Annotated in this window: 45 protein-coding genes, 1 pseudogene and 1 riboswitch (1 of these 47 only partly in view); of the genes and pseudogenes, 25 read left to right on the top strand and 21 right to left on the bottom strand. The window is 68.9% G+C overall.

Going from position 1 to position 57,295, the window contains the following annotated elements; genetic code table 11:
* Positions 1 to 441, top strand: the 3' portion of a protein-coding gene (locus H0E82_RS06805) for a YecA/YgfB family protein (protein ID WP_180544689.1). 240 nt of this gene lie to the left of the window's left edge; 441 of the gene's 681 nt are visible here — the last part of the coding sequence; its start codon lies beyond the left edge, outside the window; the stop codon is at positions 439 to 441.
* Between the two features lie 30 nt (positions 442 to 471).
* Positions 472 to 1,521 (top strand): metal-dependent hydrolase, encoded by a 1,050-nt coding sequence (locus tag H0E82_RS06810; protein WP_180544690.1) that lies wholly within the window; start codon positions 472 to 474, stop codon positions 1,519 to 1,521.
* 33 nt (positions 1,522 to 1,554) lie between these two features.
* Here the strand turns inward: H0E82_RS06810 and dusB are convergent, their stop codons facing one another.
* The 3 genes from dusB to H0E82_RS06825 all read right to left on the bottom strand — a co-directional run bounded on the left by dusB (position 1,555) and on the right by H0E82_RS06825 (position 5,469).
* Positions 1,555 to 2,550, bottom strand: coding sequence for a tRNA dihydrouridine synthase DusB (dusB, locus tag H0E82_RS06815; RefSeq protein WP_180544691.1), 996 nt, complete (start codon positions 2,548 to 2,550; stop codon positions 1,555 to 1,557).
* Between the two features lie 599 nt (positions 2,551 to 3,149).
* On the bottom strand, positions 3,150 to 4,112 hold the full coding sequence (locus H0E82_RS06820; RefSeq protein WP_180544692.1) for a ribokinase: 963 nt from the start codon (positions 4,110 to 4,112) through the stop codon (positions 3,150 to 3,152).
* A 58-nt stretch (positions 4,113 to 4,170) separates the two neighbouring features.
* Positions 4,171 to 5,469, bottom strand: coding sequence for a NupC/NupG family nucleoside CNT transporter (locus H0E82_RS06825; RefSeq protein ID WP_180544693.1), 1,299 nt, complete (start codon positions 5,467 to 5,469; stop codon positions 4,171 to 4,173).
* A 167-nt stretch (positions 5,470 to 5,636) separates the two neighbouring features.
* On the opposite strand from H0E82_RS06825, the gene H0E82_RS06830 reads away from it, so the two are divergent.
* From H0E82_RS06830 to H0E82_RS17065, 9 genes are all read left to right on the top strand, one after another.
* Positions 5,637 to 6,638: an aldo/keto reductase gene (locus H0E82_RS06830; protein WP_180544694.1), complete on the top strand. Its 1,002-nt coding sequence runs from the start codon at positions 5,637 to 5,639 to the stop codon at positions 6,636 to 6,638.
* 195 nt (positions 6,639 to 6,833) lie between these two features.
* The gene (hemP, locus tag H0E82_RS06835) at positions 6,834 to 7,046 is read left to right on the top strand and encodes a hemin uptake protein HemP (protein ID WP_180544695.1); all 213 of its coding nucleotides are present in this window, start codon (positions 6,834 to 6,836) and stop codon (positions 7,044 to 7,046) included.
* A gap of 125 nt (positions 7,047 to 7,171) precedes the next feature.
* Entirely contained in the window at positions 7,172 to 9,400 is a 2,229-nt protein-coding gene (locus tag H0E82_RS06840; RefSeq protein ID WP_235974202.1) for a TonB-dependent hemoglobin/transferrin/lactoferrin family receptor, read from the top strand.
* 60 nt (positions 9,401 to 9,460) lie between these two features.
* Positions 9,461 to 10,405: a DUF6607 family protein gene (locus H0E82_RS06845; RefSeq protein ID WP_180544696.1), complete on the top strand. Its 945-nt coding sequence runs from the start codon at positions 9,461 to 9,463 to the stop codon at positions 10,403 to 10,405.
* A gap of 137 nt (positions 10,406 to 10,542) precedes the next feature.
* A complete protein-coding gene (locus tag H0E82_RS06850) occupies positions 10,543 to 11,514 on the top strand; it encodes an SPFH domain-containing protein (protein WP_180544697.1) in 972 nt (323 codons plus the stop codon).
* A gap of 10 nt (positions 11,515 to 11,524) precedes the next feature.
* Positions 11,525 to 11,956: an NfeD family protein gene (locus H0E82_RS06855; RefSeq protein ID WP_180544809.1), complete on the top strand. Its 432-nt coding sequence runs from the start codon at positions 11,525 to 11,527 to the stop codon at positions 11,954 to 11,956.
* A 111-nt stretch (positions 11,957 to 12,067) separates the two neighbouring features.
* Positions 12,068 to 13,165 carry a glycine cleavage system aminomethyltransferase GcvT gene (gcvT, locus tag H0E82_RS06860; RefSeq protein WP_180544698.1) on the top strand — a complete coding sequence of 366 codons (1,098 nt, stop codon included), beginning with the start codon at positions 12,068 to 12,070 and terminating at the stop codon, positions 13,163 to 13,165.
* 69 nt (positions 13,166 to 13,234) lie between these two features.
* Positions 13,235 to 13,630, top strand: coding sequence for a glycine cleavage system protein GcvH (gene gcvH, locus H0E82_RS06865; RefSeq protein WP_180544699.1), 396 nt, complete (start codon positions 13,235 to 13,237; stop codon positions 13,628 to 13,630).
* Between the two features lie 830 nt (positions 13,631 to 14,460).
* Entirely contained in the window at positions 14,461 to 14,961 is a 501-nt protein-coding gene (locus tag H0E82_RS17065; protein WP_180544700.1) for a hypothetical protein, read from the top strand.
* Positions 14,962 to 15,061: 100 nt separating this feature from the next.
* Here H0E82_RS17065 and H0E82_RS06875 read toward each other — a convergent pair whose 3' ends face one another.
* Positions 15,062 to 16,486 (bottom strand): serine hydrolase domain-containing protein, encoded by a 1,425-nt coding sequence (locus H0E82_RS06875; RefSeq protein ID WP_180544701.1) that lies wholly within the window; start codon positions 16,484 to 16,486, stop codon positions 15,062 to 15,064.
* Positions 16,487 to 16,582: 96 nt separating this feature from the next.
* On the opposite strand from H0E82_RS06875, the gene H0E82_RS06880 reads away from it, so the two are divergent.
* Together H0E82_RS06880 and H0E82_RS06885 are read left to right on the top strand one after the other, a co-directional pair.
* Positions 16,583 to 17,173 (top strand): LemA family protein, encoded by a 591-nt coding sequence (locus H0E82_RS06880; RefSeq protein ID WP_219338452.1) that lies wholly within the window; start codon positions 16,583 to 16,585, stop codon positions 17,171 to 17,173.
* Positions 17,174 to 17,281: 108 nt separating this feature from the next.
* On the top strand, positions 17,282 to 19,174 hold the full coding sequence (locus H0E82_RS06885; RefSeq protein ID WP_180544703.1) for a M48 family metallopeptidase: 1,893 nt from the start codon (positions 17,282 to 17,284) through the stop codon (positions 19,172 to 19,174).
* A gap of 24 nt (positions 19,175 to 19,198) precedes the next feature.
* Here H0E82_RS06885 and H0E82_RS06890 read toward each other — a convergent pair whose 3' ends face one another.
* Positions 19,199 to 20,806 carry a GMC family oxidoreductase gene (locus H0E82_RS06890; protein WP_180544810.1) on the bottom strand — a complete coding sequence of 536 codons (1,608 nt, stop codon included), beginning with the start codon at positions 20,804 to 20,806 and terminating at the stop codon, positions 19,199 to 19,201.
* 133 nt (positions 20,807 to 20,939) lie between these two features.
* On the opposite strand from H0E82_RS06890, the gene H0E82_RS06895 reads away from it, so the two are divergent.
* A complete protein-coding gene (locus H0E82_RS06895) occupies positions 20,940 to 22,289 on the top strand; it encodes an NTP/NDP exchange transporter (protein ID WP_180544811.1) in 1,350 nt (449 codons plus the stop codon).
* A gap of 20 nt (positions 22,290 to 22,309) precedes the next feature.
* On the opposite strand, the gene H0E82_RS06900 is transcribed toward H0E82_RS06895, so the two are convergent.
* The 3 genes from H0E82_RS06900 to H0E82_RS06910 form a co-directional block, all read right to left on the bottom strand.
* Positions 22,310 to 22,711, bottom strand: coding sequence for a hypothetical protein (locus H0E82_RS06900; protein WP_180544704.1), 402 nt, complete (start codon positions 22,709 to 22,711; stop codon positions 22,310 to 22,312).
* Positions 22,708 to 23,187: a hotdog fold domain-containing protein gene (locus H0E82_RS06905; protein WP_180544705.1), complete on the bottom strand. Its 480-nt coding sequence runs from the start codon at positions 23,185 to 23,187 to the stop codon at positions 22,708 to 22,710. Before H0E82_RS06905 ends, H0E82_RS06900 begins: the two co-directional genes overlap by 4 nt.
* A 91-nt stretch (positions 23,188 to 23,278) precedes the next feature.
* Positions 23,279 to 25,756 (bottom strand): acyl-CoA dehydrogenase, encoded by a 2,478-nt coding sequence (locus tag H0E82_RS06910; RefSeq protein ID WP_180544706.1) that lies wholly within the window; start codon positions 25,754 to 25,756, stop codon positions 23,279 to 23,281.
* A 181-nt stretch (positions 25,757 to 25,937) separates the two neighbouring features.
* On the opposite strand from H0E82_RS06910, the gene H0E82_RS06915 reads away from it, so the two are divergent.
* The gene (locus H0E82_RS06915) at positions 25,938 to 26,555 is read left to right on the top strand and encodes a TetR/AcrR family transcriptional regulator (protein ID WP_180544707.1); all 618 of its coding nucleotides are present in this window, start codon (positions 25,938 to 25,940) and stop codon (positions 26,553 to 26,555) included.
* A 537-nt stretch (positions 26,556 to 27,092) separates the two neighbouring features.
* On the top strand, positions 27,093 to 28,901 hold the full coding sequence (locus H0E82_RS06920) for a phosphoenolpyruvate carboxykinase (GTP) (protein ID WP_180544708.1): 1,809 nt from the start codon (positions 27,093 to 27,095) through the stop codon (positions 28,899 to 28,901).
* A 442-nt stretch (positions 28,902 to 29,343) separates the two neighbouring features.
* Here the strand turns inward: H0E82_RS06920 and H0E82_RS06925 are convergent, their stop codons facing one another.
* The 3 genes from H0E82_RS06925 to hslO all read right to left on the bottom strand — a co-directional run bounded on the left by H0E82_RS06925 (position 29,344) and on the right by hslO (position 34,638).
* Positions 29,344 to 32,301, bottom strand: coding sequence for a TonB-dependent receptor plug domain-containing protein (locus H0E82_RS06925; protein ID WP_180544709.1), 2,958 nt, complete (start codon positions 32,299 to 32,301; stop codon positions 29,344 to 29,346).
* Between the two features lie 469 nt (positions 32,302 to 32,770).
* Positions 32,771 to 33,625: an XOO1806 family protein gene (locus H0E82_RS06930; protein ID WP_180544710.1), complete on the bottom strand. Its 855-nt coding sequence runs from the start codon at positions 33,623 to 33,625 to the stop codon at positions 32,771 to 32,773.
* A 107-nt stretch (positions 33,626 to 33,732) separates the two neighbouring features.
* A complete protein-coding gene (gene hslO / locus H0E82_RS06935; protein WP_180544711.1) occupies positions 33,733 to 34,638 on the bottom strand; it encodes an Hsp33 family molecular chaperone HslO in 906 nt (301 codons plus the stop codon).
* A 57-nt stretch (positions 34,639 to 34,695) separates the two neighbouring features.
* Here hslO and mtgA point away from each other — a divergent pair, with 57 nt between their 5' ends.
* Both mtgA and H0E82_RS06945 read left to right on the top strand, forming a co-directional pair.
* A complete protein-coding gene (gene mtgA / locus H0E82_RS06940; protein ID WP_180544712.1) occupies positions 34,696 to 35,457 on the top strand; it encodes a monofunctional biosynthetic peptidoglycan transglycosylase in 762 nt (253 codons plus the stop codon).
* Complete coding sequence (locus H0E82_RS06945; protein ID WP_180544713.1) at positions 35,454 to 36,452, top strand: glycosyltransferase family 2 protein; 999 nt, start codon at positions 35,454 to 35,456, stop codon at positions 36,450 to 36,452. Before mtgA ends, H0E82_RS06945 begins: the two co-directional genes overlap by 4 nt.
* Positions 36,453 to 36,461: 9 nt before the next feature.
* On the opposite strand, the gene H0E82_RS06950 is transcribed toward H0E82_RS06945, so the two are convergent.
* The 5 genes from H0E82_RS06950 to H0E82_RS06970 all read right to left on the bottom strand — a co-directional run bounded on the left by H0E82_RS06950 (position 36,462) and on the right by H0E82_RS06970 (position 42,221).
* Entirely contained in the window at positions 36,462 to 38,438 is a 1,977-nt protein-coding gene (locus H0E82_RS06950) for an AsmA family protein (protein ID WP_180544714.1), read from the bottom strand.
* A 65-nt stretch (positions 38,439 to 38,503) separates the two neighbouring features.
* On the bottom strand, positions 38,504 to 38,887 hold the full coding sequence (locus tag H0E82_RS06955; RefSeq protein ID WP_180544715.1) for a hypothetical protein: 384 nt from the start codon (positions 38,885 to 38,887) through the stop codon (positions 38,504 to 38,506).
* A 54-nt stretch (positions 38,888 to 38,941) separates the two neighbouring features.
* Positions 38,942 to 39,595 (bottom strand): PAQR family membrane homeostasis protein TrhA, encoded by a 654-nt coding sequence (trhA, locus tag H0E82_RS06960; RefSeq protein ID WP_180544716.1) that lies wholly within the window; start codon positions 39,593 to 39,595, stop codon positions 38,942 to 38,944.
* 66 nt (positions 39,596 to 39,661) lie between these two features.
* The gene (locus tag H0E82_RS06965) at positions 39,662 to 41,266 is read right to left on the bottom strand and encodes a peptide chain release factor 3 (protein ID WP_180544717.1); all 1,605 of its coding nucleotides are present in this window, start codon (positions 41,264 to 41,266) and stop codon (positions 39,662 to 39,664) included.
* 70 nt (positions 41,267 to 41,336) lie between these two features.
* Positions 41,337 to 42,221 (bottom strand): M23 family metallopeptidase, encoded by an 885-nt coding sequence (locus H0E82_RS06970; RefSeq protein ID WP_180544718.1) that lies wholly within the window; start codon positions 42,219 to 42,221, stop codon positions 41,337 to 41,339.
* A gap of 378 nt (positions 42,222 to 42,599) precedes the next feature.
* Positions 42,600 to 42,728, top strand: a riboswitch (SAM riboswitch).
* Positions 42,729 to 42,827: 99 nt separating this feature from the next.
* On the opposite strand from H0E82_RS06970, the gene metX reads away from it, so the two are divergent.
* The 4 genes from metX (at position 42,828) to H0E82_RS06990 (ending at position 47,069) form a co-directional block, all read left to right on the top strand.
* Complete coding sequence (gene metX / locus H0E82_RS06975; RefSeq protein WP_180544719.1) at positions 42,828 to 43,883, top strand: homoserine O-succinyltransferase MetX; 1,056 nt, start codon at positions 42,828 to 42,830, stop codon at positions 43,881 to 43,883.
* The gene (locus H0E82_RS06980; protein ID WP_180544720.1) at positions 43,880 to 45,121 is read left to right on the top strand and encodes an O-succinylhomoserine (thiol)-lyase; all 1,242 of its coding nucleotides are present in this window, start codon (positions 43,880 to 43,882) and stop codon (positions 45,119 to 45,121) included. The genes metX and H0E82_RS06980 overlap by 4 nt, the downstream gene beginning before the upstream one ends.
* Positions 45,118 to 46,203, top strand: a complete 1,086-nt coding sequence (locus H0E82_RS06985; RefSeq protein WP_180544721.1) for a homoserine dehydrogenase — start codon at positions 45,118 to 45,120, stop codon at positions 46,201 to 46,203. Before H0E82_RS06980 ends, H0E82_RS06985 begins: the two co-directional genes overlap by 4 nt.
* 113 nt (positions 46,204 to 46,316) lie before the next feature.
* Positions 46,317 to 47,069: a DUF1521 domain-containing protein gene (locus H0E82_RS06990; protein WP_180544722.1), complete on the top strand. Its 753-nt coding sequence runs from the start codon at positions 46,317 to 46,319 to the stop codon at positions 47,067 to 47,069.
* A 539-nt stretch (positions 47,070 to 47,608) separates the two neighbouring features.
* Here the strand turns inward: H0E82_RS06990 and H0E82_RS06995 are convergent.
* Together H0E82_RS06995 and H0E82_RS07000 are read right to left on the bottom strand one after the other, a co-directional pair.
* Positions 47,609 to 47,995, bottom strand: coding sequence for a DUF1622 domain-containing protein (locus tag H0E82_RS06995; protein ID WP_219338438.1), 387 nt, complete (start codon positions 47,993 to 47,995; stop codon positions 47,609 to 47,611).
* A gap of 7 nt (positions 47,996 to 48,002) precedes the next feature.
* Complete coding sequence (locus H0E82_RS07000; RefSeq protein ID WP_180544723.1) at positions 48,003 to 49,385, bottom strand: L-serine ammonia-lyase; 1,383 nt, start codon at positions 49,383 to 49,385, stop codon at positions 48,003 to 48,005.
* 49 nt (positions 49,386 to 49,434) lie between these two features.
* Between H0E82_RS07000 and H0E82_RS16785 the strand changes: the two are divergent.
* Positions 49,435 to 49,659, top strand: a pseudogene (locus H0E82_RS16785) (glutaredoxin family protein); the annotation flags it as partial.
* A gap of 514 nt (positions 49,660 to 50,173) precedes the next feature.
* Here H0E82_RS16785 and H0E82_RS07010 read toward each other — a convergent pair.
* The 3 genes from H0E82_RS07010 to H0E82_RS07020 are packed head-to-tail and all read right to left on the bottom strand — an operon-like array spanning position 50,174 to position 52,078.
* Positions 50,174 to 50,734: a YceI family protein gene (locus tag H0E82_RS07010; RefSeq protein WP_235974205.1), complete on the bottom strand. Its 561-nt coding sequence runs from the start codon at positions 50,732 to 50,734 to the stop codon at positions 50,174 to 50,176.
* A 4-nt stretch (positions 50,735 to 50,738) separates the two neighbouring features.
* On the bottom strand, positions 50,739 to 51,326 hold the full coding sequence (locus tag H0E82_RS07015; RefSeq protein WP_180544726.1) for a cytochrome b: 588 nt from the start codon (positions 51,324 to 51,326) through the stop codon (positions 50,739 to 50,741).
* The gene (locus tag H0E82_RS07020; protein WP_180544727.1) at positions 51,323 to 52,078 is read right to left on the bottom strand and encodes a YceI family protein; all 756 of its coding nucleotides are present in this window, start codon (positions 52,076 to 52,078) and stop codon (positions 51,323 to 51,325) included. Before H0E82_RS07020 ends, H0E82_RS07015 begins: the two co-directional genes overlap by 4 nt.
* Before the next feature lie 114 nt (positions 52,079 to 52,192).
* Between H0E82_RS07020 and H0E82_RS07025 the strand changes: the two genes are divergently transcribed.
* Both H0E82_RS07025 and H0E82_RS07030 read left to right on the top strand, forming a co-directional pair.
* On the top strand, positions 52,193 to 55,771 hold the full coding sequence (locus H0E82_RS07025) for a sensor histidine kinase (protein ID WP_235974206.1): 3,579 nt from the start codon (positions 52,193 to 52,195) through the stop codon (positions 55,769 to 55,771).
* Positions 55,772 to 55,860: 89 nt separating this feature from the next.
* Positions 55,861 to 56,883: a ligase-associated DNA damage response exonuclease gene (locus H0E82_RS07030; RefSeq protein ID WP_180544728.1), complete on the top strand. Its 1,023-nt coding sequence runs from the start codon at positions 55,861 to 55,863 to the stop codon at positions 56,881 to 56,883.
* The last annotated feature ends 412 nt before the right edge of the window (positions 56,884 to 57,295 follow it).

Below are 57,295 nucleotides of genomic sequence, written 5' to 3' on the forward strand. Positions count from 1 at the left end.
AGCTGGCGCGTGGCCCAGCCGCTGCCGGAAGAGGACGAGACCGACGACGAGACCAGCGATCCGCTGATGCCGCTGGTGCAGTTTCCGGCCGGCGATGCCGAGGCGGAACCCGAGGATGGCAGCGTGCCTGAGGCACTGGTGGACTTTCCGGCGGGCGCGGAGTGGGCACAGGGCTTCTTCGCCGGGGTGGGTCTCGCGGAACAGGCCTGGGACGGCTGGATCGACGACGACGAGGATCTCGCCGACGACGTCGCGATGCTGTCGCGGCTGGGGCTCTACAGCGCCGAGCACGCGAAGGACGTGGGCGTCGACGCCGACGAGGTCCCCGGCTTCGAGGAGCGCCTCGAGATGATCGGTGCGATTCCCGAAATCCTCGCCCACTGTCATGCACTGCGTCTGGCGTCGTCGGGTGCGCGCGGCGACGGCGCCACGTTGCACTGAAGCTCCGGGTGTCCTGACGGAGCGCTGCGCATGGATTCGCTGACCCAGGTCGTGCTCGGGGCTTCGGTGGCGGCGGCGGTGGTCCCGGCCGCGCACCGCCGCGTCGCCCTGCTCGCCGGCGCGGCCTTGGGCACGCTCCCGGATCTCGACGGGCTCCCGATCGCGCTGTTGACCGACGATCCGGTCCTGCGCATGACCTTGCACCGGGGCCTGACCCATTCGCTGCTGGTGCTGCCCGTGTTCGGCGCCGCGCTCTGGTGGCTGTTCCGGCGGTTCGGTGCCGGACGCGTCGCGGCGTCGCCGGTGCGCTGGTTCTGGGCGATCCAGCTGGCCCTGGTCACGCATCCGCTGCTCGATGCCTTCACCGTCTACGGCACCCAGCTGCTGTGGCCGTTCCGGCCGTCGCCCGTGATGTGGTCGAGCGTCTTCATCATCGATCCGCTGTACACGGTGTGGCTGCTGGTCGGGGTCGTGGTCGCGGCGGTCGCCGGGCCGCGGGTGCTCGGCCGTCGCGCGCTGGCGGCGGGCCTGGTGCTGAGCACGCTGTATCTCGGCTGGTCGCTGGTGGCCAAGGGTCTGGTCGAGCGCGACGCGGATCGCGCACTGAGTGCGATGGGCCTCGGCGATGCACCGCGGTTCTCGGTGCCGATGCCGGCGACGACCCTGCTCTGGCGCGTGGTCGCGATGACCGACGAGGGATATGTCGAAGGGTTCCGTTCGCTCGCGGTGGATCGCGGCCCGATGCGCTTCGACGCCTACGGGTCGGATGTCGAGGCGCTGCGCGCGAATGCGGCCTTGCCGGCCGTACAGCGGCTGGCGTGGTTCAACCGTGGCTTCATGGGTGCACGGGTGGTGGACGGCAGGCTGGAGCTCAGCGACCTGCGCATGGGCAGCGAGCCGGACTACTTCTTCCGGTTCACCGTGGCCGAGACAGGGACGGGGGGCTGGCGGGCGGTGCCGCCGGAACAGGCGCCGATGTCGCGCGATCTCGGCGAGACCTGGCGCGCGACCTGGGCCCGGATCTGGCGCGATCCGGGGCAGCCGGACGTGGACGGTGGCGACGCGGCCGGCAGGCCCTGACCTGCGCGCGACCGCGTCGCCGGGCGTGCAGGATCAGGCGGCCAGGCTGCGCCCCGTATCGCCCGCGGCCAGCGCGTCGAAGTAGTCCCGGGTCAGCGCGAGCTGCATGGCGGCGGTCTCCGCCCGGTTGACGACGCTGCGGAAGGCCGCGTTCTCGGGGCGGTCCTTGGCGTACCAGCCCAGGTGCTTGCGCGCGATGCGCACGCCGGAGGCTTCGCCGTAGAACGCATGCAGCGCTTCGAGATGGTCGAGCAGGATGTCGCGGATCTCGGTCAACGTCGGCGGCGGCAGATGCGTCCCGGTTGCGAGGAAGTGGGCGATCTCGCGGAAGATCCACGGCCGGCCCTGGGCCGCGCGACCGACCATCACCGCGTCGACGCCGGTGTGCCGCAGCACCGCCAGCGCCTTCTCCGGCGAATCGATGTCGCCGTTGGCGAGCACGGGAATCGACAGCGCGGCCTTGATCGCGGCGATCGTGTCGTACTCCGCCGTGCCGGTGTAGTGCTGGTCGCGCGTTCGCCCGTGCACCGCGAGCGCGGCGATGCCGGCGTCTTCGGCGATGCGCGCGATGGTGGGCGCGTTGCGGTGCTCGGTGCACCAGCCGGTGCGGATCTTCAGCGTCACCGGCACGTCGACCGCGCGCACCACCGCGTCGAGGATGCGCGCGACCAGCGCCTCGTCCTGCATCAGCGCCGAGCCGGCCCAGGCGTTGCAGACCTTCTTCGCCGGGCAGCCCATGTTGATGTCGATGATCTGCGCGCCGTGGTCGACGTTGTAGCGCGCGGCGTCGGCCAGCATCGTCGGCTCGGTGCCGGCGATCTGCACGCCGACCGGCGCCGGTTCGCCATCGTGGTCCATGCGCCGCAGCGATTTCTCGGTCTGCCAGAAGCGCGGATCACTGATCGTCATCTCCGACATCGCCAGTCCCGCGCCCAGCCGTTTGCACAGCTGGCGGAACGGCTTGTCGGTGACCCCGGCCATCGGCGCCAAGACCACGTTCGGTTCGATGCGGTACGGCCCGATCTGCATGGCGCCATTGTCGCCGATCGGGCGTCGGGGCGTTGCGGGTCCGAGGTGAGAGGGTGGGCCGCGAAGCACGCCTGGCTCGACAGCAGTTCCAGCGCACGCTGCCGTCCGTGAGCCGGCGCAGCCGTCGCTCGCGACGCTCGAGCGCCAGGGCATCCCGCGCCGGCGCCGGGCTCCTGCATCGACCGCTGGAACTCCGGACCGATCAAGGCCGGCATCCTTCGCCCGCCGGCGACCACGTGCAGCCTGGGGCCTGCCGCCGGCATCGCCGAGGCGCACGCCGCCGGGCCGGCCCAGCCCGTCGCGTTCGCTGCGCGCGTCGAACGGCGCGCCGCGGCGGATGCCGCCGCCATCGAAGCGCATGACGCGGACGTGCCGGGCGCCGGGCGCCGTCGATCTCTCCGGAGCGTGCGGCGGGCGGGCAGGCGCGTCCGGACTTCGTCGAGGAGCGTCGGTGCATCCGGGGTCGCCGGCCACAGGGCGCGGGTGAGGACGTCAGCCTGGTGGAGCATCCCGTCGCCAGGGGTCCACCGCGTTCGCCGGTGCCACGGATGCCGGCAGGCAGAGCGCCAGCGCGCGCGTGCGGCTGCGCAGGGCCGGGGTTAGGAGATCTCTACCGCGAGATGCGGCATGCCCGACGCCGCACCGACGTGCTGGGTCGATTGCGCCGCGTACCGGTTGGCGAACCGCACGTGCAGGGCGAAGGCGCGTTCCGGCGCGGCCGCATACGACGCCGCCAGCGCGCCGTTGAACGCATCGCCCGCGCCGGTGGTGTCGACCGGTTCCACCCGGTCGGCGGGCACCCGGTAGAACGCCTCGGCGTCGCCACGGGTGAGATCCTCCCGATGGGACACGAAGGCACCCGCCGCGCCCAGGGTGACGACGACGCTGCCACGCGGCAGCAGCGTGCGGCACAGGCGATGCAACTGCGCGTCCGATGTGGCGACCAGGGCGTCGCTGTCGACGCGATGGCTGGTGTGGCACTCCAGCAGGGCGGTGAACTCGGTTTCGTTCGGAGTGAGGATGTCGGCTGCGGCCAGCAGCTCCCGCAGACATTCGGCATTCGCCGGCGCGGGATTGAGCATGGTCATGGTGCCGCCGGCACGCGCGAGCCGCATCGCCTCGAGCACCGCATCGAGTGGCGATTCCAGCTGGGCCAGCAACAGGCGCGCCCCCGCCAGCACCGGGGCCTGGCGACCGACCCAGGCCGCACCCAGGTCGGCGTTGGCGCCGGCGCCGATGACGATGGTGTTGTTGCCCGCCTCGTCGACATAGATGCCCGCCGTGCCGGTGGCATGGGCGCTGTCGTGGACCCGCAGGGCGATCCCGTCCGATTCGGCCAGCGTCCGCGCCTGGCGTCCACCGTCGTCGTTGCCCAGCGCGCAGAGAAACGCGGTGGACGCGCCCGCGCGCGCGGCCGCGACGGCCTGGTTGAACCCCTTGCCGCCAGGGCCGGTGTGATAGCGGCCGGCCAGGGTCTCGCCGCGACGCGGCAGGCTGCGGCAGTTCCAGACGTGGTCGACGTTGAACGAACCGACGACGACGACGTGATGGGGTGCGGTCATGGGTGAGCAGCCGGAGGACGGTCAGCAGGGTGCAAGCAACAGCCGTGCCGGCAGTCGATCAGGCGGATACCGCGGTCAGCACGCCGGCGATCGTCGCGGTCATCATCGTGGCGATGGAACCGCCGAGCACCGCGCGCAGGCCCAGTCGCGCAAGGTCCGCGCGCCGTTCCGGGGCGATGCCGCCGATGCCGCCGATCTGGATCGCGATCGAGCTGAAATTGGCGAAGCCGCACAGCGCGTAGGTGGCGATCAGTGCGGCCTGCGGGCCGATCGTCGTGCCGGGCACGTTGCCCTGCAGGATCTCGCCCAGCTGCACGTAGGCGACGAACTCGTTGAGCACGACCTTGGTGCCGATCAGGCCGCCGACCGTCGACGCATCCTCCCAGGGCACGCCGATCAACCATGCCAGCGGCGCCAGCGTCCAGCCGAGCAGGGCCGACAGATCGGTCGGGCGCCCGAGCACGCCCTGCAGGCCGGTGATCTCGCCCAGCCAGATCAGCGGCGCGTTGAGCAGCGCGATCAACGCGATGAAGGCCAGCAGCATCGCGCCGACGTTGAGCGCCAGCTTCAGACCATCCGCGGCACCCGCGGCGGCGGCGTCGATGACGTTGGCCGTGGTCTTCTCGACGTTCACCCGGACAGCGCCGAGGGTCAGCGGGGTCGCGGTCTCGGGCACGAGGATCTTGGCGATCACCAGGGTGGCGGGTGCGGCCATGATGCTGGCCGTGATCAGGTGCTTGGCGTACACCGCCTGCTGCACTGGATCGTTGCCGCCCAGCAGCAGCACGTAGGCACCGAGTACGCCGCCGGCGATCGTCGCCATGCCGCCGACCATCAGCGTCAACAGTTCGGAGCGGGTCATGCCGGCGATGTAGGGGCGCACCACGAGCGGCGCCTCGGTCTGGCCGATGAAGGCGTTCGCGCACACCGAGAGGGTTTCGGCGCCCGACACGCGCATCAGGCGCGTGATCACCCAGGCCATGCCCTGGACGATCTTCTGCATCACGCCCAGGTGGTAGAGCACGCTCATGAAGCTGGCGAAGAAGATGATCGTCGGCAGCACCTGGAAGGCGAACACGAAGCCGAATTTTCCGGCATCGCTGAAGTCGCCGAAGATGAAACGCGCGCCTTCGGTGGTGAAGCCGAGCAGTCTGACGAATCCGCTGGACAGGGTGTCGAACACGCTGGCGCCCCAGGGGGTCAGCAGCACCAGACAGGCGATGACGATCTGCAGCAGCAGGCCCGTGCCGACCAGACGCCAGTCGATGGCCCGGCGATTGCTGGAACACAGCCAGGTGATGCCGAGCAGCACGGCGAGACCGAACAGGCCGAACCCGGCCCGCAGCAGGAAGTCCATGGTCGCGTGGCCCCCGGGCCCGTCGTCGAGTCGCGCAGCCTAGTCGAGCGCGCGGGCCCGGGCAACCATGCCCGGAGTGAAGGGCGTGTCGTTCATCGGCTGCCCCGCAGGCACGCGGACGCCGCCGCCGGCTGCTTACACTGGCGGGCCGTCCCGCAGGAGGTCTCATGCAGTATCGACGTCTCGGCAGCTCCGGTCTTCGCCTCTCCGCGCTGTCGCTCGGCGCATGGGTGACGTTCGGGCGTCAGGTCGGCCGAGGCCAGGCACGCGAGCTCGTCGCCGCGGCCTGGGATCACGGCATCAATTTCTTCGACAACGCAGAGGGCTACGCCAACGGCGATGCGGAGCGGGTCATGGGCGACGTCATCGCCGACCTGCGTCTGCCGCGCGACGGCTATTGCGTATCGAGCAAGGTGTTCTTCGGCTCGGCTGCCGACCCGCGGCCCACGCAGCGCGGCCTGTCGCGCAAGCATGTGCGCGATGCCTGCGACGCGGCACTCGGGCGGCTGCGGGTCGACCATCTCGATCTGTACTTCTGCCATCGCCCCGACCCCGATACGCCGGTAGCCGAGACGGTGTGGGCGATGGACACGCTGATCCGCCAGGGCAAGGTGCTGTACTGGGGCACCTCGGAATGGCCGGCGGCGGCGATCCTGGAGGCAGCGGAGATCGCGCGTGCGCATCATCTCCACGGGCCGTCCATGGAGCAGCCCGAATACAACCTGCTGCGCCGCGCGCGCGTGGAACGGGAGTACGCGCCCGTCTGCGAGGCGCTCGGCCTGGGCCTGACCACCTGGTCGCCACTCGCCTCCGGCCTGCTCACCGGCAAATACGCCGACGGCGTGCCGGGCGACAGCCGCCTCGCGCAGCCCGGACTCGACTGGTTGAGGCGCAGCGTGCTCGACGGGGATGCGCAGAGCCCGGACGCGCCCCTCCGGCGAGCGGAGCAGGTCGTCGCCGTGGCCCGCGAACTCGACGTCGCACCGGCCGCGCTGGCGATCGCCTGGTGCCTGCGCAATCCGCAGGTGACCTCGGTCCTGCTCGGCGCCAGCCGGCTCGAGCAGTTGCTGCAGAACCTCGGCGCGCTCGATCTGCTCGACAGCGTCGACGCCGACACGTGGCGTCGGCTCGGCGCGATTGGAGGGGAGGGGCGCAGCGCGCCCGTTTGATCCGGGGCGCTGCAGGCCTTCCGTGCACCCGGGCTGAGGCAGGTGTGCGCCATCGGGGTGTCCGACTGCCGGATCTTCCGCGAGCCAGTCACGTGCGCGATCCGGACGCCAGCCGAGGGAGACACACCGCAACTCACGCTTGACGCCAGAATGAGAATCAATATCATTCAATCCTCTTCCCTCGAGGATCCCGCCATGTTCCATGTGAGTCAGTTGAGTGATGTCCCGACGTCCTCGCACGCATCCGCCACGCACGATCGTGGCGGTCGGTTCGCGACCCCGCCGGCGCTGGTGGAGCTGGACAGCGCGGATCTGCTCGGCGGTCGCCGCGAGGTGCTGATCCGCCACGGCAACGAGACCTACCGTCTGCGCCACACCCGCAACGACAAGCTGATCCTGACCAAGTAGACCCCGGTTCGGTCGCGCGCGCCGCCCGGCGCGTGCGTGCCGCGCCTGCACATCCTCTTCCCGAGGCCGCCCGCCGCGCGTCCACCGCGCATGCCAGCTCGCCGTGTCCATATCCGCGAGCCCACATGCGTCCCACGTCCTCGTCCCTGTGCCTGGCCCTGTGCCTGGCGTCCAATGCCGTTCTCGCCGCGCCCGACAGTGCGCCCCTCGACCTCGACCGGATCGTGGTCACCGCGACCCGCACCGAGCGTGCACTCGCCGATGTGCCCGGTTCGGTCGATGTGATCGACCGCGCGCGTATGGACGCGTTGCTGGTCCGCACCCTTGACGATCTGTTCCGCTACGAGCCCGGCATCACCGTCGGCAGCAGCTTCGGACGCTTCGGAATCAGCGACATCCGCATCCGCGGCCTCGGCGGCAACCGTGTGCGGATCCAGACGGACGGCATCGCGGTGCCGGATGCGTTCGCGATCGGCAGTTTCTCGAATGCCAACCGCAATTTCGTCGACCTCGATACCCTCAAGCGGGTCGAGGTGGTGCGCGGTCCGACCAGCTCGCTGTACGGATCGGACGCGCTCGGCGGCGTGGTCGCCTTCGTGACCAGGGATCCCGGCGACTACCTCTCTGCAGGCCGCGATGCGTACTTCGGCGCCAAGTTCGGCGTCGAGGGCGCGAGCGAAGGCCTGTTCGCCGGGAGCACGGCGGCCTTCGGTGGCGCGCGCTGGTCGAGTCTCGTCACGTTGAGTCACCGCCAGGGCAAGGAGACCGAGAACAAGGGCGAGGTCGGCGGCACCGGCCCCGCGCGCACGCAACCCAATCCCCAGGCGACGCGCGGGCACAGCGTGCTCGGCAAGCTCGTGTTCGAACCCGTCGCGGCGCAACGCTTCGAGTTGGTCGTGGATGCGAACGAAGACGACGTCGAGACCGATGTGCTGACCTCCCGCGGCCTGCAGGCCCTGACCGGCGCAACCAACACCCGGGTGCTGGGCGACGACCACCAGTCGCGCGCACGCGTCGCGTTCGTGCATCACGCCGACCGGCTGGGATGGGCCCCTGCCGACAGCATCGACTGGCAGCTCTATCGCCAGGACAGCCGGACTACACAGGACAGCGTCGAGCTGCGCCTGGTGCCGTCCGCGGGCCGCATGCTCCGCGACCGGCGCGAACGCGAGTTCCGATTCGACCAGCGCAGCGTCGGGCTGCAGGCCAATGCACGCAAGGCGTTCGACACTGGCGGCGTCGGTCATGAGATCGCATACGGTATCGATGTGGTGCGGACCCGGACGACGCAGAAGCGCGACGGCCGCCGGATCGTTCCGGACACCGGCCTCGTCACCAATGTGATGCTGCCGGACGTGTTCCCGGTGCGCGATTTCCCGATCAGCGACACCACGCAGGCGGCGCTGTACGTGCAGGACGAGATCACGTTCGCGGACGGCGCCGTCAGGCTCGTGCCGGCCGTGCGCGTCGACCACTACCGGCTGGCGCCCGACGCCGATGCGATCTTCCGCGAAGACAATCCCCGCACCGAAGTCGTCGGGCTCAGCGAAACCAGCGTCTCGCCCAAGATCGGCGCCGTGTGGACCTTCACCGGGGACTGGTCGGTCCACGGGGGGTACGCCCGGGGCTTCCGCGCGCCGCCCTACAACGACGTCAATATCGGCTTCACCAATGTCCAGTTCGGCTATACCGCGATCCCGAATCCGGATCTGACGTCCGAGACCAGCGACGGCCTCGAGCTGGGCCTGCGCTACGCCGGCAAGCGCGCCTATGCGAGTCTCGGCGGCTATTACACCGAATACGACGACTTCATCGAATCCACGCGGTTCGTCGGCATCGATCCGCTGACCGGCCTGATGCTTTACCAGTCGCAGAACGTCGAGGACGCACGGATTCGCGGGATCGAGTTCAAGGGCGGCGCGTCCCTGGACGCTATCGCACCGATACTCGCCGGCTGGTCGCTGCGCGGCGCGGCGGCCTGGTCGCGCGGCGAGAACCGTGCGAGTGGCGAGGCGCTCGAGAGCATCGACCCGTTGACCGCGACGCTGGGTGTCGCTTTCGAGCGCGCGCGCTGGGGCGCGGAACTCGCGGGACGGTTCGCGGGACGCCGCGACCGGCTGCCGGACTCGTCGGCCGGCGCCTCCTTCGAAAGTCCGGGCTACGCCCTGCTCGATCTGTACGCGCACTGGGCGTTCGCGCCCGGGACGCGGCTCGACGCCGGGGTGTTCAACCTTGCCGATCGCAAGGTCTGGCGTGCCGGTGCGGTGCCCCTGATCGCGGCCGGCAGTGCGACCCGCGACCGCTACACCGCCCCCGGCCGCAACGTCTCGCTGAGCCTCGCGATCGATTTCTGATCGGACCGCGCGACCGGCCGCCAGCCACCCCCGTCGACCATCTCCAGCGGAGCTCCTGACATGACGCGTTCCACCTGCCTGCGCACGTGCGCGCTTGCGCTCTCCATCCTTGTCGCGTCCGCGGGCGCGTTCGCATCCGGCCCGTCCGAGGCCGACCGCGCGGCGATCCTGTCCATGCAGGGCGAATACGCGGTGCGCTTCCTGTTCGACGAGACCGTTGCGCTGGCGCCCGGCTACACGCGGCGCGATCCCAAGCGCAGTGGCGGCGACGAGGTGGTGATCGTGGTCGAGGACACGTCGAGCCGGATCGTGCTCCAGCACCTGCTGCTCGACGTGAAGAGCGGCCACGTGACCAAGCACTGGCGACAGGATTGGGAGTACGAGGCTGCGCAACGCTGGGAGTTCGTGGCCGACCAGACCTGGCGCCTGCGTCCGGTACCGGCGGCCCTCGTGGAGGGCGGCTGGACCCAGTGCGTCTACGAGGTGAGCGACGCGCCGCGCTATTGCGGCACGGGGCGCTGGATCCATGCCGACGACACGTCCACCTGGACGTCCGACGCCGGCTGGCGGCCGCTGCCGCGTCGCGAGTACACGGTGCGCGAGGACTACAACGCGCTCGCCGCGGTCAACCGCCACACCATCGTGCCGGGCGGTTGGACGCATGAGCAGGACAACCGCAAGGACATCCGCGACGCCTCGGGTGCGGTGACCGCGAGCCTGGTCCGCGAGACCGGCTTCAACGACTACGTCAGGACCGACGCGATCGACTTCTCGCCGGCCCGCGACTACTGGGCGGCGACCGCGGACTACTGGGCCCGCGTGCGCGCGCGATGGTCCACCCGCCTGGCCCAACCGGCCGGCCTGCGCCTGAAGACCCCGATCGACGGCATGGCCGTCATCGTGCCGCTGTTCACCCAGGCGCAGACGGTACGTGACGGGGGGGAGGTCAGCGACGCCGAGATCGACGCGGTGTTCGCCGAATGGGTGGTGCCGGCGCGCGACTGATCGCCCGGTGCGTGCGCAGCGGGCAGCACGGCCGCTGCATGGGCCGCGCGGGGCGGCCGTGCCCACGCCATGACGCATGCACCCCACCGCCTATACTCCGGGCAGCGGCATCGGCCGTGCAAACCAGGGAGTGTGAGATGGGGACCGGACTGTTTCTCGCCATGGTGCTGGCTGTCGCCGGCATCATCGTGCTGTTCAAGACCGTGCGCATGGTGCCGCAGGGCTTCGAGTGGACCGTCGAGCGTTTCGGCAAGTACACCCACTCGATGACACCGGGTCTGCACTTCCTGATCCCGATCGTCTACGGCGTCGGGCGCAAGATCAACATGATGGAGCAGGTGCTCGATGTCCCGAGCCAGGACGTCATCACCCGCGACAACGCGGTGGTACGCGTCGACGGCGTGGTGTTCTTCCAGGTGCTCGACGCCGCCAAGGCGGCATATGAAGTCTCCAACCTCGAGATCGCCACGATCGCGCTGGTGCAGACCAACATCCGCACCGTGATCGGCTCGATGGACCTCGACGAGTCGCTGAGCAACCGCGAGACCATCAATGCCCAGCTGCTCAACGTCGTCGACCAGGCCACCAACCCCTGGGGCATCAAGGTCACGCGTATCGAGATCCGCGACATCCAGCCTCCGCGTGACCTCATCGACTCGATGGCCCGGCAGATGAAGGCCGAGCGCGAGCGCCGCGCGGTGATCCTGGAAGCGGAAGGCCATCGCCAGTCGGCGATCCTGCGCGCCGAAGGCGAGAAGCAGGGCGCGATCCTCGAGGCCGAAGGCCAGAAGGAAGCCGCGTTCCGCGAAGCCGAGGCACGCGAGCGTCTGGCCGAAGCCGAAGCGCGGGCCACTGAGATGGTGTCCAACGCGATCGCCAAGGGCGACGTACAGGCGATCAACTACTTCGTCGCGCAGAAGTATGTCGAGGCGTTCAGGGAACTGGCGACCGCGCCCAACCAGAAGTTCGTGCTGATGCCGATGGAGACCAGCGGGATCATCGGCTCGATCGCCGGCATCGGCGAGCTCGCGCGCGAGGCGCTGAGCAGCCAGAAGTCGGCGCCGGCGCGTCCGGTGCCGCCGCCTCCGCCGTCGCGCGCGGGCCTCTGAGATGGACTGGCTGCGCTGGGATGTCGTGGGCTGGGGCGCGCTCGCGCTGCTGCTGATGGCGGCCGAGACGCTGGTGCCCGGCGCGTTCCTGCTGTGGATGGGCTTCGCGGCCGCCGCGGTGTTCCTGATCGTACTGGTCGCACCCGGCCTGAGCATCCTGGTCCAGGTCACGCTGTTCGTCGTGCTGAGCTTCGTGGCGATCCTGGTCTACCGGCGCTGGTTCCGTGGACGCGAGCGGCAGAGCGACCACCCGTCGCTCAACCGGCGCGCGGCGCAGCACGTCGGCCGTGTCGTGCCGCTGGAGCAGGCCATCGTGGCTGGCCGGGGCCGGGTGAAGATCGGTGACGCGTTCTGGGTGGTCGAGGGCCCGGATCTCGCGGCGGGGACGCCCGTGCGCATCGTCGGCACCGATGGCGTCAACCTGCATATCGAGGTGGTCTGACGCCACGCGTCGCGCACACCCGCGGCTCGGCACGCCCCGCCGGGACCTGAGGTCCGCGTGCGGCGGGGTCGAACTGCGATAATCCCGGCTTTCCGCAGAGAGCCGGCTGTCATGACCCAGAAGACCATCCTCAATGCCTCGCACCGCGCGCTCGGCGCGCGCATGGTCGATTTCGGCGGGTGGGACATGCCGCTCGCCTATGGCTCCCAGATCGAGGAGCACCACCATGTACGCCGCGATGCCGGCATGTTCGACGTCAGCCACATGACCGTGGTCGATCTCGAGGGCGCGGGCACGCGCGACTTCCTGCGCAAGCTGCTGGCCAACTCGGTCGACAAGCTCAAGGCGCCTGGCAAGGCGCTCTACAGCTGCATGCTGACGCCCGAAGGCGGCGTGATCGACGATCTGATCGTCTACTTCATCGAAGGCGACCGCTTCCGTCTGGTGGTCAATGCCGCCACGCGCGACAAGGACCTCGCGTGGATCCAGGCCCAGGCCGCGGCCTTCGACGTCGGTGTCACCGAGCGCCCCGAGCTCGCGCTGATTGCGGTGCAGGGCCCGCAGGCCCGTGCCCGGGTCGGGGTGTTGCTGGGCGAGACGCACGCGGCGGCCGTCGCGGCACTCGGCCGCTTCGCCGCCGTCACGCTGGACGCCACGCCGTTCGGCGACCTGTTCGTCGCGCGTACCGGCTACACGGGCGAGGACGGGTTCGAGATCGCCGTCGATGGCGCCGGGGCGGTCGCCCTGTGGGATGCGTTGCGCGCAGCGGGTGTGGCGCCGGCGGGTCTGGGCGCACGCGACACGCTCCGGCTCGAAGCCGGACTGGCGCTCTATGGCCAGGACATGGACGAAACGGTGTCGCCCTACGAAGCAGGTCTCGGCTGGACGGTCGCGCTCGACGACGGGCGCGACTTCAATGGTCGCGGCACGCTCGAGCGGCACGCGGTCGCCGCCCCGCGGCAGATGATCGGGCTGGTCATGGACGACAAGGGCGTACTGCGGCATGGGCAGGTGGTGGCGACCGCCAACGGGGAGGGCGAGATCCTCTCGGGTACGTTCTCGCCGACCATCGGCAAGTCGATCGCGTTCGCGCGCGTGCCGGCCGGCGAGACCGGCGACGTGACGGTGGACATCCGTGGCCGGCAGGTGCCGTTGCGCGTGGTCGCCTTTCCCTTCGTGCGCAAGGGCCGCCCCGCCGACGGCATCTGATGCGCGCCCCGCACGTTCGTCGCTACACTAGCGTCCACTTCCCAACGCACCCGTTTCCCGGAGCCGACCATGAGTGAAATCCCTGGCGACCTGAAGTTCCAGAACTCCCACGAGTGGGTCCGCATCGAAGGCGATGGCAAGGTCACCGTCGGCATTTCCGACCACGCCCAGGCATTGCTCGGCGATCTCGTCTATGTCGAGCTGCCGCAGGTGGGAGACAGCGTCACGGTCGGCAACGGTGTGGCCGTGGTGGAGTCGGTCAAGGCGGCGTCGGACGTCTACGCGCCTGTCTCGGGCACGATCACCGCGGTCAACGCCGCACTGGCGGACAAGCCCGAGACCATCAACGAGGACGCCTACGGCGAGGGCTGGATGTTCGTCATCGAGCTCGACGAACCCGAACAGCTCAACGAGCTGCTGGTGCCGGACGACTACGCCGAACTGCTCGAGGGCGAAGAAGACTGATCCTGCGAGGGATCACCCCGGCAAGACGACGCGCCTCGCAGGAGGCGCGTTTTTTTTGGGGGTCGCCCGGGCGTCACGCACTGCAGCTCCGACGATCGCGTCGGGCGCTCGTCGCTCGAGATGCGCGTCGTCTCCGGGGCGGCGCGCATCGCTCGAAGCTCGCGCAGTTTCGCGCAAACGCATCGTGCAGGTGCGCAAACCGCGCCGCGGCCGTGACGTGGCGTTGACGCTCGACGCGCCGGTACGACGTCGCGCACCACATCACGCTCGCATGCATGCGGCCCAGGTTCCGGGCGCAGTGGTTCGAAACTGCCGCGAGCGATTCGCCTTGTTTTATGCGGTTTGCGCAACGTCCGCGATTCGCAGTCGAGTCGTCGGCGGTGCGCGCGCGCGCGCGCGTCAGCCCGCACGGACCGCGCCGGTCGTCGTCACGTCGGACGCACACCACAAAAAAAATGCGACGACCTGTTGACAGTGGAAATAAGCGTGATTAGGTTTCGCGGCAATAGACGCCTGCCATAAAACGAGTGAGTCGAGCCACGACAACAACGCGCAGCACACCCCGGGACTCCGCCAGCGACAGCACAGGGTGGATGCGGGCAGGGTCACCGCCGAAGAACACCGAACCATCGAATGTCGACATCCGCGCCCGGTTCACGGCGCGGATGTTTTCGTATCACAGGGATCCCGTCGTGCATCCGACGGTCCTCGCACCGAATCCGTTCCGATGCGCGATGCGCGTCGGCGGTTGCACGCGGGTCCGACTCCCGCGCGCCGCTTGAGAACTGGGCCGCTGTACATGCAAGTCCACTGACGAGGAGAGCCATTCCATGGCCACGAAGAAAGCTGCAAAGAAAGCCCCCGCCAAAAAGGCGACGAAGAAGGCCGCGAAGAAGTCCACTGCCAAGAAGGCCGTGAGCCGCGTCAAGAAGGCCGCGAAGAAGGTCGCCAAGAAGGTCGCGAAGGCGACCAAGCGTCCGACCAAGAAGGCTGCAACGAAGAAGACCGCCAAGAAGACCGCAGCGAAGAAGACCACCAAGAAGGCCGCTGGCAAGAAGACCGCCAAGAAGACGGCGAAGAAGGCTGCGACCAAGAAGACCGCGAAGAAGTCCGCGACCAAGAAGGCCGCCAAGAAGTCGGCGACCAAGAAGACCGCGAAGAAGTCGGCGACCAAGAAGACCGCCAAGAAGTCCGCGACCAAGAAGGCCGCCAAGAAGCCGGCTGCCAAGAAGACCGCGAAGAAGGCCGCCACCAAGAAGGCGCCGACCCGGCGCGCAAAGAAGGCCGCAACGCCGGTCGTGATTCCCACGACCCCGACGCCGCTGATCTGATCCTCGCAGCAACGCAATACCGAACGCTCTTCCTCCGCGTGCCCAGGCGGAGGAGGAGCTTTTTTTTGTTGGGCGGTGCCGGGCGGTCAGCCCGGACGCGTCATTCCGGCGTGGCGTCGGCGCGGTTCGACAGGCTGCCGCCCTCGAACGCGGCCGGGCTCTGCGGCTGGCCGCGACGCGCGTGCAGCAGCTCGATGTTGGGGTCGACGTCGAGCCAGCGCTGGGGCGGCAGGCCGATCGCGCGGTCGAGGATCGTGGGCATCAGGCCCGACGGCAGGCCGCTCTCGCTGTTCCACAGCACCACAATGCCGAGATCGCGTTCGGGCATCATCGCCATCAGGCCGCGATAGCCCTGCACGGCGCCGCCGTGGAAGACCACGCGATGCCCGGAATAATCGAATACGCGCCAGCCCAGGCCGTATCCGGCGGCATCGAGGCGGTCGCGCCGCCACGACGAGTTTCGCATCTCCGGCGGTGTGCCGACGATCGGCGACTGCAGTGTGGCGAGCAGCGGTGCGGGCAACACGTCGGGCCGGTGTCCGGTCTGCGCGATCATCCACTGCGCCATGTCCTGGATGCTGGCGTTGACGCCGGCGGCCGGCGCCAGCCGGTAGTACGTGGGCTTGGGCGTCAGCGAAGTCCAGCCGCCACCGGCGCGCACGTGCGGCTTGGCCCAACGGGCACTGGCCTGGATCCCGTCGAGCCCGTAACTGGCGTCGTTCATGCCCAGCGGTTTGAAGATGCGCCGTGAGACCGCCTCGCTGAAGAACTGCCCGGAGGTGGCGAAGACCACGTCGCCGATCAGGCTGAAGGCCACGTTCTGGTAAGCGTAGCAATTGCCCGGCTGGCAGGTCATGGGCGCCGACGACAGGCGCTGGACCAGGTCGTGGTAGTCGGCGTTGCGTTCGATGTCGCGATCGTAGGTGTTGCGGCCCAGGCCGACGCGATGGCTCAGCACGTCGGCAACGGTCAGGCGCTGGGCAGCGAGGGGATCGGAGAGACGCAGCGACGGCATGTAGTCGACGATGTGGCTGTCCCAGCGCAGCGCCCCCTCGGACACCAGCATGCCGGTGATGGTGCCGGCGAAAGGCTTGGAGAGTGACGCGAGACGGAAGACGGTATGCGCGTCGACCGGTTCGGCGGCGCGGACGTCGGTGATGCCGTATCCGCGCGCGCTGAGGATGCGGCCCTGATGGACGATGGCCATCGCCAGACCCGGCACACGCTGGTTGGCCACCAGGTCCTGCGCCATCGCTTCGAACAGCTGGACATCGAACCCGTTGGCGAGCGGCCGCGGCTGCTTGACCGGCATCAGCGGCTGCGGCTTCACCGCGTCCTCGCGGCTGACCACGGCGGGCTGCTCGCTCAGCGGCACGACCCCGTGCAGGTCGACCGGCGTCTCAAACTCGTCTCCCTCGGCGGGCGCCGTCGGGCTCTGCGCCGCCGAACCGAGCGCGGCGGGAAGCAGCAATCCGATCAGGCCAAGCCGGGCGAGATGCCGGCGCGTCGCATGTCGGCTTTTCATCGGGCCTGCCCCCTGCGTATGCTCTGGCGGATGGGGGCGATGATAGCGCCTGATTTCCTGTTTGCATGAACAAGGGGAGGTTTGATGGGTAGCTTTCTGATCCTGCTGGTTTTTCTTGGTATCGCGATTGCACTCGCGCTGTGGGCCGTCGGTATCTACAACGGTCTGGTCACGGCCCGTAACGCCTACAAGAACGCCTTCGCCCAGATCGACGTGCAGCTGCAGCGGCGCTTCGACCTGATCCCCAATCTGGTCGAAACCGTGCGCGGTTACATGACCCACGAGCGCGAAACGCTCGAGGCCGTCACCCAAGCCCGCAACATGGCCCAGGCCGGCCTGTCCGCGGCCAAGGCCGATCCGGGCGATCCGGCGGCGATGGCCCAGCTCGCGCAATCGCAGGGCATGCTCAACAACGCGCTCGGCCGGCTGCTCGCGGTGTCGGAGGCGTATCCCGACCTCAAGGCCAGCCAGAACATGATGCAGCTGACCGAGGAGCTGACCAGCACCGAAAACAAGGTGGCGTTCGCGCGTCAGGCCTACAACGATTCGGTGATGGCCTACAACAACCGGCGCGAAGTGTTTCCCTCGAGCGTGGTCGCGGGCATGTTCAACTTCAAGGAAGCCGCGCTGCTCGACATTCCGGCCGATCGCGCCGAAGTGCGTGAAGCGCCGAAGGTGAGCTTCTGACCGCGGCGATCGTGATCCGCCCATGCTGAGCCACCGGCAGGTCACGAAGGCGGACGGTCCCCACGGGACGTCCGCCCGTCACCGTCATCGCCCGCGGATGGATCGCGCATGAACTTTTTCGAACGACAGGCGCAAGCGCGCCGGGCCAGCACCCGGCTCGTGGTGCTGTTCGCGCTGGCGGTGCTCGCGATCGTCATCGCGGTGAACCTGATGGTGCTGCTGGTGGTCGGGCCGCAACCCGGCCCACTGGCGGCGACCACGCTGGTGACGCTGGCCGTGATCGGCCTCGGATCGCTGTTCCGTATCGCCTCCCTCGGCAGCGGCGGCGAGCAGGTCGCGCAGCAGCTTGGCGGCGTGCCGGTGCCCGAGGACACCACCGATCCACGCCTGCGTCGCCTGCGCAATGTGGTCGAGGAAATGGCGATCGCGTCCGGCGTGCCCGTGCCGCGCATCTACGTGCTCGAGCACGAAAGCGCGATCAATGCATTCGCGGCTGGGTATTCGACGTCGGACGCGGTCGTGGCGGTGACCCGCGGCACTCTCGAGCGGCTCAATCGCGACGAGTTGCAGGGCGTGGTCGCACACGAGTTCAGCCACATCCTCAATGGCGACATGCGTCTGAACATCCGCCTCGTCGGCGTGCTGTTCGGCATCCTGATGATCGGCATTATCGGCCGGAAGATCCTCTGGCACGGACGCGGCGTCCGCGGGAGCGGCGCGCTTGCGGTGTTCGGCCTGGCGTTGGTGGCTATCGTGGTCGGCAGCCTCGGGGTGTTTTTCGGACGCATGATCAAGGCCGGTGTCAGCCGTAGCCGCGAAGTGCTGGCCGATGCCTCGGCGGTGCAGTTCACCCGCCAGACCCAGGGCATCGCCGGAGCCTTGAAGAAGATCGGCGGTCTGGAAACAGGATCGCGCCTGGCACGGCGCGAAGACGCGGAAGAGGTTGCGCACATGCTGTTCGGCGACGGCATGGGCCTGAGCGGCCTGTTCGCGACGCATCCACCGCTGCTGCAGCGCATCCAGGCGCTCGAACCGGGCTTCCGGCCTGAGCAGCTCTCCCGCCTGCAGGCGCAGTGGCTGGCGTCGCCGCCGGATGGGTTGCAGGAGGACGTGGCGATGGGGCTGGTCCCGCCCGGCGAGGCCCTGCCGCCGGCCGCGGGCGCCTTGTCGCTGACGCCGCAGATGGTGGCCGCGCAGGTCGCCCGGCCGCACGACGACGACTACGACCGGGCCCACGCCTTGGTGACGTCGGTCAGCCAGACCTTGCACGACGTCGCCACCCACCGCGACGCAGCCATGCCGCTGCTGCTCGGTCTGCTGCTCGATGCCGAGGCCGGCGTGCGCGGCAAGCAGCGTACCGAAATCGTCGCCCGCCTCGGCGCGGCGGTGGCGACCGAGGCCGAGCATCTGCGCCAGACCCATCTCCTCGATCTGCATCCGATGCTTCGATTGCCGCTCGCGGCGATGGCGTTTCCGGTGCTGCGGCGCCGGCCCCGTCCGGAGATCGGCGCATTTCTCGATACGGTGCATGCGATGGTGCATGCCGACGACCACGTTTCGTTGTTCGAGTACTGCCTCGGGCGCCTGCTCGAAGTGCAGCTGCGCGAAGCGCTCGACCCCGCGCGCCACGCCCGTTTCGGCCGGCGCAAGCCCGGCAACGTGGTCCAGGAATTCGCCACCCTGCTGTCGGTGGTGGCGCACTGCGGAAACCCGGGCGATCGCGCCGCGGCGCAGCGGGCCTATCTGGCGGGCATGCAGCGCGTGCTGCCTCGCGACCACGTGCCGTACGCGCCGCCCGCGCGCGGCGTCCTGGCGCTCGATGACGTGTGGGAGCCGCTCGACGCACTGGACCCGCTGGCCAAGCAGGTGATGGTGGAAGCGATCACGGCCGCGGTGAGCCACGACGGCCGGGTCAGCGTGGCCGAATCGGAACTCCTGCGGACGATCTGCGGTGTGCTGCATTGTCCGCTTCCGCCCACGCTCGAGCAGGTACCGCGCTGAGGCCCGGCATCCGGGCCCGCGGCCTCATGTCTCTGCGCGGATCATCTGCGCGGCGTGCTCGGCGATCATCATCACCGGTGCGTTCGTATTGCCGCCCGGCAGGGTCGGCATCACCGATGCGTCGATCACCCGCAGGCCGTGCACGCCGCGCACCCGCAGCTTCGGGTCGACGACCGCGGCATCGTCGCGGCCCATGCGGCAGCTGCCCACCGGGTGGTACACCGATTCCGCCCTGGCGCGGATGAACGCGGCGAGGGCAGCGTCGGTCAGGTCCCGTCTCGCGGGAAACACCGGCGCGCCGCGCACGCTGTCGAACGCCGGTTGCGCCAGGATGTCGCGCGAGATGCGTGCGCACTCCACCATCGTCCGGAGATCGAAGCCGGCCGCGTCGCGGAGATAGCCGGCATCGATCAGAGGAGGATCCTCCGGCCGGTCGCTGGCCAGCCGGATCCGTCCACGGCTGTGTGGACGCAACATGCAGGCATGCAGGGTATAGCCGTCGCCGGGCAGTCGCGTGCGCCCGTGATCGTCCAGCAGGGCGGGAACGAAGTGCAGCTGGATGTCCGCCCGTGCATCCGGTGCCAGGTGCGAGCGAACGAAACCGCCGGCTTCGGCGATGTTGCTGGTGCCGGGGCCGCGACGGCCGCGGAGGTAGTAATCGAACGCGATGCCGGCATCGCTCAGGCGGTCGTAGCTGATGCGTTGCGTGGACCGTTCGAGCGTGCAGATGTCGAGATGGTCCTGCAGATCGGCACCCACCCCGGGCGCATCGTGGACCACGTGGATGCCGAGCGCGCGCAGGGCGTCGGCGGGTCCGATGCCCGACAGCATCAGCAACTGCGGCGAGTTGATCGCGCCACCGCAGAGCAGCACCTCGCGGCGCGCGCGCCGGTGGACCGGACCACGCCTGGTCGCGCAGGCGACGCCGACCGCGCGGCCGTGCTCGAGCAGGACCCGTGCAGCGAGCACGCCGGTCTGGATGACGAGGTTGGGCCGTGCACGCGTTGCGGCATCGAGGTAAGCCGCCGCGGCGGAGCACCGGGCGCCCGCCCGCTGCGTCACCTGGTACAGGCCCACCCCGAGCTGACGCTCGCCGTTGAAGTCCGGATTGCGTGCAAGCCCCGCCTGCGCGCCCGCTTCGACGAACATATGCGAGAGCGGATTGACGTGGCGAAGATCGTCGACGCCCAGTGGACCCGCCCCGCCATGCAGGGCGTCCGCCCCGCGAACGTTGCCTTCGCACCGGATGAAAGCGGGCAGCACGGAGGCCCAGTCCCAGCCGTCGGCGCCGAGCGCGGCCCACTCGTCGTAATCCGCCGGCACGCCGCGGATGTAGCACATCGCATTGATCGAGCTGGATCCGCCGAGCACGCGACCGCGCGGCCACCACAGACGCCGCCCGTCCAGTCCTGCCTGCGGCGTGGTGGTGTAGTTCCAGTTGATGCGGGTGTTGCCGACCAGTTTGGCCAGTCCGGCCGGCATGCGGATGAAGGGATGCCAATCGCGCGGCCCGGCTTCCAGCAGCAGCACCCGCACATCGGGATCGGTGCTCAGCCGGTGCGCCAGCACGCAGCCTGCGGAGCCGGCGCCGACGATCACGTAGTCGTATTCGGGCTCGGATGGACGGGGCATGTGCAGGCGGGGGTGGTCGGCGATGTCGCAGCATAGGACGCCGTCGCCGTCGCCGTCGCCGTCGCCGCTGGCGGTCGTCACGTGGCTGGGCTAACGTGCGCGTCGTCTTTCCGTCTCACGCCGCGTGGACACGATGATCGAGCCGGCCGGCCCTCCGCTGCGTGGGCGCAGTGCCTTCCGCGCCGCGTTGGCCGAATCGCCTCCGCTGTGGTGGGCGCTGCTGTATTTCTTCTGCCTGTTGTGCGGGTACTACGTCCTGCGTCCGGTGCGTGACGCGATGGGCGCATCGGCCGACATCGCCGCCGTGTTTCCGCCGGTCCTGCTGGACTGGGCTGCCCGGCGCGGCATCGCGCTCGGGGATTTCACGCTGCAGGTGCTGTTCACGGGCACGTTCTTCGTGATGCTGCTGTTGCAGCCCTTGTACGGCGCGCTGGTGTCGCGTTTTCCACGCCGGGTGTTCCTGCCGACGGTGTATCTGATCTTCATCGGCTGCCTGGTCGCGTTCCGCTGGGCGTTCGAGACCGATCTGCCCGGGCGGGGCGCCCTGTTCTTCATCTGGATCGCGGTGTTCAACCTGTTCGCGGTGACGGTGTTCTGGAGCTTCATGGCGGACGTGTTCGACAACGCCCACGCCAAGCGCTACTACGGCTACATCGGTGCGGGCGGCACGATCGGTGCCTTCCTCGGCCCGTTCCTCACGACGACGCTGGTGGGCCGTATCGGCGTTGCCAACCTGCCGCTGGTGTCGGCCGGCTTTCTGGTGGTGTGTCTGGTGTGCATCCTGCGGCTGCGCGTGTGGGCCCGTCGCAACGAGGGGCGTCGTGACGCACGGGACGATGCCGCGATCGGCGGGTCGATCTGGGCCGGACTCAAGCTGGTCGCCGCCGACCCGCTGCTGCGCGGGCTGGCCCTGCTGATGTTCTTCGGCGTCGGCGTCGGCACGCTGCTCTACAACGAGCAGGCCGCGATCGTGCGGACGCACTATCCGACGGCCGAGGCGGCGACGCGGTACTACTCGATGATCGACTGGGCCGTGGCGACCTTGACCATCGTCGTCCAGCTCCTGCTCACGCGATGGCTGTTGCGTCGTTTCGGTGTGGGGCCCTTGCTGCTGCTGCCCGCCATCGCGATCCTGATCGGATTCTCGCTGCTGACGGCTTCGCCGTATCCGCTGCTGGTGGCCACGGTGCAGGTGCTCACGCGTGCCAGCGAGTTCTCGTTGGCGAAGCCGGCGCGCGAGACGCTCTACACCCGGGTCGACCTGGAATCCCGCTACAAGGCCAAGGCGGTCATCGACACGGCGGTCTATCGCGGCAGCGACGTCACCTTCGTCTGGGTGCACAAGGCGCTGGCGATGCTCGGCACCAAGATCGTGTTTCTCGCCGGTATCGGCGTCGCGGCGGGCATGCTGCTCGGCGCGTGGCGGGTGATGCGTGCGGAGCGTCGTCTGCCCGAGACCGATGGGCTTGCAAAACGCGCGTGACCGGGAGGCGCCGCAGCCGGTCAGCCGCGTAGCGCGGCAGCGGTGAACAGCAGGCCGCCGAGCAGGAAGATCGCGCTGAGCACGTGCACCTGCCACCGGCGCAGACGCAGCCAGACGAACTGCAGCGCGAGGCGCAGCCACCAGAACACCGCCATCGCCCCGAGCAGGGCGCGTCCCAGGGGTGTGGTCGCGAGCGGGCCCGGCATCAGCAGGCAGGCCAGTGCGACGGCGGCGAACACCCAGACGAGCTGGGCATTCGCGATCTGCAGGACGGCGCGATTGACCCGGGTGGTCGACTGCAGCGAGCGGGGCCAATCGAACAGACGCGAGAATCCAAGATGGAAACCCGCGAACGCCAGGCTGTGCACGCCGCACGCGACGAGAAGCCAGTCCGTCGCGTCGCCTGGTGCAGACGCGCTCATTGCGGCCGTGTCGCGCGCGGCGTGATCCACATCGCGATCCGTGCCCGAAACACCGGGTCGTCGGCCGCGTCGCGGATCACCACGTCGATGGGCAGGTTGTACGCGGCCTCCGCCTGCTGCGGCATGCCTGCCGGGAGGGCCGTGGCATGCAGGGTGCCCGTTGCCTTCTTGAGGTAGTCGACGGTCATTCCGCGCGGAATCCAGCGCATCGTGCGGGGTAGGCTCACCTCGGTCGTGAGTCCGGCGATCAGCTCGGCGAGATTGCACAGCGCGATCGCGTGGATCGTGCCGAGATGATTGGTGACGGAGCGCCGGTGGCGCATGGTGGCTTCGCCGTGACCGCTGCGCAGCACGGTCACACGGGGACGGATGCTGGCGAAGTAGGGCGCCTTGCGGCCGACGAGCAGGTCGAAGAGCCGGGCGCCGCCCGGCCACCGCAGCAGACGCTCACGCACGTGCAACAGAGAGACTGGCATCGAAGGCTCCGTGGGAAAGGCGATCGTCCTGCGTCGCACACGACAACGGCGGGACGTGCCCGCCGTTGCCGACCCCTTGCTGCCGGGCGGATCAGGCCGCTTCGCGCGACGCGTCCTGCACGCCACCGGGCTCGCGATACCCCGCCGAACGCAGCTCCGCTGTATCGAAATCGTCGACGTTGATGGTGTCGAGGGTCAGCTCGCGCAGCTCCTGCAACTGACGGCGCTCTTCGGCGCTGATGTGGCCCTCGCGCACCGCCTCGTCGAGCTGCGCGGCATAGTCCAGCGCCTCGATGCCCTTGCTCTTGAGCGCCTTGAGGAACTTGCGTTCCACCGGCTCGGCAGCGATCGCCTTGACCAGATAGCTGTCGATGCGCCCGCCCGGGTTGTTCTCGCAAGGGGTCAGGAACACACCCTGTGCGAGCCGGGCACGGGCCTCGTTCGGCGCCATCAGCAGGGCGGCGACGCGCCGGCATAGCCGATCGCCGGGCGCTTCCGCGCGGCGGCCCCACGGGAAGATCAGCGCCCACATCAACCAGCCGACCGGACGGATCGGGAAATTGCGCAGCGCATCCGACAACGCGGTCTCGATCTTGTGCACGCTGTCGTGGAACGCCCAGGCCAGCAGCGGCTGATCTGCCTGCGGTGCGCCCTCGTCGTGGTAGCGCTTGAGGATCGCGCTGGTCATGTAGATGTGGCTCAGCACGTCGCCGAGGCGGCCCGACAGGGACTCCTTGAACTTGAGCTTGCCGCCGAGCGTGAGCATCGACACGTCGGCCATCAACGCGAGGTTCGCCGAGTAGCGGTCGAGTTTGCGGAAGTAGCGCCGGGTGTAGTCGTCACCGGGTGCGGCGCCGATCTTCGCGCCGGTCAGGCCGAACCAGACCGAGCGCACCGCGTTGGAAATCGCGAAGCCGATATGGCCGAACAGGCTGCGGTCGAAGTCCTCGAGGCCGCGGCGGGTATCCGGATCCTGCGCCGCCTTCATTTCCTTCATGACCCACGGATGGCAGAGGATCGCGCCCTGGCCGAAGATCAGAAGGCTGCGGGTCATGATGTTGGCGCCTTCGACCGTGATCGCGATCGGCGCGGCCTGCCAGCTGCGGCCGGCGAAGTTCTTCGGCCCGAGAATGATGCCCTTGCCGCCGATCACGTCCATCACGTCGCTGATCACTTCGCGGCTCATCGAGGTGCAGTGGTACTTGGCGATCGCCGACGGCACCGACGGCACGTCGCCACGGTCGACCGCCGCGGCGGTCGCCTGCGACAGCGCACTGATCGCATAGGCCTTGCCGCCGATGCGGGCCAGCGCCTCCTCGACACCTTCGAAGCGGCCGACCGACAGACCGAACTGCTTGCGGATGCGCGCGTAGGCGCCGGTGACCACCGCGCCCGCCTTCGCGCCGCCGGAGGCAGTGGAGGGCAGGGTGATCGAACGCCCCACGGCCAGGCACTCGTTGAGCATGGCCCAGCCCTTGCCGGCCATCTCGGCACCGCCGATCAGCTGGCTGAGCGGGATGAAGACGTCCTTGCCACGAATGGGACCGTTCTGGAACGTCGAGTTGAGCGGGAAGTGGCGGCGTCCGATCTCGACGCCCGCCGTCTCGCGGGGCAGCAGGGCCAAGGTGATCCCGATGTCCTGGGTATCGCCGATCAATCCGTCAGGGTCGTACATCCGGAACGCAAGACCGATCAGCGTGGCCACCGGGGCCAGCGTGATGTAGCGCTTGTCGAACGTCAGCCGGACGCCGAGCACGTGCGCGCCGTTCCACTCACCCTTGCAGACGATGCCGTAGTCCGGAATCGAGGTCGCATCGGAACCGGCGAACGGGCCGGTCAGGCCGAAGCACGGAATCTCCTGGCCGACGGCCAGCCGCGGCAGGTAGTAATCCTTCTGCTCGGTGGTGCCGTAATGGTTGAGCAGTTCGGCCGGGCCGAGCGAATTGGGCACGCCGACCGTCGAGCTGACCACGCTCGACACCGATGCGAGCTTCTGGATGACCTTGTGATGCGCCAGCGCCGAGAAGCCGAGGCCACCGTAGGCCTTAGGCACGATCATGCCGAAGAACTTGTTGACCTTGATGTAGTCCCAGATCTCCGGGGTCAGATCGGCGTGGACATGGGTGATCTCCCAGTCGTTGATCATGCCGCACAGGGTTTCGACCGGCCCGTCCAGGAACGCCTGCTCCTCGGCGGTGAGCTGCGGCTTGGGGTAGTCGAGCAGCTTCTGCCAGTCGGGGTCGCCGGTGAACAGCTCGCCCTCGAAGCCCACCGAGCCGGTTTCCAGCGCGATGCGCTCGGTCTGCGACAGCGGCGGCAGGACCTTGCGGAAGAACGTGAGCAGCGGCGCGGTGATCAGCGTCTTGCGCACCGGCGGGATCAGCAGAACGGCTGCGATGAGGACCACCACCGAGGCGGCGACCAGCGTCGCCACGGGGTGCGCACCCAGGAGCCAACACGCGAGCAGGACGGTGATGGTGATCGCCGCCCAGTACGCGAGGCGGAGACGGTGATAGGCGGCGAACGCGCCGGCCAACAGGAACGCGAGGAAGGGAATCGCGATGCTCATCATCAACTCCGGAAATCGGCATGACAGGAACGGAGCAGGGCTCCGGCACATCCACGCGGCGCCGGCAGTGCCCGGCCAAACCGTACGGTCGAGTATGGTGACGCATTCCGACGCTGTCAATCGTCGCAGCCCCGGCGTATCGATACTGTTGCGGATCGAGGCGTATGGATAGACTGTCACAATGAGCAGACCCGCCTCCAAGCTCGCGGCCGTGGCGCCGCAGCCCGATGTACCCGCCGAGCGTCCCAGCCGGCTCAGCGCCGACGACTGGGCGCAGGCGGCGCTCGATCTGATCGCCGAGACGGGTGTCCAAGCCGTCGCCGTCGAACCACTCGCGCGTCGGCTGGGGGTCACCAAGGGCAGCTTCTACTGGCATTTTCCTTCGCGCGACGCGCTGCTGCAGGCCGCACTGGAACGCTGGGAGAACGTGGAGCAGGAAGCGCTGTTCGGCGCCCTCGAAACCATGCCGGATCCGCGCGAGCGCCTGCGCGCGCTGTTCCATATGGTCGCCCGCGAGTACAAGTCGCACGTGATCTACAGCGCGCTGCTCAAGGCGCAGGATCACGCGACCGTGAACCCGGTGATCGAGCGGGTGTCCAAACGACGGCTTGACTACCTCACTGCATCCTTCCGTCAGGCCGGTCTCGGGCGCGAGGACGCACAGCATCGCGCGCGGCTCACCTATGCGGCCTATGTCGGCTTTCTGCAGCTCAACCTGCAGTTGCATCAGGCGCGCATGCAGCAGGAGGAGTTCGACGCCTACGTCGAGCACCTGGCGCAGACCCTCGTGCCTGCCTGAGCGGCGGCGGGGGGCAGGTGTCTCGTGGGGTCGGCTTGCTGGCCCCTTTCGCATCTCGGTGTCGAGGCGTTCGCGCCGACTCCGCCGGATCGCCCGGACGGGACGGGCATGGATCGTGAGCCGCCGGCCCGACGTATCGCTCGGGGTGCGAACTCACCGGTTCGACAAGACGTCAGCTGCACGGAATGCCGATGTCGATGCATGTTGCGTCGGGCAGGTGCGCACGCGTGGCGATGCGAGTGCGGCCATTCGCCCGGTTCGCCGTGTCGGTCCTGTCGGCACCGCAGCTCGTCCATGGATGTCGTGAATCATGCGATGACAGCCTTCGGCGCTATCGCTTCCGCACGCGGACGACCGGCGCGGCGTGATGATTCCCACATGGTGCGGTGCCCTGCGTTGCCGTCCCGGCGCCGCTGCTGCCGCGACGCGCGTCCATGCGCGCGCGCCCCGCGATGACACCGGTAACTGCCGCGCTGCAGCGCGACCGGTTGCGAGTGTGACGATTAGACTCGGGCTTTATGACGCTCGGGAATCGCCATGAACGCACTGCCACGCGCATCGATCGCGCAGTCCGGGGGGCTCGCCTCACTCGAATCCTGGGTGTCCGAGGTCGCCGCGCTGACCCGGCCCGATCGCATCCACTGGTGTGATGGCAGTGAGACCGAATACCGGCATCTCCTCGAACTCATGCAGGCCGACGGCACGCTTCTGCCGCTGAATCCGCAGACGCATCCCGGGTGCTGGCTGCACCGATCCGATCCCGACGACGTCGCACGCGTGGAACATCTCACGTTCGTTTGTACGCGTGAGCAGGAGGATGCCGGGCCGAACAACCACTGGATGGCGCCTGCCGCCGCTCACGCCAAGATGGATGCGCTGTTCGACGGTTGCATGCGCGGTCGCACGATGTATGTGGTGCCGTATTGCATGGGGCCGATCGACTCGCCGCTGGCGCGCTGCGGCGTGGAAGTGACTGATTCGCCGTATGTGGTGATCAACATGCGCCTGATGACGCGCATGGGCGCCGAAGCACGGGCGCGGATCGAACGCGAGGGCGCGGAACGTGCCGCCCGCGGCGAGCCGGGGGACGTCTTCGTGCGCGGCCTGCATTCGCTCGGCGAGCTCGATCCGGCGCGCCGGTTCATCATGCATTTCCCTGAAGAGCTGGCGATCAAGTCCTACGGCTCCGGTTATGGCGGCAACGCCCTGCTGGGCAAGAAATGCCATGCACTTCGTATCGCCTCCTGGCAGGCGCGTCAGGAAGGATGGCTGGCCGAGCACATGCTCATCGTCGGCATCGAGACGCCTGCCGGTGAAACCCATTACATCGCCGCAGCGTTTCCCAGCGCTTGCGGCAAGACCAACCTGGCCATGCTCATTCCGCCGGAGGCTTACCGCGAGGCCGGCTGGAAGGTCTGGACGGTCGGCGACGACATCTGCTGGATGCGTCCCGGCCCTGACGGTCGATTGTGGGCGATCAATCCGGAAGCGGGATTTTTCGGGGTGGCGCCGGGCACGTCGGCCGCCTCCAACCCCAATGCGCTCGCGACGATCCAGCGCGATACGATCTTCACCAACGTCGCGCTGACCGAGGACGGCCAGCCGTGGTGGGAAGGGCTCGATGACCGTGTTCCGGCCACCGACTGGCGAGGGCGTCCCTTCGACCCGGCCAACGGACCAGCTGCCCATCCGAATGCACGGTTCACCGTGTCGGCCGCGCAATGCCCCTCGTACTCGCCGCATGCCGAGGATCCGCAGGGCGTGCCGATCTCGGCGATCGTCTTCGGCGGACGCCGGGCCACAACGATGCCGCTGGTCTTCGAAGCGCGCGACTGGACCCACGGTGTCTTCGTCGGCGCGACCATGGCATCGGAGACGACTGCCGCCGCGACGGGGCAGGTCGGCATCGTCCGCCGCGACCCGATGGCGATGAAGCCGTTCTGCGGCTATCACTTCGGCGACTTCTTCGCGCACTGGCTCGCCTTTGAGCGTCCCAGCGTCCACCTGCCCGGAATCTTCCACGTGAACTGGTTCCGGAAGGACGAGCGCGGCGCTTTCCTGTGGCCCGGGTTTGGCGAAAACCTGCGCGTGCTCGAATGGATCATCGGACGCGTGCAGCGCACGGCAGAGGCCATCGAGTCGCCGATGGGGCTGCTCCCCGCAGACGGTGCGCTGCGCCTGGATGGCCTGGACATGTCCGCTTGGGATGAGCGCCGGTTGATCGCAATCGACTCGGAAGACTGGGCCGCGGAGGTTCACTCGATCCAATCGTTCTTCGCGTCGCTCGGCGACCGCGTTCCACCTCAGCTCAAGAATCAACTTCCGCCGGACCACAACGCAGGCTGATAGTCAGCGCAGTGGCTCTCGACTCGACAGGTGGCCTCCGGGCGCCTCGGCATCTTCGGGTGCACATGCTGGGTGTGCCTACCGGCAAGCGTGGCTGTTTCGAGACGGCCGTTCGCGAAGGACGGCGGGAGCAATGCCATGCCAGCGTCGTAGCCTGCGACCCAACGAGACGCGCGCCTGGGCAGAACCGCTCGATCTGAGTCCCGATGCTGGGCCTATGCACCCCGGCTGCGGCACGCATCGGGCGGGTCTGCACCCTGAGCGATCAATGCCACCTGTGCTTCGAAACTGCCGCGCAGGCGTTTCGTGCTGGAAGACGCAACCATCCCCGCACACAAATTTCCTTCGATCCGAGCCGGCTTGTCGCCACAAAAAACAACGGCTCCGTGAGGAGCCGTTGTCGGGTGTTACCCAGCATCTATCCGAGTCAGAAGCGACCGACTCAGAACGACTGCTGGTAATTCATGTACAGGAAGCGACCCGGGATCAGGTACTGCGCGTCGAACGTGTTCGCGAACGCGTTGGACGACAGCGGCGGATCCTTGTCGAACACATTGCGGACACCCGCGGTGATCCGGCCGTTCCAAGGCGTCTTCCAGCCCGCCTGGACGTGCGTGTAGGTGGTGCCGCCCAGGTAGTTCGTGGGCGTATTGCGTGCAACGCCGATGACATCGCTCGAACCCGGAACGAACTCATACTGGTCCACGATGCGGTTCGGATCCGAGCAGAGGTTGACCAGATCCAGGTACTGCGGATCCACCGCGCCCAAAGCAATTGCCGTGTTGCGGAAGTTGGTGCAGCTCTCACGGACCCGGCTGCGGTACTCCAACGTGACCGACGCATTGAAATCCGCATACTGCCAGGTCGTGGTCAGGTTTGAGCGCAGACGGTGACGCGGAGCACCGATCGAGGAGCCGCTGGCAACCTGACCCACGGTGTTGCCGGACGAGATGCGACCATCACCATTGAGCGAACCGCGCGACGGTTGTCCAACATCGCCGTAGTACGTGACGTAGGTATTGTCCAGACGAAGCTGGAACTGGCCGAAGTCTGCCGTTTCAAAGCGATAGGCTGCGCCAAAATCGAAGCCCTCCGTTTCGAGTCCACCGATGAAGTTGTTGTTCTGGGCCTGGATTGCCGAGACTTCGCCCGGATTTCCGTTCACGGCGCCTGCGGTGTCACGCGTGATCAGTGCGCAGCTCTGCTGGTTGAGCTGCAGATAGCACTCATTGAGGATCGTCTGAGCTGCAAGTGAGCTGATTTGGTTGCGGATAGTGATGTTGTACCAGTCGACGTAGGTGTCGAGTCCGGTGAGCCACCCAGGCGAGTAGACCAGGCCCAGCGTCTTCGAAACGGAGGTCTCCGGCTGGAGCTCGGGATTACCGCCGGTTGTGGCGTACGTCTGACCAAGCTGGGAGACATAGCCGACCGGTGTGCCCATCGCACGGCATTGCGCACGCGTCGCGGCACTGTTCCGGAACGTCGTGTTGGCCGCCGTGTCACTGCACGGGTCCTGGAACGCGGGGCGGCCCGTTGCGGAACCCTGGAACAATTCCGAGACCGAGGGAGCGCGGAAGCCTTCGCCCCACGAGCCGCGGACCATCAGGTCGTCAACAACCTGCCAGCGCAGGCTGACCTTGGGATTGGTGGTGTCACCGAAAGTCGAATAATCCGAATAACGCGCGGCCAGCGACAGTTCGAGGGACTTCGCCAGAAACACCTCGGACAGCAGGGGCACCTGCAGCTCGAGATAGGCTTCGTCCACGCTGTAGCTGCCACGGGTCGGCAGGAACGGGTTGTCGCCCAGCACGAGGCCCGCAGCGGTCAGCGGATCAGGCTCGCTCGAACCGAATTCCTTGCGGTGTTCAAGGCCGAATGCGAAGGCCAGCATGCCTGCGGGCAACTGGAACACTTCACCGCTCAGATTGGCGGTCATCGACTCCAGCGTCGACTTCTGCACGTTCTTGGGGTTGACCGCAATCCAGTCGTACATCTCCTGGGTGAATCCGGCGGGGCCGCCCATCACGTTCATCGGCACGCAGCCGGCGATGATCGCGGTCGGCGTGCCGCAACGTGCCACGCCCGTGCTGTCGATGAACGACGGGCCGGTGGCCTGATTCACGCGCGTCGAGAAGTAGAAACCGTTCTTCGGCTGCAGCTGCTTGTTTTCGGCGTAGGAGTATCCGATATCCCAGTTGAAGTACCGGTCGCCCACGTCAAAGAAGCCGTCGAGTGCGGCGCTGAAGCGCCACGTGTCCTGTTCCTGGCCGAACACACGCGGGAAGTTCGTCGGCCGGAAGGAACCGCCGGTAATGTTCGTGCCGAACGGGTTATAGATGCTGGACGCCGAGATCGTCAGCGGTGAGAGCGGTTGGGCTGCCAGCTGCGCCTCGCCGGTCCGGTTGGTGTAGAAGACGTCGGTGCTGAAGCGGACCGCGTCATGAAGCTGGTAGCTCGCTTGGCCGAAAACCGCATAGGTCTTCTGCGGCTGCACCAGATAGTTGTCCGGCGCGAAGTTGTAGCCATCGGTGAGGAAGTTGTAGTTGCGGAAATCGCTTTGCGTCGCCGCAGTACAGACCTGTCCCGGCACGCAACCCGGACGCGAAGGATCGAGAATGATGTTTCGACCGGAAACGGTGAAATTGCCATACGGGCCAGTGGGGCTTGCACGACCGGGCGAGGATACGGTGGCCGGAAAACCGAACAGCGGCACGGCGGAGATTTCGCGGTCGCCAGCGGAGATCGCGTCCTGCTTGTTATAGGACAAGCTCAGCAGGCCGGAGAAACGCTCGCTGGATCCCCCGAGGGTCAGATCGTACGACTCGCGCGCGCCGTCGCCCTGCGAATACTGGCCGTAGTTGGCGTTGAACTGCGCGCCGTCGAAGTCGCGGCGGGTCTGGATGTTGACAACGCCGCAGATGGCGTCGGAGCCGTAGAGCGCCGAAGCGCCGTCCTTCAGGACCTCGACGCGCTCGACCGCGGCGAACGGGATGGAATTCAGGTCGACCGAGCCGCTCAGTCCATTGTCGCTCACCCAGCGGCGGCCGTTGACGAGAACCAGGGTGCGGTTCGATGCGCAGTTGCGCAGATTGACGCTCGAGTTGCCGCTGGTGTTGCCGTTGTTGGTGTTGAGGCTCAACGACGGGCCGTTCGCGCTGATCTCACGCAGCACGTCAGCAACCTGGGTCAGACCGGTTGCTTCGAGTTCCTGGCGGGTGATCGAGAGGACCGGCAGGGCGGCCTCGGCTTCGGAGCGCTGGATGCGCGAGCCGAGAACCTCGACGCGATCGAGCGTCTGGGCTTCCTGCGCGCTGGCAATGCCAGTGCCCGCGAGTGTGGTAGCGCCCGCTACGAGCGCGAACGTGATCGCGTCGCGGAGCTTGTTGGTCTTCAAAGTCATTTCTCTCTCTCTCCAAGGAAGTCTTGGGATATCCCCATGTTTGCCTGCGAGTGCCGTCAAGCGAGACGCCAGATCCAGCAAGCTGTCCCGATACTAGTCCGGGAAAGAAAGAAATTAAAGTGGCGTTAACAAAAAAGATGTTTTTTGTGAGTTGTGCGCTGCAGCGTCACTTCGCAGTCTCGGCGGGGCGCGAGACTCAGATGGTTTTTGACGAAAGAGGGCTGCTACGCAGCTTGTGTCAGGTTCACGAGTTGCGCAGAGCAGCGTCTGCGAGGTGTGTATCGGACCCGTATTCGGACAAAGCAACGGCAGCATCTATGCCGCCGTACGAGCGGCAGCCGTCTTCAGTACATCGCGTCGAGAACCAGCCGCGCCCCAGCACGCTCGAGAGTATGCGCAACGGCGGCGCACGCGAGCGACGTCGGGCGGAATGCTGCTTCAGCCCAAACCGGCGAAGCGCGGTTGGACCTCAGAGGTCCTGCTGGTACCGGATATACGGCACGGCACCCTCGTCCTCGGTGGCCTCGGCCATCTTCGAAAACGGATTGCGGCCCCGGGTGACCACGTTGTCGGCGCCCACTGTGAGCTGGCCGCTCCAGGGGGTGCGCCAGCTGACGCCCAGGCCGAGGCCTTCCCATTTGGGCAGGCCGGGGGTGTCGACCACCTGGCCGACGATGCTGGCGCTGAAGCGGCCGACGCCGCCGCCGACGCTAAGGCTGCGGCTGCTCCACTGGTCGTTCAATGTGGCAGGGGCCGCGGCCGAGGGAATCAGCGTCGCCTTGGCCAGCGTGCCGGCAAGGGAGACGTAGGCATCGTCACCGATGTTCTTCTGCGCGAAGACGGTGAGGTCGCGAACATCGACCGTGCCGCCGGACACGACACGGGCCGGTGTCACGAGTGCGGGCACCGTGTCGCGGCCTCCGCCGAGCGAAAGACCCGCAGTGCCGCCCGGTCGGGTGAAGGCGGCGGACGCGCCGGCCCGACGGCCCGGCACGGGGGACGCGCCGCCGAGCGACGCGAGCTGGCAATTGCGGGCGAGGCTGGCCACCGCGCCGTTGAAACTGCTGCCAGGGCTGCAGAGCAACGCGAGCGAACGCCCGGCCTCGAGGCCGAACGCGGCATCGAACTGGGTTTCACCGAAGCGCCAGCGCCCGCTCGCAGGCGTCGCCGCGGCCGGCTCCAGAACCAGGAACGCTTCGACTTTGCCCGACGAATCCAGCACCGGCAGTACCGTCTGGCTCCGCTTGTCCTGCGCATGCGCGCCCGCCACCACGGCGAGCGCGAGCGACGAGGCGAGAAGCAGGCGGGACACGAAGCGATGCATGGCCGATGGGACCGGATCCTGGACCGGGAAGTTCCCCAGTCTCGAAGGCACGACTCTAGGATATTTATATTTATTTAACAATCCTGCAAACGTGTCGTCTTGCAAGGTCATTGCATACGTCGAGGGGGCTCCACCGCGTCCGCCGCCGCGCGCAAGGCGGTTTCGACCTCGTCGGGGCTGAAAGTGTAGCCACGGCCACAGAATTCGCATGTCACACCGACCTCTCCGTCGACGATCGACGCCCGGGCCTCCTCGGGCCCCAACGAGACCAGCATCGCTTCGACGCGCTCCCTCGAGCAGGAGCACCCGAACGACAACGGCCTCTCCCCGAGCAGCTGCGGGGCATCTTCGGAAAACAGACGCCGCAGCAGCGTTTCGACGGGCCATGCAAGCAGTTCGGAGGTGGAGAGGGTGTCAAACAGGGTGCTGACCCGGTTCCAGCCGTCGGCGTCGCCTTCATCGCCGGGCAGGCGCTGGATCATCAGACCGGCGGCCCGGTCACCGTCCACCGCGAGCAGGACGCGCGTCGGAAGCTGCTCGGATTGCCGGAAGTAGTCTTCGAACGCGCCGGAGAGCGCATCCGAGTCCAGGCTCACGAGGCCCTGGTAGCGCATCGGGTCACGTCCCTGGGCGGGGTTTTCGACGGTAATCGCGAGGACCGCGTCCTCGCCGAGGTCGCGCAGGTCGCGCGACATGGTCGCGACGGCCGCCGGGTCGAAGCGCGCGATGCCGCGGATCGTGCCCGCAGCGGTGCACTCCGCGAACAGCGTGCGCAGGGCACCGCTGGCGCGCAGTTGCACCGACAGGCGCCCGTCCACCTTGGCGTGGCCGGTGAACAGCGCCGCCGCCGCGCACGCCTCGCCGAGGAGTTCCTCGATCGGCGCCGGATACATGCTGTGCGCTCGGACGTCGCGCCATGCGTCGGTGAGATGCACGCGGACACCGCGTACGCCGGCATGCGACAGAAGGAAGCGGGACAGGCGGTCGGTGTCCGGCGCGGCGGCTTGGGTCATGGCGTCAGGCTCTGGAAATGATTGGCGTCACCGGGGCCGCCCGATAGAGTGGCCGCCATGACGCAGCGAGACGATGACGATGGGGGCGCCGGCGCGCGTGCACAAGCGCCGCACGGGCGTCGGCGGGGGCGCTGGCTGCGTCGCCTGATGTGGCTGCCGGTCGTGCTCGTGGCCGGCTCGGTGCTGCAGGTTCTGGCGTTGAGGGTGATCGATCCGCCGTTCTCGATGTTCATGGCGATCCGTCAGATCGAGGCCCGGATGGCGGGCGAGGACGATTTCACCGTGTATTACCAGTGGCGGGATCTGGATCGCATCGCGCCGGCGCTCGCCGTCTCGGTGATCGCGGCCGAGGACCAGAACTTCGCGCGGCACCGGGGATTCGACCTCGATGCGATCGAGCAGGCGCGCGCCCACAACGCACGCGGTGGCGCGACCCGCGGCGCGAGCACGATCAGTCAGCAGACCGCCAAGAACCTCTTCCTGTGGGGCGGCCGCAGCTGGCTCCGCAAGGGGATGGAAGCCTGGTACACGCTGCTGATCGAATGGTTGTGGCCGAAAACGCGGATTCTCGAGGTCTACGTCAACGTGGCGGAATTCGGCGATGGGGTCTACGGCGCCCAGGCCGCCGCCCGCCGGTATTTCGGCAAGGATGCGGACGCGCTCACGGCTGCGGAAAGCGCGCGCCTGGCGGCGGTACTGCCGAGCCCGCGCCGTTACAACGCAGCGCGTCCCGGCCCCTACGTGCAGCGCCGCGCGCAATGGATCCAGCGCAACGCCCGTCAGATCGGCGGGGATGCCTATCTGGAGTCGCTGCGGTGACGCGGCCGCGCCTGACGATCGTGATCGCGGCGTTCGACGAAGCGCGCGCGTTGCCGCGGTTGCAGCCGCGGCTGGCGGCGGTGCTGGATGGCCTGGACGCGGACGGCATCGATGCGGGCGTGCTGTATGTGGACGACGGCAGCGGCGATGGCACGTGGGAGGCGATGGAAGTCATCGCAGCGGCCGATGCGCGGGTGTCCCTGCTGCGCCTGTCGCGGAACTTCGGCAAGGAAGTCGCGCTGACCGCCGGCCTCGACCAGGTGACCGACGGCGCGGCGATGATCCTCGATGCCGACGGCCAGGACCCGCCCGAGTTGATCCCACAGTTCGTCGCGCGCTGGCGCGAGGGCTACGACGACGTGCACGGCACCCGGGTCAGCCGCGCGGGCGAGAGCTGGGCCAAGAAGGCCACGGCACACGCGTTCTACCGTGTGATCCAGCGTCTGGCCAAGACGCCTGTGCCGGCCGATACGGGCGACTACAGGTTGTTGTCGCCGCGCGCACTGGACGCCTTGCGCCAGATACGCGAACGCCACCGGTTCATGAAGGGACTCTTCGGCTGGATCGGGTTCAACCGGATCGCGATCCCCTACGAGCGCCATGCGCGCATCGCCGGGCGCAGCAAGTTCGGCTTCTGGCGGTTGTGGAACTTCGCCATCGACGGGGTGACGAGTTTCTCCACCGCGCCGCTGCGCCTGGCGACGTACGTCGGGCTCGCCACGGCCTGCGCCGCATTCGTGTTCGCGCTGTGGGTGGTCGGCAAGGCGATGCTCTACGGCGACGCCGTGGCGGGCTGGCCGACGATGATGGCCGTCATCCTGTTCCTCGGCAGCGTGCAGCTGGTGGCGCTCGGCGTGATCGGCGAGTACCTCGGGCGCCTGTACGAAGAGTCCAAGCGCCGTCCGCTGTATCTGGTGCGCGACTGGCGCTCGTCGCGGCATCCGGGCCCGGAGGGACTGCACCAGGAACGCGTGGTGACGGCCGCGCAGGGCTGAGGAGCGCGATCAGCGGGCGTACTGGCCGCCGCAGTCGCTGTCCTCGCCGCCGCCGAGTTCGAGCGTGGCGAGCAGGGCCGCCGGCGGGGCGATCGAGCCCAGCGCGATGGCGATCGCACCGCGCAGGCCGAGCCGGGCCATGTCGGGCCTGAAGCTCGGCGCCGCGAACGTGCCGCCGATGGTCAGCGGCGTGCGCAGCGCGAGGATGCTGCGATCCTTCGGCCGGGGCCTGAGTTCGATATCGAGCGACTCGTCGCCGAGATCGATCGTGCCCTTGCCGATGATGATCGTGTCGGTGGTGTCGATGGCCATGGCGGTCGACGTCATTCGCCCGCGCTCGACATCGAATTCGGCGAAGGCGCAGCGGATCGGGATCTGCTTGTCCTTGCCGATGAGGTATTTCAGGGTCTCGTAGATGTCGATGCCGGCCAGTTCCACGAGCAGATTGCTCACGCGACCGGCGCCCATGCCGATCGCCACGTCGCCGTCGGCGCTGCCGAGCATCGCCGCGACGGAGTTGCCGGTGCCGGCCAGGTCGAACTCGCCCCCGATCCTGCCGACCGCCTGGCTCGCGAGCGTGGAATCGGGGAACAGCCCGCCGAGGTCGACGCGGCGCACGCTCGCCTGCAGATGGCTGCGGATGGTGTCTTCGCGCGCGTCCATGCGAACCGTCGAACGGACCGCGCCACCGGCGATGCCGAAGTTCAACGGATCGAGGCGCACCAGTCCGGCGTCGAGCTTCAGATGCGCGTCCATGTCGTCGATCGGCAGCCCGGGTGCGTTGATGCGGCGCGCGCGCAGGCGCACGTCCGCATCCATCGAGCGCAGCTTGCCGAGCTCGTAGGGCGTGTCCGGGATCACCCGTCCCTTGGCGGCCAGCGCACGCTCGCGCGCCACCAGCTCGGGATCCAGCGCATCCCCTTCGGCATCCGGCGTACCGCCGATGAAGCCGGCCAGATCGTCGAAGTCGAGCCGTTGCGACTCGAGGTCGGCCTCGAAGCGCGGCCGCACGCCGCCGACCGTGACCGCGGCCGTCCCCGAAAGATCCGATTGGCCGACCTTGCCGGTGAACTTCTGGTAGTGCCAGGTATCGCCCTCGCGTCTCAGACGACCATCGAGGGCGTAGGGCGGGGTGTCCGGCATGGCCACGCCCACCAGCGGATAGAGATGCTCCAGATTCCGCCCGGACAGCGCGAACTGGAGGTCCATGCCACGCAGTTCGAACGGCGCGGTGAGCGCGCCGCGGGCATGGGCGCGCGTGGCGCCGGCCTGTGCACGCAGGTCGATCCGGTAGGGTGCATCGGCATCCTGGAGCTCGAGTGGTGATTCCGCCGTCCCCTGGAGACTAAAGGCATTGCCGCTCCAACGGCCACCACCCTCGAGGGCGATCGGCGGCGCGGCGTCCGCGTCGCGTGCCTGGAGGCTGCGGACCTGCAGTTCGATGAACGTGTCGCCCGGCCCATCCACGAAGCGCAGGCCGCCGTTGTCGACCCACAACCGGCGGATACGCACCGGCTCGCCCCCACCATCGTCCGTTCCGAAGTCCCAGTTGCCCGGTGCACCGTCGGGGCCGGTCTCGAGCACAAGCACGGGACGACTCAACCGGATCTCGGGAAGCCGGACCTGGCGACGGAACAGCAGCGGCAGCACCTCGACCTGAAACTCGAGCCGGTCCGCTGCCGCCATGACGGGCTCGTCCGACCAGGCGGCGTTGCCCAGCCGCAGGACGTCGGCGCGCACGGTCGTGACCCGACCCAGATCCACGTCGAGCTCGCCACCGATCACGAAGCTGCGCCCGGTCCGCGCTTCCACGAGTCGCTCGACGGGCCGCTTGAACCAGTTCCAGTCCCACAACAGCATCAGCACGACGAGCGCCAGCAGCAGTCCGGCAACAACGGTCCACGCCCGATGGGCGGCCATGCCTGCCCGCGCACGCTGCAGCGGCGTCCGGGCGGTGGGAGGCGGTGGAGGCGGAGTGGAGGGCATCGGTCACCTGATCGACCGCCACCATCGACGCCTGGGGATCAAGCAGGGGTGAATGCACCGAGCATTCAGCCCTCCCGGGTGGCGCCGGCAAGCTCCTTGCAGGCGATCGTCCGGCCCGATGCATGCGTGAGTTCGACGAAGTCGCCGTCGACCGTGAAGCCCAGGCCCACCTCGGACCAGATTGGCGGTCGGCTTCCCTGGATCGCGCCCAGATGGACAGTGCGTCCATCGATCATGCGCACCCGCGCTAAGCGCGCCTCGCGCACGATATCGATCTCGCCCACACCCGGGCAGTCGTAGCGGGCACTCACCGTTTCGGGGTCGGGGTCGGGCGGCGATGCCGGAACCGCGGGTCCGCGTGGGGCGGGTTCGGGCGGCGGCGCGGGCTCGGCGCACGCCGTGAGCCAGAACGCTGCGATGGCCATAGCGAGGATGATCGTGGAGCGCATGGGACACCTCCCATCAGGACGCCACAGATGATAGTCGCGATGCGGATGGTGCCGTCAGCGGGCGGGAACCACCTGGGCCAGCACCGCGACGTAATGGCTGACGCTGCCGGCGATACAGAACAGATGCCAGATCGCGTGGGCGTAGGGAATCGAATCGCGCAGGTAGAAGAAGGTGCCCAGCGTATAGAACACGCCGCCCGCGATGATCCAGCCGAGCGTCCAGCCGTCGAGCGCGGCCATCACCGGGCCGATCGCGAGCACCACCAGCCAGCCCATCGCGATGTAGATCGCGGTCGACAGGCCACGGAAGCGGCCGGTGTAGAACAGCTTGAACACGACGCCGGCGAGGGCCAGGGTCCAGATCGCACCGAACAGCCACCAGCCCAGGGTTCCGCGCAGCCCGATCAGGGTGAACGGCGTGTAGGTGCCGGCGATCAGCAGATAGATCGCGCAATGGTCGAACACCTTCAGCCGGCCCTTGGCCACCGGGTGGCTGACGGCGTGATACAGCGTCGATGCGACATAGAGCATCAGCAGGGTCACGCCGAAGACGATCGACGCCACCAGTTGCCAGCCGTTGCCGAACAGCGCGGCGAGCGTGATCAGGACGGCGCCACCGGCAAGCGCGGCAGTGGCGCCGAGGCCGTGTGTGAGTGCGCTCGCGAGTTCCTCGCGTTGCTGGCGCAATGACGTGCTGGAATGGCTCATCGTCGGAACGGCATGCGGGGGAAACCGATTACACCATATGCGGCGTGCCGGCCCGCTGACGCTGCGTCAGACCACGGCCACCGCGTGCGCGTGCTCGCGCGTGGCGAGGAACTCCACGCCCGGTGCGCGTTCTTCGGCCAATTGCAGGTTCACCCGTGTCGGCGCCAGGTACACCAGCTGATCGGCGGCATCGACCGCGAGGTTCATCGCATGCTTGTCGCGGAACTCCTCGAGCTTCTTCGGGTCGTTGCAGCGGATCCAGCGGGCGGTCGTCACCTGCACGGGCTCGAACGCTGCATCCACGCCGTACTCGTCCTTCAGCCGATAGGCGACCACGTCGAACTGCAGCACGCCGACCGCGCCGAGGATCAGGTCGTTGCTCATCAGTGGCTTGAAGAACTGGGTCGCGCCCTCCTCAGACAGCTGGGCCAGGCCCTTCTGCAGCTGCTTGAGCTTCAGCGGATCGCGTAGCCGCGCGCGACGGAAGAGTTCGGGCGCGAAGTTCGGAATGCCGGTGAAGGCGATGTTCTCGCCCTCGGTGAAGGTGTCGCCGATCGAGATCGTGCCGTGGTTGTGGATGCCGATGACATCGCCCGGATAGGCCTCGGCGGCGATCTCGCGATCACTGGCCATGAAGGTCAGCGCGTTGGCGAGCTTGAGGGGCTTGCCGGTGCGCGGGTGGAAGGCCTTCATGCCGGCTTCGAAGCGGCCGGAGCACACGCGCATGAACGCCACGCGGTCGCGGTGCATCGGGTCCATGTTCGCCTGGATCTTGAACACGAAGCCGGTGAGCTTGTCTTCCTGCGGCGCCACCTCGCGCGTCGTCGTCTCGCGCGCCTGCGGCGGCGGGGCGTGTTCGACAAAGAAGTCGAGCAGCGGCTGCACGCCGAAGTTGTTGACGCCCGAGCCGAAGAACACCGGCGTCTGGGTGCCGGCGCGGTAGGCCTCGAGATCGAAGGGATGGCTGGCGCCCTGCACCAGGTCCAGCTCGTCGCGCAGCCCCGCAAGCATCTGTTCGCCGATCTTCTCGGCCAGGCCTGGCGCATCGATCGACGGGAAGATCGTCGAATCCTGGCGGGTGAAGTTGCGGCCCGGCTCGTAGAGATGCACTTCGCCGGTCACCAGGTGCACCACGCCCTTCAGGCGCTGGCCCATGCCGATCGGCCAGGTGACCGGTGCGCACTGGATGCCGAGCACGGTCTCCACTTCGTCGAGCAGGTCGATCGGGTCCTTGCCCTCGCGGTCGAGCTTGTTGATGAAGGTCATGATCGGCGTGTCGCGCAGCCGGCAGACTTCCATCAGCTTGATCGTGCGTTCCTCAACGCCCTTGGCGACGTCGATGACCATCAGCGCCGAATCGACCGCGGTCAGCACGCGGTAGGTGTCCTCGCCGAAGTCGGCGTGGCCGGGCGTATCGAGCAGGTTGACGATGCGGCCCTCGTAGGGGAACTGCATCACCGAGCTGGTCACCGAGATGCCGCGCTCCTTCTCCAGCGCCATCCAGTCGGACGTCGCATGGCGCGCGGCCTTGCGGCCCTTGACCGAACCGGCCATCTGGATCGCACCGCCGAACAGCAGCAGCTTTTCGGTCAGCGTGGTCTTGCCGGCGTCGGGGTGCGAGATGATCGCGAATGTGCGGCGGCGGGCGGATTCTGAGGCGACGTCGGGCATGCGGGCGGCGCACGCGCGGCGTGCGTCCTGGAATCGGGGAGGCGCGATTATACGCGGCGTGACCGGGTACTCAGGGCGTCGGCGCGTTCTCCGGGATCGCGAACCGCAGGATGCCGTGGGGGCCGAACATGCGGAACGGCACCGAATGCAGCGCCATGCCGCGATTCGCGTGGACCGCGAAATGCAGATGGGGGCCGCTGCTGGCGCCGGTATTGCCCGAGAAAGCGATGATCTGGCCGCGTCGCACGTGCCGGCCGGGCGTCACGACGACGCCACCGCGCTGCAGGTGCGCGTAGAGCGCCATCGTGCCGTCGTAGTGCAGGACCCGGACGAAATTCGTCGGCACCCCGGGTGCGTGCGGTTCCGGTTGATTGGCCGAAACGGTGCTCTCGAACTGCATCACGATGCCGTCGCGTGCGGCGACGACCGGCGTGCCTTCATCGGCAGCGAAATCGACCGCGTACCGGTTCTCGGCGTCCGAATGGCTGGCGCGCCCGGCGAATCCCTGGCTAATGCGCAGCGGGGCGTCGCGCAACGGATAGAGATACTCGACGTCCTGGTGACGCGCCCCGGGTATGCCGGGCACCACCTCGAGGCGTGCGTGCACCGGGTGGCCGGTAACCGGATCCGCGATCTCCAGCAATGTCCGGCGCGCACCGGCCGCGAGCACCGCGCGCGCCGTCAACGGCGAGGCGGAGCCCGGGGCCCGGCCTTCGGCATGCAGCCGGACTTCGACGGGGCCGGACAGCCCGTTGTGCGCGACGAACGCGAGCCCGTCTGTCGTGGGCCTGCGCTCGAGGTCCACCCGGGGCGGCGGCACCGTCACCCGTTCCACCGCCGACGCCGGGCGCGCATTCCACCAGCCGTTCCAGGGCGTGTGCGGAACGGCCGCGGTCAGCAGCCCTGCCGCGACCAGCACGGTCGCAGCCTGGGCCAGACGACATGCGCGGCTCACGGCCTGCGCATTCCGGCACGCCGATGCCGCGCGGACGTGGACGCGCGCCGGTGATGCGCCCGAGGGACGAGGCTCCGCGTAACCCCCGTGCCCATGGAATCGGGGTGGGCGTGACGGACGACAGGTGCGACCGCCAGTCCGGTTCGCCTCGCCGGAGACCGCATCGAGCAGGCGCCGCGGCCTTTTGCACGGGCTGAGCGTGAACAACGGCCATGGCCGGTCGGCGGGCAGCCGCCCCGGTGGCACGGCGGAAACCGCAGGTTCGAAGGGCGACGGATCGGCACCGGCAGAGTATGGCGCCGGAGCCGGCGACGATGATCCATCGCTTGATCCGCATGAAGCGATTGACACGGACCGCGGGGGCTGGCAACCTCGCCGCATCCATCGAGACCGGCGGAGGGGCAGGCCCTTTGATGCCGGGGCAACCTGATGGGATCCGCGCTGCGCGCGGGGTCCATCGCGGTGCCAAGTCCTGCGGGGACCTGTGTGTCCACCGGAAGATGGTGATGCGGTGCCGGCTTCGCGCCGACGTTGCGTTCCGCCGACAGGCGACTTCCGGTGATTCCCGTGCGACGCGATGGGCCAGCCCATCCGGAATCCCGCGCCATGAGTCTCGTCGACGCTACCGCCCACCGCCCCGATCCCGGCACAGACACGCCCGGGCCGTCCGTCCAGTTCGAATGCGCTTCTGAGTGGCCGGTGACCGGGTGCGGCAGTGTCGACGTCGTCCTGGAGACCCGTCATGCAGGCAGGCGTGCAGTGACGCTCCGCTACGAGGTGCGCGGGCCGGTCACCGCGCCGGTGGTGTTCGTCGCCGGCGGCATCTCGGCGCACCGCCATCTCGCCGCGCACGACGCGGATGCCACGCCGGGCTGGCTCGACGGCCTCGTCGCGCCCGGCCGCTCGCTGGACCCGACCCGGTTTCGCCTGCTGGCGTTCGATTTCGTGGGTGCCGACGGCACGCTCGATGCGCCGATCGACACCACCGATCAGGCCGATGCGATCGCGGCGCTGCTGGACGTGCTGGGCATCGCGCGTCTGCACACCTTCGTCGGCTATTCCTACGGTGCCCTGGTCGGGCTGCAGTTCGCGGCGCGACACGCAGCGCGCCTGCAGCGACTGGTCGCCGTGAGCGGCGCGCATCGCGCGCATCCCTATGCGGCCGCCTGGCGGGCCTTGCAGCGGCAGGCCGTCGCGCTGGGCCAGCTGCAATGCGCCGAGCATCAGGGCCTGTCGCTGGCCCGCCAGTTCGCGATGTTGAGCTATCGCACGCCCGAGGAGTTCGCCGAGCGATTCGACGCCGCCCCCGAGGTCGTCAACGGCCGGGTACGGGTCGCGGCCGAGGACTATCTGGACGCCGCCGGCGCCCGCTACGTGTCGCGCACGCCGTTGACCGCGTGGCTGCGCCTGTCCGAGTCGATCGACCTGCATCGCGTCGAGCCGCGCGATATCCGCGTGCCGACGACGGTCGTCGCGGTCGAGGGCGACCGCCTCGTGCCGCTGGCCGATGCGGTGACGCTGCTCGAAGGCCTCGGGCCCTTCGGCCGGCTGCGCGTGCTGCGTTCGCCCTATGGCCACGACGCCTTTCTGAAGGAAACCGACCGTATCGATGCAGTGCTCGCGAGCGCGCTGCATGCCCCCATCTCCGGAGACCCCGCATGAGCTTCCACGCTTCGATCGACGTGCCCCGTCAGCCTGCGACCCGCGCCGTGCGCGCGGGTATCGATCGTGATCCGGCATACGGTGCGGTGACGCCGCCGGTCGTGCTGTCGAGCAATTTCAGTTTCGCCGGCTTCGGCGAGAAACGACAGTACGACTACACCCGCAGCGGCAACCCCACACGCGATCTGCTGGGCGACGCGCTGGCCGATCTGGAAGGCGGGGCGGGCGGTGTCGTCACGTCCACCGGCATGGCCGCGATCACCCTGGTGCTCACTGCGCTGCTCGAGCCCGGCGATCGCCTGGTCGTGCCGCACGACGCCTACGGCGGCAGCTGGCGCCTGTTCGACGCCCTGGCACGCAAGGGCCATTTCGAGCTCGTCACCGCGGACCTCACCGATCCGCGTGCCCTGGCTGCCGCACTGGCCGCGCAGCCGAAGCTGGTGCTGATCGAGACGCCGTCCAACCCGCTGCTGCGCGTCACCGACCTGCGCTTCGTGATCGACGCGGCGCACCGCGCCGGCGCGCTGGCGGTGGTCGACAACACCTTCCTGTCACCGGCATTACAGCGTCCGATCGGGTTCGGAGCGGATGTCGTCCTGCATTCCACGACCAAGTACATCAACGGCCACAGCGACGTCGTCGGCGGCGCGGTGATCGCGCGCCACGCCGAGCTGCACGCGCAACTGGCGTGGTGGGCGAATGCGCTGGGCATCACCGGCGCGCCGTTCGACAGTTTCCTCACCTTGCGCGGCCTGCGTACGCTCGACGCGCGTCTGCGCGTGCACCAGGAGAACACCACGGGCGTGGTCGCATTGCTCGATGCGCATCCGGCGGTCGCCCGTGTCCACTATCCCGGACTCGTCGATCATCCCGGCCACGCGATCGCGTCGCGCCAGCAGTCCGGCTTCGGGGCGATGCTGTCCTTCGAACTCGCGGGAACGCCCGGCGTGGCCCAGGCGGATGTGGTGCGCGCCTTCGTCGACGGCCTGCGCCATTTCACGCTTGCGGAATCCCTGGGCGGCGTGGAGAGCCTGATCGCGCATCCGGCGACGATGACGCACGCGGCGATGACCGCTGAAGCCCGGGCGGCGGCCGGCATCTCCGACGGCCTCCTGCGGCTGTCGGTGGGCATCGAGGCACTGGAGGATCTGCACGCGGATCTGGTGGCGGCACTCGACCGCGCCTCGGTGCAGCTCGAGCCGACAGCCGGGCGGGCGCGAAGCGGAGCGGACGCATGAGCGCCGTGGTGGCTCTGCGGCGCACGCGCCAGCCCGCGCCCCAGCCTGCGCGCCTGGCCCTGCTCGGCACGGGTGGGGTGGGCAGCGCGTTTGTCGCGCGCTACGCCCGATTGCGGGCCAATGGTACGGCCCTGCCGGAGGTCGCGTGGATCTGCAATGCCCGGACCCAGGTGGCCGGCACCGATGACCTTTCCGCCGCGCTGACGCAGGCGCGCGCGGCGCCTCGGCGGCACGGAGGCTTTCCGCCCTGGGCCGAGGGCGAGAGCCCGCGTCCAGGCGACATCGTCGTCGACGCCACCGCCAGTGAGACCGTCGCCGACTGGCATCCCGAGTGGCTGGCGCGCGGCATCCACGTGGTCACCGCCAACAAGCTGGGCACCGGCGGCGATCTGGGCCGGGCGCAGGCCATCGCCGACGCGGCGCGCCAGGCCGGCAGCCGCTACGGCGACAGCGCGACGGTCGGTGCGGGGCTGCCGTTGCTGCGCAGCCTGCGCGCGCTGGGCGAGGGCGGTGACCGGATCCATTCGATCGAGGGCGTGCTTTCGGGATCCCTGGCATGGCTGTTCGGACAGTTCGACGGCAGCCGGCCGTTCTCGGCCCTGCTGCGCGAGGCGCAGGCTTCCGGCTACACCGAGCCCGATCCGCGCATCGATCTCTCCGGCGAGGACGTGCGTCGCAAACTGCTGATCCTCTCGCGTGCGGCGGGATTCGCGGTGTCGGGCCACGAGGTCGTCGTGGAATCGCTGATGCCGGCGGGACCCGCAGCGGCGGACGCGGCCGACGTCGACGTGGGCTGGGAGACGCTGGATGCCCTCCTCGCCGCGCGGCATGCGGCGGCGGTCGCGGCGGGCCGGCGCCTGTGCTTCGTCGGTCGCTTCGATGCGGACGCGGGTTCGCAGGTCGGATTGCGGGCGCTGCCTGCGGGGCACCCCCTGTGCGCGGGCCGCGGCACGGACAACCGCGTCGTCATCCACAGCGATCGATACCGGGACCGGCCGCTGGTCATCCAGGGGCCGGGGGCCGGCACCGAGGTGACGGCAGCGGCGCTGCTGGACGACGTGTTGTCGATCGCGCACCGCTGAGGCGCTCGTCGCGCTGCTGGGGCTCACCCTAGATCGGGTGCGCCCGGGTGGTGTCGCACCGAGGGGCTTGCTGGAATACGGGCATCGAGTCTCATCCAGTCCAGGGGCCCCCGATGACCAGCAATCTCGCCGTCTCCGTGTCGCTCAACGTCAGCGGCCAGCTCCCGATCGCCACCAGCGCCGCCAGCGCCCAGCGCACCGCCGACGGCCGGGTGCAGTTCGAGAACGACAACTACCGGATCACCGCAGGCGACAACGACGAGGTGATCATCTTCAACAAGGGAACCGGGGAAAGCTACCGCATCTGGGGCGATCCGCACGTCGAGATCGACGGCAAGCACGCGTTCGACTTCTGGGGGCAGACCACGTTCCAGCTCGACGACGGCACCAAGGTCACCATCGAGACCACGCCTTGGGACAAGGGCGGCAACGGCGCCACGGTCGCCTCCGTGGTCACCATCACCGACGGCGATTACGGCGTGCAGATCAGCGGGGTCGACAGCAACACCGCCGGCGATCTCTCGTTCCAGGAGTTCGCCGGCGGCGGCCGGGTGCTCGACGCTGCCGTGCGCGACGGGAACGTGCTGCTGGAAAACGAGACAGGCCGCGGTTTTCTCGCCGTCGATCGTGACGGCAACATCCGGCACGTGGATCAGGCCTTCATCCTGGCCACCGACGAACTGAAGAACGGCGGCCCGGATTTCCTCGCGCACTTCGCCGAGATCCTCGCGTTCTTCACCGGTCTGATGTCGATCAGCTTCAACGGCGGCCTGGCGCTGGGCACCGACAATCCACACCGGGTTCGCGAATCCGCCGCCATGCCTGTGCCGTGGCAGTTCAGCATGACGCTCTCGATCAGCGCCTGACCGGCGCCGCCGGCGCGCAAGGCGCAAGCAGCGGCGGGCGAATCGCGGTCGTGTGCGCCCCTGTCCGCATCGACATCGTCGAGCGCGCGATGGCCGGATCGCGCCCGTTGCGATACGCGCTGCACGGTGGCGTGCATGCAAGACCCGGGATCGGATGGAGCTGGTCGGGGCGTGGCGCCTCTCGCGGCATCGACCGTCCGGGCGTGAATCTCGTGCGTGCGCCGGTCCAGCCTGTAGCGCATTGCGCATACGCCGCAGAGCCCTCGTGAAACGGAACGGGGACCGCGGAGCCGGCCGGCCGGAGGCCGCTCCGGCGCGCGGTTCTTCGGCGATCGCGATCGCCCGACTGGGCGGCACGCCATCTGCAGGCGCCCAGCGCGCGGCCGCGCACTCTCCCTGTCTTCCGCCCGAGCATCGGTCCGGACCGCGGCGGCGCGTTCGCCGGGGCGCGCGACGACCGCATGGAACAGGTGCGACAGAGCCGATGGTGCCGAGGGTGCATCGCCTCCGGCCGAGTCGGGCGCGTTCTCCGCCCCCGATCAGCCGCCTCGGGATGTCCGGTCCCGGTTGCGTCCGGGACGACTGCTCCACGGCAACCGGCCCTCGATCTCCAGGTGCAGTGCGAACACCAGGAAACTGCGGATCAGCACCATCACGCCGAGCATCAGCAGGCTGTCGACGCTGTATTCGACGACGATCGTCCGGATGATGTCGGCCGCCACGAGGAATTCGAGTCCGAGAATGAGGCCCCGCACGCTGTGCTTGCGATAGGCGAGATACGCCTGGTGCCCGCCGCGCCGCCGCAACTCGAACGGCCAGCGACAGGTGGCGAACGCGAAGCCGCCGAGCGTCACCACCACGCCCAGCACCTCGAGCGCCTGGATGCTCCAGCCGACCATCGACACCAGCGGTTCGCCGAGCGTCACCACCGGCTCAGCACTCGATGACGTTGACCGCCAGGCCGCCGCGCGAGGTTTCCTTGTACTTGTCGCGCATGTCGCGGCCGGTGTCGCGCATGGTCCTGATGACCTTGTCGAGGCTGACCTTGTGCTTGCCGTCGCCGCGGAAGGCCATGCGCGAGGCGTTGATCGCCTTGACCGCGCCCATCGCGTTGCGCTCGATGCAGGGGATCTGCACCAGGCCGCCGATCGGATCGCAGGTCAGGCCGAGGTTGTGCTCCATGCCAATCTCGGCCGCGTTCTCGATCTGGCTGGGCGTGCCGCCGAGCGCAGCGGTCAGGCCGGCGGCGGCCATCGAACAGGCCACGCCCACTTCACCCTGGCAGCCGACCTCCGCGCCGGAAATGCTGGCGTTCTCCTTGTAGAGGATGCCGACGGCGGCCGCGGTCAGCAGGAAGTCGAAAATGCCCTGCTCGCTGGAGTTGGGGCAGAAGCGGTCGTAGTAATGCAGCACCGCAGGCAGGATGCCGGCGGCACCATTGGTCGGCGCGGTGACCACGCGGCCGCCTGCGGCGTTCTCCTCGTTCACGGCGAGCGCGTAGAGGTTGACCCAGTCGAGCACGGTCAGGGGGTCGCGCATGCCCGCTTCGGGCTTGGACGAAAGCTCGGCGTGCAGGGCCGGCGCGCGACGGGTCACGTGCAGGCCGCCGGGCAGGGTGCCGGTCTGGCGGATGCCGCGTGCCACGCACGACTGCATCGCCGCCCACAGTTCGCGCAGGCCGCTACGGATCTCGTCCTCGCTGCGCCAGACCGTCTCGTTCTCCAGCATCAGCGTGGCGATGCTCAGGCCGGTGGCGTTGGCGCGGGCGATCAGTTCGTCGCCGCTCGCGAACGGATGCGGCACATCCGTGGTGTCGGCGACGATGCGGTCCTCGGCCGCCTCGTCCTCGTTGACCACGAAACCGCCACCGACCGAGTAGTAGTCGCGCGTGGCGATCACGCTGCCGTCGGCGGCGTAGGCGGAGAAGCGCATGCCGTTGGTGTGGAAGGGCAGCTTCTGGCGCTTGTTCATCACCAGATCCGACTTCTCGTCGAAACCGATCTCGTGCGTGCCGGCCAGGCGGATGCGTTTCTCGCCGCGGATGCGCAGCAACGCATCGGGAATGATGTCCGGATCGATCTGGTTCGGCATGTGGCCTTCGAGGCCCATCATCACGGCCTTGTCGGTGCCGTGGCCGCGCCCGGTCAGGGCCAGCGAGCCGAAGACCTCGGCACGGATGCGGACGACGTCGCCCAGCCGCCCCGGCACTTCGAGCCAGCGACGCACGAAGCGCGCGCCCGCGCGCATCGGCCCGACGGTATGCGAGGAACTCGGCCCGATGCCGATCTTGTAGAGGTCGAAGGTGCTGACTGCCATGCGGCTATTCTACGGGCCACGCCCGGACTTCCGCCTGACGCGACGCCGCATGAGCGAGCCCCGCCTGATCCTCTACCAGCGCGACGACTGCCATCTGTGCGATCTCGCGCTGGAGACGCTCGCGCAGGCACGCGTGCCGGCCTTCGAAAGCGTGTTCATCGACGGCGACGTGGCGCTGGAGGCGCGCTACGGCGTGCGGGTTCCCGTGCTGCAGGAGGCCGGAGGGCGGACGCTCGACTGGCCCTTCGACGTCGTCACGCTGCGCACCTGGCTCGCGTCACTGGCGCTGCTGGTCCACCCTCTGGGCAGCCTGGCCGCGCCCGTGACCGACGACGTGAACCTCGCGAAGCCCGGGCACGGGGCGACGGCCCGCTGGAGCGGCGTGCATGTCGAGCAGGTGCTGCCCGCCGGAAGCATCCAGCGCCTGGTGGTGACCCGCGCCGTGACCAGCGCCCCCGGCGAGTTGGACGCGGCCAGCGTCCGCGAGGTGCTGACGGGGCTGTCGGGCCCCGCCCTGGACACCGGGCATCGACCCCGCGGGCTGGCGCAGATGGGCCACGCCGCCTCGATCTGGGAAGGCGTGATCGTCCTCGCCTCCGGCACGGTGATGGGCTTCGTGATCGATGCCGACATGGTCTGTCTGCACGGCGCCGAAGGCGAACAGGCCTGCTGGACGCGTTGAACGGGCGTCGCCAGTGCGCAGCGCGTCGCACGCGGTCCAGGGACAGTGAGCCGGGACGTCGCGCGCACCGCGCCGACGAACCGGCCGCGTGTCGGCCGCGTGTCGGCTATCGGCCGGCCGGCTGCAGATACACCCGCGTGCTGACCGCGATTGCGGCGGGAATCGTGCCGGTATCGGCCCAGTCGCCGCCGCCGACGCCGAACGCCAGCCGGTCCACGGTCGCGCGCCCGGTGAGCAGCGGCCGTGGCCCCGGGGTCCAGCTGAAGGTCAGCGTCACCGGTTTGCGCACGCCGCGCAGTTCCAGGGTGCCGTCGGCGGCGTACTGGCCATTGCCCAGATCGCGGAATCCGCTTGCGGTGTAGCTGGCCTGGGCGAACCTGGCGATGTCGAAGAACGCCGGACCGCGCATCTCGCCGTCGTAGTCGGGGTTGCGCGTGGTCGCACCGGCCATCGGGATCACCACCGACAGGTGACTTCCCGCGAGGTCGGCCGGATCGAAGCGGACCGTCGTGCGGAACGCCGGAAAGATGCCTGAAAAGGTCTCGCCCTGGTACTTGCCGGCGAACGCCAGCGACGAGCCGGGCGCCTGCACGTAATCCGCAGCGACGACGTGGTGGACGGGGAGGGCGGCGAGGGCGAGGGCGAGCACGAGGCGCGGGGCGGGCATGGCGTCAATCCTGGAGCGGGGAGGGCGGACGGCCGCGGGACGACGACCAGGCACGCGGCAGCATGCGCACGAGGGTCGCATCGCGGCGGATGAGGTGGTGGTGGAGTGCCGCGGCGGCGTGCAGCAGCGCGACGCCGACCAGTGTCCAGAACAGCCGGACGTGCAGATCGCCCGCGGCCGCACGCAGCGCGGCATCGCGGCCGACCAGTGGCGGCAGGTTGAACAGGCCGAACCACTGCAGCGGAAACCCGGCGGCCGAATTGAAGGTCCAGCCGCTGAGGGGAATCGCGAAGAGCAGGCCGTACAGCATCCAGTGCGTGGCGGCCGCCACACGGGCCTGCCAGCGCGGCGTGCCCGCGACCGGTGCCGGCGCACCGGCGGCCAGGCGCCAGCACAGACGCAGCACCGCCAGCGCGAGCAACGTCAGGCCGAGCGACTTGTGCAGCGCGTAGGCCTGCACCTTGGCCGGGCTGGGGCGCATGTCGCCCATCAGCAGCCCGATCGTCGCGATGCCCAGGATCAGCAGCACCACGCCCCAGTGCAGCGTCTGGCTCACCGCGCCCCAGCGGTCGGGCGGATTGCGCAGGCTCATGGTGCTGGCCGTCCGGAGCGCGTCCCGGTGGTGGCATCGGGCTCGGGCCCGAATTCGGGATCGGGCAGGCTTGCATCCGGCGCGGCGTCGTCGTCCTCGCCCCGGCCGGCAGGCTCGACCGGCGCAGTCTCGTCCGGCGCGGCCGCGTCCGTTGCGCGCATGCGGGTGGCCTCGACCTCGAGCCGCAACTCCACCGCGTCTCCGATCATCGAGCGCCAGGCATCGACGCCGAACTCCGCACGCGACAGCGTGGTGGTCGCGGAGAATCCGACCGTCTGCCGGAAGGGGGGGAGTGGATGCCGCCGTGCGCCGTTGCGGACCGCGTCGAGCACCACGTCGCGGGTGACGCCGCGCAGGGTCAGGGCACCGTGGACGCGTGCACGCGTGTCGTCCACCGCTTCGATACGGGTCGACACGAAGCGCGCGACCGGATGGCGCTCGGTGTCGAGCAGCCCGCGTCCGGCGACCGCGCGGTTCCAGGCAGCGTCGCCGAAATCGAGCCGCTCCAGCGGCACCGTGACCTCCACCTCGGCGCCGGTCCAGTCCCGGCCGTTGGTCCGCAGCGTGCCGGTGGTCCCCGACACGGTTCCGATCGCCTTCGAGAAGCCGGCGTGGTCGACGGCCAGCATCACCCGGGTATGCACGGGATCCAGGCGGTAACGCCCGGCATCGTCCGCCGCGGCGGCGGCCCATGTGCATGCGAGGACCCCGATCAGCGGCAGCAGGAACCATGGGCGGAAGCGGCGTGGCATCGGCGATTCTAGGCACAGGCGACGGCGCGGGCACAACTTGCGGCAGCGACGCTGCGTTGCGAGGATGCTGCAGGGATGCGCGGCCAGCGCGCGGTTGCGGCTTCGGGGAGTGGTATGCGCTACGCAAGGATGGCCCTGGTGGGCGTGTGGTGCCTGCTGTGGGCGTGCACGGCGCTGGCCCGGGACGATGGCGCGATCACGGCGAGTCGACCGCAGCCGCGCCAGCTCGGCGTGCTCGACGGGCTGCCGTCGAACCGGGTCAACGCGCTCGCCGAGGATCGCCAGGGCTTTCTCTGGGTGGCGACACGGGACGGACTGGCCCGCTACGACGGTGTCGGCTTCCGCGTCTGGCGGGTCGAGGACGGCTTGCGCGACAACATGGTGTGGTCCGTCCATGTCGACCGCCACGACCGGGTCTGGGCGGGCACGCGCAACGGCGGGCTGTCGATGCTCGACGCGGGACGCCGCACCTTCACCCACTACGACAGGACCAGTCACCCGGAGATGGGTGAGCACGACATCTGGGCCGTCACGTCGACCCCGGATGGCGCGATCTGGTTCGGGACGGCCGGCGGTGGCCTGTTCCGCCTGGCACCGGATGGCGCCCTGCGACGGTTCACCTCGGATCCGGGCGATCCGCGCAGCCTGCCGTCCGACATCGTCGCCTATCTGGTGGTCGACGGCGACGACACCTTGTGGGTGGCCGGCAAGGCCGGGGTCGCGGCCTGGACAGGGGACGGCTTCAGGCCGCTGGCCCTGCCTCTGGCACCCGGTGAACTCGTGGAGGGCCTCGTGGCCGACGCCGACGGCGATCTGTGGATCGGCGCGCGCATGGCCAGCTTCGTGCGTCGTGCCGGCGGCGATCCCGAGCGGATGTCCTGGGTCGATCCCGTGCTCGGCCAGCCGGTGTTGCACATGCTGGTCAAGGATCGGCAGGGCACGCGCTGGCTGGACACCTCCAGCGGCCTGGCGCGCGAGATCGACGGTCGCATCGAGGACGTGCCGTTGTTCAGCGTGACCAGCCGAGGGCTCGTACGCCCGATGTGGACCGCCGGACTCGAAGACCGCGAAGGCGGGTTGTGGTTCGGCACGGTGGACGCGGGTCTGTGGTACCTGCCGGCCACATGGCGCAATTTCACGACGCTCCAGCGCCGGATGGCGGATCCGGCGTCAATGGCGAACGCACTGGTGAACGGGGTCGCGCCGACCGCGGACGGCGCGTTGTGGCTGGTGGGCAGCGGTGGCGGACTCGACCGTCTCGATCCCAGGACGGGCGCGATCGAGCACCGGGCGTCGCGGATCTGCGACAGCGAGATCGCACGCGCGGTGCACGAGACGGCCACAGGCCAGGTCCTGGTGGCGTGCACGAAGCGGCTGCTGCGTTTCGATCCGGTGACCCGCCGGCGGCAGGTCTGGGGCACCAGCGACGGGGCCGACGTCACGTTGGAATTGACCGTCCAGAACATCATCGAACAGGACGACGGCACGCTGTGGATCTCGTTCCACGACGGTGTCCAGGCGCGGCGGCCCGACGGCACCGTCATCCTCAGCGTCCTGCCCGGTTCGCCCCGCGGCGGGCTGCCAGCGTCCGCGCGACCCACCCGCGTGATGCGCGGGTTCGGCGATACGGTGTGGCTGGCCACGACGGACGGCCTGTACCGGTGGGACGGGTCGCGCGCGACCTTCGCGTTGCTGCCGGGGAGCCCGCGTCGCGAGATCGCGGCACTCGCATTGCAGGATGACGACACGGTCTGGCTGGCCTCGCTCGGCTCGATCGAGGCCCACACATGGGACGGCACCCGGCTCCGGCTGCGCCGGGCCTTCGATGTCGACGACGGAATGCCTCTGGCGCTGCCGGGCGACGTGAAGCTCGACGCCCGTGGCGCGGTCTGGGTGACCACCGTCCGTGGGCTCTTGCGCATCGATCCCGAGACGCCCCGGATCCGGACCTACGGCGTGCGTGACGGCCTGTTGAGCCAGGAATTCAGCGAGCACCCCATGGGCGTGTCGCGCGAGGGCCATCTCGCGGTGGGCACGACAGATGGCCTGCTGCTGTTCCATCCCCTGCACGTGAGGCAACGCGAGAAGACGCCGCCGCTGGTGATCGAAACGCTGCACGTGCGCCGCGGCGACGACGTCGTCGAACTCGATGCGGCTCAGCCCATCCGTCTGCAGCACGGCGACCGGGACCTCAGCGTCGTCGCCCGCCTGCTGTCGTTCACCGACGCGCACGCGCATCACTACCGCTTCCGGCTGGACGGCTACGAAACCGGCTGGGTGGAACTGGACACGACGGCGGAGCGCGTGTTTCCACGGTTGCCTTCCGGGCGCTACGGCCTGCACATCGAGGCGCGTACCGAGGACGGCGACTGGGTCGCGCTCGCGCCACTGACCGTCCAGCAGGCGCCGCCGTGGTGGCGCACGGGCTGGGCGTTGCTGATCCTGCTGCTGTGCTTCGGCTTCGGCATCTGGCGCATCGCCCACGCCTATCGCGAGCGTCTCAAGCGGCGCCATGCCTGGCAGCTGGCCGAGGAGAAGCGCGAGTTGGCGGAGCAGGCGTCGACCGCCAAGACGCGCTTTCTTGCCACGCTGGGCCACGAGGTGCGCACGCCGATGACGGGGGTGCTGGGCATGAGCGAACTGCTGCTCGATACCGCGCTCGATGCGCGGCAGCGGGACTACACCCTGGCGATCCGCCGTGCGGGCGAGCACCTGATGCGCCTGGTCAACGACGCGCTGGACCTCGCCCGCATCGAGGCCGGAAAGCTGCAGCTCGAGACCCAGCCGTTCGATCTCGCGCTGCTCGTGCGCGACATCTCCGGCCTGGGCGCGCCACTGGCCCGCCAGAAAGGCCTCGACTTCGAGGTGCTGGTGGCGCCCGATGCCCCGGCATGGGTGGTCGGCGACGCGACCCGCGTGCGCCAGATCCTGCTCAACCTGATCGGCAACGCCCTCAAGTTCACCGATACGGGCGGCGTCGTCGTGCAGGTCGAAACGGATCGCAGCGGCCTGACGTTCCGGGTCCGCGACACCGGTCCCGGACTCAGCGCGGACCAGATGGCGCGTCTGTTCCGTCGCTTCGAACAGGCCGAGGGCGCACGCACCAATGCGCGCTACGGGGGCAGCGGCCTGGGCCTGGCGATCAGCCAGGAGCTGTCCGCGGCCATGGGCGGACGGATCGACGTCGAGAGCACGCCGGGCGAGGGCACGACATTCCGGGTCCAACTGCCGCTGCCCTGCATCGAGGCCCCGACGGCCGCGCCGGTCATGCCGGGCCATGAGCGCATCACCGCGGCGGTGGGACTCGAGATCCTGCTGGTCGAGGACGACCAGACGGTGGCCGACGTCATCTCGGGTCTGCTGCAGGGACAGGGCCACGAAGTGGTCCACGTCAAGCACGGCCTCGCGGCGCTGACCGAAGTGACCGCGCGCGGTTTCGACATCGCGCTGCTGGATCTGGACCTGCCCGGCGTCGACGGGCTGACGCTGGCCGGCATGCTGCGCGCGGTGGGGTTCGAACGGCCGCTGGTGGCGGTGACCGCGCGTGCTGATCCCGAAGCCGAGCCGGCGGCGCTCGATGCGGGCTTCGAAGGCTTCCTGCGCAAGCCCCTGACCGGCGAGATGCTGGCGGATGTGATCGCGCAGAGCTGGCGTCCGGCGCGGGCCGTGCCCGCGCACGGACCCGCGGGGTAATGCCGCCGGAGGACGCCAGTCGCGGATGCTGAGACCGCGCCGGGCCAGGCTTGCCGTTTCGTGCACGTGCGCCTCCCCAGACTGCGACCATGGCCGCCTCCCCCAATCCGCGCGCCCGCGTCGCGGGTGACCTGATCCAGCTGCGCCCCGAGGGCCTGTACTGCCCGGCGGGCGACTTCCATATCGACCCGTGGCGCCCGGTGCCGCGCGCGGTGATCACCCATGGTCACGGCGACCACGCACGCGGCGGGATGGGGGCCTATCACACGACGCGCGCGGGTCTGCCGATCCTGGAATGGCGCCTCGGCGAGCAGATCTACGCCTCCCACGAATACGGCGCGCCGTTCCGCATGGGGGATGCCACCGTCTCGCTGCATCCCGCCGGCCACGTGCTGGGCTCGGCGCAGGTCCGGGTGGAGGTGGGAGGTGAGGTCTGGGTCGCCTCGGGCGACTACAAGCGCCAGCATGATCCCACCTGCGATCCGTTCGAGGTGGTCCGCTGCGACACCTTCATCACCGAGGCCACGTTCGGCCTGCCGGTCTACCGCTGGCCCGACACGGCGGCGGTCGCGCGCGAGATCGTCGATTGGCGCGAACAGTGTGCGGCGCGGGGCGAGGCGGCGATTCTCTATTGCTACGCGCTCGGCAAGGCGCAGCGGGTGCTCGCCGAACTCGCTGCGCATACCGACGAGCCGGTGTTGCTGCACGGCGCAGTGGCCGCCGGCGTGGAGGTGTACCGCCGCGCCGGTATCGCGATGGTGGACACGATTCCCGTGATCGAGACCGAACGGTCCGCCGACTACGCCGGCAAGCTGGTGCTCGCCCCGCCCTCGGCGGCGGGCAGCGCATGGACGCGGCGTTTCCGGCGCGCGCAGCAGGGCTTCGCCTCGGGCTGGATGCGCCTGCGCGGCAACCGCCGTCGTCGCAATTACGATCGCGGTTTCGTCGTCTCCGATCATGCGGACTGGCCCGATCTGATGCGCACCGTGCGCGAGACGGGGGCCTCGCGGGTCATCGCGACCCACGGCAACACCGACGCGATCATCCGGGCGTTGTGCGAGGACGGAATTGCGGCCGAGGCATTCCGGACGGATTTCGGGGGTGAGGAGTGAGGGCTGTGAACCCGGTCTCGGCGTTCGCCGCGAAGCGCGATCCTGCGCGGGGCGCAGCTGTGCGTTTGCCCGTGCCCGGGGTCTTGTCGCACGGTCGACGGAGCCGAGCACCGGGGTCCGGCGGGTCGGTCGCGTCGCCGCTGGTCGAGCGCAGCGGAATCGGGTGCGATACCCCGTCGGGCGATGCGTGCAGGAAACAGGCGCGGCGCAGCGGGGCCGGATCGTCTCCAGGGACGGGACGTTCGGGTTCCTCTTTCCTCCTTCGAACGCGAACTTGCCGGCCCACGCGGGCGGGAGCCCTGCATGGGTTCCCGGTTGGCGGCAGCTCGGTGGGTCGGAGGCGTGGGCCGGGCAGGGCGTTGCTTCGAGAACGGAGCGTCCGCGCTGGTGCGCGGCGTGCTTCCGTCCTGTC

Origin of the sequence: Luteimonas deserti, from assembly GCF_013425765.1 — a bacterium.
GTDB lineage: Bacteria > Pseudomonadota > Gammaproteobacteria > Xanthomonadales > Xanthomonadaceae > Luteimonas > Luteimonas deserti.

Excerpts from the sequence above, each read along its gene's own strand:
- H0E82_RS06810 (WP_180544690.1), top strand. The coding sequence starts at position 472 with ATGGATTCGCTGACCCAGGTCGTGCTCGGGGCTTCGGTGGCGGCGGCG.
- dusB (WP_180544691.1), bottom strand. The coding sequence starts at position 2,550 with ATGCAGATCGGGCCGTACCGCATCGAACCGAACGTGGTCTTGGCGCCG.
- H0E82_RS06820 (WP_180544692.1), bottom strand. The coding sequence starts at position 4,112 with ATGACCGCACCCCATCACGTCGTCGTCGTCGGTTCGTTCAACGTCGAC.
- H0E82_RS06825 (WP_180544693.1), bottom strand. The coding sequence starts at position 5,469 with ATGGACTTCCTGCTGCGGGCCGGGTTCGGCCTGTTCGGTCTCGCCGTG.
- H0E82_RS06830 (WP_180544694.1), top strand. The coding sequence starts at position 5,637 with ATGCAGTATCGACGTCTCGGCAGCTCCGGTCTTCGCCTCTCCGCGCTG.
- hemP (WP_180544695.1), top strand. The coding sequence starts at position 6,834 with ATGTTCCATGTGAGTCAGTTGAGTGATGTCCCGACGTCCTCGCACGCA.
- H0E82_RS06840 (WP_235974202.1), top strand. The coding sequence starts at position 7,172 with ATGCGTCCCACGTCCTCGTCCCTGTGCCTGGCCCTGTGCCTGGCGTCC.
- H0E82_RS06845 (WP_180544696.1), top strand. The coding sequence starts at position 9,461 with ATGACGCGTTCCACCTGCCTGCGCACGTGCGCGCTTGCGCTCTCCATC.
- H0E82_RS06850 (WP_180544697.1), top strand. The coding sequence starts at position 10,543 with ATGGGGACCGGACTGTTTCTCGCCATGGTGCTGGCTGTCGCCGGCATC.
- gcvT (WP_180544698.1), top strand. The coding sequence starts at position 12,068 with ATGACCCAGAAGACCATCCTCAATGCCTCGCACCGCGCGCTCGGCGCG.
- gcvH (WP_180544699.1), top strand. The coding sequence starts at position 13,235 with ATGAGTGAAATCCCTGGCGACCTGAAGTTCCAGAACTCCCACGAGTGG.
- H0E82_RS17065 (WP_180544700.1), top strand. The coding sequence starts at position 14,461 with ATGGCCACGAAGAAAGCTGCAAAGAAAGCCCCCGCCAAAAAGGCGACG.
- H0E82_RS06875 (WP_180544701.1), bottom strand. The coding sequence starts at position 16,486 with ATGAAAAGCCGACATGCGACGCGCCGGCATCTCGCCCGGCTTGGCCTG.
- H0E82_RS06885 (WP_180544703.1), top strand. The coding sequence starts at position 17,282 with ATGAACTTTTTCGAACGACAGGCGCAAGCGCGCCGGGCCAGCACCCGG.
- H0E82_RS06890 (WP_180544810.1), bottom strand. The coding sequence starts at position 20,806 with ATGCCCCGTCCATCCGAGCCCGAATACGACTACGTGATCGTCGGCGCC.
- H0E82_RS06895 (WP_180544811.1), top strand. The coding sequence starts at position 20,940 with ATGATCGAGCCGGCCGGCCCTCCGCTGCGTGGGCGCAGTGCCTTCCGC.
- H0E82_RS06900 (WP_180544704.1), bottom strand. The coding sequence starts at position 22,711 with ATGAGCGCGTCTGCACCAGGCGACGCGACGGACTGGCTTCTCGTCGCG.
- H0E82_RS06905 (WP_180544705.1), bottom strand. The coding sequence starts at position 23,187 with ATGCCAGTCTCTCTGTTGCACGTGCGTGAGCGTCTGCTGCGGTGGCCG.
- H0E82_RS06910 (WP_180544706.1), bottom strand. The coding sequence starts at position 25,756 with ATGAGCATCGCGATTCCCTTCCTCGCGTTCCTGTTGGCCGGCGCGTTC.
- H0E82_RS06915 (WP_180544707.1), top strand. The coding sequence starts at position 25,938 with ATGAGCAGACCCGCCTCCAAGCTCGCGGCCGTGGCGCCGCAGCCCGAT.
- H0E82_RS06920 (WP_180544708.1), top strand. The coding sequence starts at position 27,093 with ATGAACGCACTGCCACGCGCATCGATCGCGCAGTCCGGGGGGCTCGCC.
- H0E82_RS06925 (WP_180544709.1), bottom strand. The coding sequence starts at position 32,301 with ATGACTTTGAAGACCAACAAGCTCCGCGACGCGATCACGTTCGCGCTC.
- H0E82_RS06930 (WP_180544710.1), bottom strand. The coding sequence starts at position 33,625 with ATGCATCGCTTCGTGTCCCGCCTGCTTCTCGCCTCGTCGCTCGCGCTC.
- hslO (WP_180544711.1), bottom strand. The coding sequence starts at position 34,638 with ATGACCCAAGCCGCCGCGCCGGACACCGACCGCCTGTCCCGCTTCCTT.
- mtgA (WP_180544712.1), top strand. The coding sequence starts at position 34,696 with ATGACGCAGCGAGACGATGACGATGGGGGCGCCGGCGCGCGTGCACAA.
- H0E82_RS06950 (WP_180544714.1), bottom strand. The coding sequence starts at position 38,438 with ATGCCCTCCACTCCGCCTCCACCGCCTCCCACCGCCCGGACGCCGCTG.
- H0E82_RS06955 (WP_180544715.1), bottom strand. The coding sequence starts at position 38,887 with ATGCGCTCCACGATCATCCTCGCTATGGCCATCGCAGCGTTCTGGCTC.
- trhA (WP_180544716.1), bottom strand. The coding sequence starts at position 39,595 with ATGAGCCATTCCAGCACGTCATTGCGCCAGCAACGCGAGGAACTCGCG.
- H0E82_RS06965 (WP_180544717.1), bottom strand. The coding sequence starts at position 41,266 with ATGCCCGACGTCGCCTCAGAATCCGCCCGCCGCCGCACATTCGCGATC.
- metX (WP_180544719.1), top strand. The coding sequence starts at position 42,828 with ATGAGTCTCGTCGACGCTACCGCCCACCGCCCCGATCCCGGCACAGAC.
- H0E82_RS06980 (WP_180544720.1), top strand. The coding sequence starts at position 43,880 with ATGAGCTTCCACGCTTCGATCGACGTGCCCCGTCAGCCTGCGACCCGC.
- H0E82_RS06985 (WP_180544721.1), top strand. The coding sequence starts at position 45,118 with ATGAGCGCCGTGGTGGCTCTGCGGCGCACGCGCCAGCCCGCGCCCCAG.
- H0E82_RS06990 (WP_180544722.1), top strand. The coding sequence starts at position 46,317 with ATGACCAGCAATCTCGCCGTCTCCGTGTCGCTCAACGTCAGCGGCCAG.
- H0E82_RS07000 (WP_180544723.1), bottom strand. The coding sequence starts at position 49,385 with ATGGCAGTCAGCACCTTCGACCTCTACAAGATCGGCATCGGGCCGAGT.
- H0E82_RS07010 (WP_235974205.1), bottom strand. The coding sequence starts at position 50,734 with ATGCCCGCCCCGCGCCTCGTGCTCGCCCTCGCCCTCGCCGCCCTCCCC.
- H0E82_RS07015 (WP_180544726.1), bottom strand. The coding sequence starts at position 51,326 with ATGAGCCTGCGCAATCCGCCCGACCGCTGGGGCGCGGTGAGCCAGACG.
- H0E82_RS07020 (WP_180544727.1), bottom strand. The coding sequence starts at position 52,078 with ATGCCACGCCGCTTCCGCCCATGGTTCCTGCTGCCGCTGATCGGGGTC.
- H0E82_RS07025 (WP_235974206.1), top strand. The coding sequence starts at position 52,193 with ATGCGCTACGCAAGGATGGCCCTGGTGGGCGTGTGGTGCCTGCTGTGG.
- H0E82_RS07030 (WP_180544728.1), top strand. The coding sequence starts at position 55,861 with ATGGCCGCCTCCCCCAATCCGCGCGCCCGCGTCGCGGGTGACCTGATC.